Below are 56466 nucleotides of genomic sequence, written 5' to 3'. Positions count from 1 at the left end.
AGCCCACCGCCCCGGTCTTGGGCTCCCACGCACCGAAGACCAGGGAGGCGACGCGTGCGCCGAGGATGGCGCCGGCGCACATCGTGCACGGCTCCAGCGTGACCACCAACTCGCAGCCGTCCAGGCGCCACGTGCCCAGCTCACGGGCGGCGGCGCGGATCGCCTCCACCTCGGCGTGCGCGGTCGGGTCGCCGTCCGCCTCCCTGCGGTTGACTCCCCTGCCCACGACGCGCCCCGCCGCATCAAAGACGAGCGCGCCGACGGGCACGTCGCCGGCCGGGGCAGCTGCCATCAAACACATGGTCTTCTCGTCAAACACCCGACACCACACCCCACCGAAACACCGAGCCAGACGAAGGCCACCCCGAGCCGGCAACCACACCGGCGGCGCCCACCCCACCCACCCCGCCACCGCAGAGTAGAAGTCGGGGCAGCGTCGGGCAGACGACTTTACTTCCTGGTTATTCTTGATGACTGTTTTTGATGCGATTAACCAGTACAGCTGCAACTATGGTGAGCAGCATGAGGATGATGAATCCGAGGATCGACTTGTTTGTGATGGCGACATAACTCGAGATTGCCAGCCCAAATAGTGCAACGACAATCGCATTGGGAGATATTTTGTGCCCGTTCATGAGTCCTCCTGTATTTGATCGTTAAGTACACACGCTGCCGCGAGCCTATCTGCACCACGTGTAATGGAACTTTACGCGATTACTGCGTTTCTTGTGGTGGCTCGGGGCTACTGTTGCCCCGGTGATAGCGGCTCCTATGACGGTGCAGAAAGCCCACCCGACATCAGGAATGGCTGTCCCCTTGGGCACCCCCCCGATCCGCTGATAACTTTGTCCTACTCAAGAGGACTGAACTCCAAACGCCCACCTTCACTCAAGGAAGGCAGGCGTTGTGCGTCCTGGGCGGCGAAGAACTCCCTAGAGTTCCACGAGGGTGTTCTTCGCGGCAGTGACCAGCTCGGAGTCCTTGCGCGCCTTCTCCAGGCGCTGCCACTGGTCCTGCGGGATCGTGGCGCGTGCGCGCGAAACCTCCTTGGTATCGGGGGTGGCCCAGGCGATGGGCATCGGGGTGATGACCTGCCAGGTGTGCTTGTCGCGGGTGGAGCGCTGGCCGCCTACGGCGATGACGGGGACCTTCGTGCCCACCGTGTCGTGGGTGTTGGGGATGCGCTTGACCACGCGGGACGTGAGTGCCCAGCGGGCGGGGCCGCGGTCGGAGGCGTTCATGTTCACCAGCGCGGTCAAGGTGAGGGTCGTCCCGACATTTTCGGTGATGATGGCGGGGGCGAGCGGGTGGGCGTCGTAAAGCGTCTGCGTCTTGCCCACTGACTTGGGCAACATGAGTGCGACGATGAGCATCATGACGCCAAACAGGATCAGGCCGACGGAGGCGAGGAGGCGCCACGGCGACGTTGGGTCGATGAAGATCCACGCGGCGATGCCGCTGGCGATACTGAGGACGAAGAGCGCGATGCCGGAGAGCACCATGCTCTTGGTGTCACGGAGCAGTTCGTTGTGCTGCTTGGCATATTCCTCGTCAACGTCGAAGTGAAACGTGCTCATGGGCGACCAGTCTATAGGTCGGCGGCGTCGACCAATCTGTAGGCATAGCCCTGCTCGGCGAGGAAGCGCTGGCGGTGTACCGCGTACTCGGCGTCGAGTGTGTCGCGCGCGACCACGGTGTAAAAGACGGCCTCGGCACCGTCGTGCTTGGGGCGGAGCAGCCTGCCGAGCCGCTGTGCCTCCTCCTGGCGCGAGCCGAACGTGCCGGAGACCTGGATTGCAACGGCCGCCTCGGGCAGGTCGATGGAGAAGTTCGCCACCTTGGACACCACGAGCGTGGATACTTCGCCGTCGCGGAAGGCCTGAAACGTCTGCTCGCGCTGCTTCGTGCTCGTCTTGCCGTCCACGAGCGGCGCGTCGATGCGCGCAGCGAGCTCCTCAAGCTGGTCCACGTAGGCCCCGATGATGAGCGTTTGCTGGCCCTCGTGCTGAGCAAGCAGCTTATCGACGGCCCCCAGCTTCCCCTTCGAACACGCCGCGAGCCGGTACCGCTCCCGGGTCTCCGCGGTGGCGTAGGTGAGGCGCTCCTCCTGCGTGAGGGCGGTGCGGACCTCGACGCATTCAGCGGTGGCGATGTAGCCGGCCATCTCCAGCTCCTTCCACGGTGCGTCGTAGCGCTTCGGGCCGATGAGGGAGAAGACGTCGTCTTCGCGGCCGTCCTCGCGCACGAGCGTCGCGGTCAGCCCGAGGCGGCGGCGCGACTGCAGGTCGGCGGCCATGCGGAAGACGGGGGCGGGGAGGAGGTGGACTTCGTCGTAGATAATGAGGCCCCAGTCGCGGGAGTCGAAGAGCTCGAGGGCGCGGTATTCGCCCTTGGTCTTGCGGGTGACCACCTGGTACGTGGCGATCGTGACCGGGCGGATTTCCTTCTTCTCGCCGGAGTACTCGCCGATCTCGTTCGGAGTCAGCGTGGTGCGCCGCAGGAGCTCGTCGCGCCACTGGCGGCCGGCCACGGTGTTGGTCACCAGGATCAACGTGGTGGTCTGCGCCTGCGCCATGGAGGCCGCGCCCACGATCGTTTTGCCAGCGCCGCAGGGCAGGACGACCACGCCGGAGCCGCCCTCCCAGAAGGATTCGGTGGCGTACTGCTGGTAGTCGCGAAGTGCCCAGCCGTCCTGGTCGAGCTGGATCGGATGCGATTCGCCGTCGACGTACCCGGCGAGGTCCTCGACGGGCCACCCGAGCTTGGTCAGTTCCTGCTTGATCTGGCCGCGGGCGGACGGGTGGACGGGGACGGACGTGGCGTCGATAAGCGAGCCGATGAGCGGGCGAACCTTTTTACTGCGGGTGACCTCGGTGAGCAGCGCGGCCTCATCCGCCTCGAGGACGAGGCCGTGGGCGGGGTGTTGGAAGAGCTTGAGGCGGCCGTAGCGCGCCATCGTCTCCGCGACGCTGATGAGCAACGGCTGCGGGACGGGGAAGCGCGAGTACCGCTCGAGCGTGTCCACGGCCTGCTCGGCGTCGAAGCCGGCGGCGCGCGCGTTCCACAGCGCGAGCGGGGTGATCCGGTAGGTGTGAATGTGCTCGGGCGCGCGCTCAAGCTCCGCGAACGGGGCGAGCGCGGCGCGGGCCTTCGGCGCGTCCGGGTGTGAAACCTCGAGCAGGACCGTGTTGTCCGATTGGACGATAAGCGGGCCGTCGCCGAGGGGCATGGGGATCCTTTCTGTCCGCGGTATAGGTGCTGCTGAGTAGTGTAACCGGCTGGCTGCGGGGAGCATTCCGTCGTCCGCGTCGGAGTCCCGGAGGCGCGGGGGTGGCGGGGGTTTGTCGTTCCGTTCATCGAAAAACCGCCACCGCCCGCCTTGGACGCACTAGGCTCGAACGGTATGACGGTCATCACTTCCGGCAAAGAACCTGTTTCGAATCACCAAACGAGCGCGGTATCTTCAGCCGCGCTCACCGCCGCCCTCGAGGCGGAAATCGGTACCGCGGAGACGGTGAGCACGCGACTGATCGACCGCGTCAAGTACGCCAACGACGCGTCGCACTACCTCTACACCCCGCAGGCGGTGATCCAGGCGCGCAGCGCAGCGGACGTCGCCGCCGTCTTTCGCGCCAGCCGTCGCACCGGGATGCCCGTCGTACTGCGCTCGGGCGGCTCGTCGCTCTCGGGCCAGGGCGGGGGCGAGGGCATGCTTGTCGACGTCCGCAAGCACTTCCGCGACATCGAAGTCTTAGACAACGGCGCCCGCGTGCGCGTGCAGCCCGGTGCGACGGTGCGTTCGGTAAATAATCGCCTGGCCTTCTACGGCACCAAAATCGGCCCCGACCCTGCCAGCGAGTTCGCCGCGACGATGGGCGGCGTGATTGCGAACAATTCTTCCGGTATGGCCTGCGGCACCACGTTCAACACGTACCGCACGCTGGAGTCGATGACGTTCGTCCTGCCGTCGGGCACCATGATCAACACCGCCGATGCGGACGCGTCCCGGCAGTTCCGCGAGCAGGAACCGGACATCTTTGACACCATCGTGCGCCTGCAGCGGCGCGTGCGCGAGAACCCGGAATCCGTGGCGAAGATTCAGCGTCACTTCGCGCTGAAGAACACGATGGGCTACGGCGTCAACGCCTTCCTCGATTTTGACGACCCGCTCGACGTCTTCGAACGCCTCATCATCGGCTCCGAGGGCACGCTCGCGTTCGTGGCGGAGGCGATCTTCCGCACCATCCCGGACCCGAAGCTGAAAACGACCACCATCGCGGTCTTCGATTCCATCGAGGCCGCCACCCGCACGCTGCCGGACCTGTTCGACTCCGAGGCGGCAACGCTGGAGCTCATGGATTCCTGCTCCATCGAGGCGGGGCGCACCTTTGCCAAGGTTCCGCCGCAGATCCAGGGCTTCGAGGTCCACGACCACGCCGCACTGCTCATTGAGTACCACGCGCAGGAGGACGAGGAGCTGCGCGCTCGCCAGGCGCGCGGCGCGGAGATCTTGGCCAGCCAGCGGCTGCAGACTCCCGCGGAGTTTTCCGCCGACCCGGCGTTCTACTCCACGGCGTGGGCGTTCAGGAAGGGGCTGCTCTCGCAGGTCTCCGGCGCGCGCCCCTCAGGCACGACCGCCCTGTTTGAGGACGTTGTCGTGCCCGTCGCGGATCTTGCGGATACCTGCCTCGAGCTGCAGCAGATGTTCGACACCTACGCGTACGACAACGCCGTCATCTTCGGCCACGCCAAGGACGGCAACATCCACTTCCTCATTACGGACCGCTTCGAGGGAGAGGAGAACCTGGCCCGCTACAACGGCTTCAACGATGACCTGGCCAGCCTGATCATCGGCCGCCACGGCAACCTCAAAGCGGAGCACGGCACCGGCCGCGTGATGGCGCCGTTTGTGCGCCAGCAGTTCGGCGACGAGCTCTACGAGGTGATGGTGGCGCTCAAGCGCGCCGTCGACCCACGCGGCACGATGAACCCGGGCGTGATCATCTCCGAGGACCCGGAAGAGCACCTGCACAATATGAAGCTCAACCCCACCGTGGAGGAGGCCGTCGACCGGTGCGTCGAGTGCGGGTTCTGCGAGCCAGTGTGCCCGTCGCGCGACCTCACCATGACGCCGCGCCAGCGCATCGTGGTGCGGCGCGCCAGGGCCAAGGCGCTTGCCGACGGCAACGTGGACGCCGCCCGCGAACTGGACGAAGCCTACGTGTACGAGGGGGAGCAGACCTGTGCTGCGGACTCCATGTGCGTGAGCGCGTGCCCGGTGGGCATTGACACCGGAAAGTTTGTGAAGTCGCTCCGCGAGCAGCGCAACGGCAGGGCGGCGCAGGCCGGCTGGAAGGCGGCCGCGAAACAGTGGGACGCCGTCACCGCGAACGCATCGAGGGCGCTGACCGGCGCGTACTACCTCCCGGCCGGGCTGGTGCAGAAGGTCACCGATGTGGCCCGCGGGCTGGCGAGCGCCGAGCTTGTGCCCGAGTACCAGAAGCACCTGGGCAAGGGCGGGCGGCGCCGCTCGACGCTGGGGTCCGTGGTGGGCGACGTGTACGCGCGCCCGTCGGCGGTCTTCATGCCTGCGTGTGTGAACGCCATGTTTGGGCCGGAGCGGCAGGCAAGTGACGGCATCGGTGCCACGGAGGCGTTCGTGCGGCTTGCCGAGCGCGCGGGACTGGCGCTGCTCGTTCCCGATGATGTGGATGCGTTGTGTTGTGGGACCCCGTGGGCGTCGAAAGGCATGGCCGAAGGCCACGCGGTGATGGGGGAGCGCGTGCGCGCTTCACTGCTGCGCGCCACCGACGGCGGGCGGCTGCCGGTGGTGGTGGACGCCTCGTCGTGCGCGCACGGCGTGGCCGACCTGGCCGAAACGGCGGGGATCGAGGTCCTAGACGCTGTCACCTACATCGCGCGCGAGGCGCTAGGCGAGCTCGAGGTGAGCGAGAAGCTGCCGTCGGTGACGCTGCATCCAACGTGTTCGTCGGCGCACATGGGCACCGTTGAGGATCTGCGCGCCGTGGCCGAGGCGGCGGCTGACCAGGTGCAGATCCCCGTGAACTGGGCGTGCTGCGGGTACGCGGGTGACCGCGGGATGCTGCACCCGGAGCTGACCGAGTCGGCGACTCGCGCCGAAGCGAAGACGGTGGCGGAGCTGGGCTCGCGGTACCACGCGTCGTCGAACCGCACGTGCGAGCTGGGTATGACGCAGGCCACGGGCGAGCCCTACGAGCACGTGCTGGAACTGCTGGAGCGCGCGACGCGCTAGCGTGCGTGCAGCTTAGCGGCGGCGCGGGCGGAATGGGTTGACTGCGTTTGCCACCGCCGGCCACGTCTCCGCGTTGATGGCGAGACGTTGGGCATCGGCATCCCAGAACCACTTGGTGAAGACCCCCGGCTTATCAAACGCATACGTGATAAAAAGGATGGCCTGCTCAAAGGGGTCGCGATCTTGTGTTGCGAGCACGTCGAGCGCCGGGGCCTCGAGAGCGTCGCGGGCGCTTGTTCCTCTGTGGGGTAGTGATGCACAATACAGTTGCCGGGCTAACGTGACGTTGGGTATGTATTAACTCCAACTATTTGCCCACCACACGGCGTAACATTCCGCGTATGACTGCCACGATTCCCGCAACCGACACGCACCTCACCGACACCCTGCACCGTGAACTCGGCACCGAAGACACCGTCCACACCGGCTTGGTGGACCGCATCAAGTACGCACACGACGCCTCGCACTTCCTGTACACCCCGGACGCCGTCGTGGAGGCGCGCGATGCCTTCGACGTCGCCGCCGTCTTCCGCGCCGGGCGCGCCTCGGGCACTCCGGTGGTGCTGCGCTCTGGCGGTACTTCGCTATCGGGCCAGGGCGGGGGCAAGGGCCTGCTTGTCGACGTCCGCAAGCACTTCCGTGACGTCGAGGTCCTTGACCGCGGCAACCGGGTCCGCGTGCAGCCCGGCGCGACGGTGCGCTCCGTGAACGCTCGGCTGAACCTGTACGGCCGGAAGTTGGGGCCGGACCCGGCGTCGGAAAGCGCGGCCACCCTGGGCGGCGTGATCGCGAACAACTCCGCGGGCATGGCCTGCGGCACCGAGTTCAACACCTACCGCACGCTGGAGTCCATGACGTTCGTGCTGCCCTCCGGCACCGTGATCAATACGGCGGATGCGGACGCGAACAACCAGTTCCGCGCGCAGGAGCCGGAGCTCTTCGACACGATTGTCCGCCTGCAGAAGCGTGTGCGCGAGAACCCCGAATCCGTGGCAAAGATCGAGCGCCACTTCGCGCTGAAGAACACGATGGGCTACAGCGTCAACGCGTTCCTGGACTTCGAGGAACCGGTGAAGGTGTTCGAGCACCTGCTCATCGGCTCTGAGGGCACGCTGGCGTTTATCGCGGAGGCGGTGCTGCGCACGGTGCCGGTGCCGAAGGTGAAGACGACGTCGGTGGCGGTGTTTAAGAGCATTGATGCGGCGACGCGCAGCCTGCCCGACCTCTTCGCCTCCAAGGCTGCCACGCTCGAGCTCATGGACTCGCACTCCATCGAGGTGGGCCGCAGCTTCGCGTCCGTCCCGCAGGAGATCACCGGCTTTGACGTGGACGGCCAGGCCGCGCTGCTCATCGAGTACCACGCCGACGACGAAGAGGAGCTGCGCGCCCGCGAAAAGGAGGGCGCCGAGATCCTGCGCAACCTGGATCTGCAAAACCCGGCAGTGTTCTCGACAGACGCGGCGGCAGCGGCGAAGGCGTGGGCGTTCCGAAAAGGCCTCTACGCCCAGGTGGCCGAGGCCCGTCCGTCCGGCACGACCGCGCTGCTGGAGGACGTCGTCGTCCCGGTCGGAGACCTGGCCGACACGTGCTCCGGCCTGCAGGTGATGTTTGACCAGTACGGCTACGACGACGCCGTCATTTTCGGCCACGCCAAGGACGGCAACATCCACTTCCTCATCACGGACCGTTTCGAGGGCGAGGAGAACCTCACTCGCTACAACGGCTTTAACGACGCACTCGTGGACCTGATCCTCGGCGCGGACGGCAACCTGAAGGCCGAGCACGGCACCGGGCGCGTGATGGCGCCTTTCGTGCGCCGCCAGTACGGCGACGAGGTCTACGACGTCATGGTGCAGCTCAAGCGCGCGGTCGACCCGCAGGGCACGATGAACCCGGGCGTCATCATCACCGATGACCCGGAGGAGCACCTCCACAACATGAAGCTGTCCGCCACGGTCGAAGACGCCATCGACAGCTGCGTCGAGTGTGGCTACTGCGAGCCGGTGTGCCCGTCGCGCGACCTGACCATGACCCCTCGCCAGCGCATCGTCGTGCGCCGGGCCCGCGCGCAGGCGCTCCTCGACGGCGACATGGACACCGTCCGCGAGCTGGACAAGGCCTACCAGTACCAGGGCATTGACACGTGCGCGGTGGATTCGATGTGCGTCACCGCCTGCCCGGTGGGCATTGATACCGGCAAGTTCATCAAGTCCCTGCGCCGCGAGCAGGCCACGACGCTGGAGAACGAGGGCTGGGCCGCGGCCGCGAAGGCGTGGGCGCCGGCGAACAAGGTGGCCTCCGTCGCGCTGACCGGCGCGCACTACATGCCGACCGGCCTGGTGCAGAAGGTGACGGACGTCGCCCGCGCGCTGGTCGGCGAGGACACCGTGCCCGAGTACCGTCCCGAGCTGTCCAAGGGCGGCCGGACCCGCTCGAAGGCGTTCGGCGAGCGCATTGGCAGCAAGTTTGCGGAGCCGGTTGGCGTCTTCGTCCCGGCCTGCGTGAACTCCATGTTCGGCCCGCAGGGCGACGGCGTGGGCGCCTCGGAGGCGTTCGCCCGCCTGGTGGAGCGCGCCGGGCTGGCGCTCATCGTCCCGGAGGAGATCGACGCGCTGTGCTGCGGCACCCCGTGGTCCTCCAAGGGCATGGCCAAGGGACACGACGTGATGGAGCAACGCGCCCAGGAAGCGCTCATGGCAGCGACCGACGGCGGCCGGCTCCCCGTGGTCGTGGACGCGTCGTCGTGCACCCAGGGCTTCCAGGGCATGGCGGAGAAGGTGGGCATCACCGTCCTCGACGCGATCGAGTTCGTGGAGCAGCACGTCGTGGACAAGCTCACCGTGCCGCAGAAGCTGGATTCGGTGACGCTGCACCCCACCTGTTCCTCGACGCACCTGGGCATCAACGAGCAGCTGGTGGCAGTTGCGGAGCACGCGGCGGAGCACGTGCATGTGCCCGCGGACTGGAACTGCTGCGGCTACGCGGGCGACCGCGGCATGCTGCACCCGGAGCTGACCGAGTCGGCGACCAAGCGCGAGGCCCGCGAGGTGGAGCAGCTCGGCGCGCGGCACCACGCGTCGTCGAACCGCACCTGTGAGCTTGGCCTGACCAGCGCGACGGGCGAGGATTACCACCACGTCCTCGAGCTGCTGGAGCGCGTGAGCCGTTAGCTTATCGACGCCACTGTGACCGGAGCCACTCCGCTCCGGTGGCCGCGGTCTGGGAGCTGCCTTAATTTAGAGTGCGTGAACCTCAATGGCTGACTGTCAGTCATCTGAAACCCCGCATTGAAGGAGCTTCACCGTGATGCGTTCCCGTTCGCTCGCACTCGCCACCGCCGCAGCTGTTACCGTCTCCGGCATCCTCGTCCCCGCCGCTTCCGCTGAGCAGCGCGAGGTGACCAACGAGTACATCGCCGACAACTTCCACAGCCCGTTCACGCTGCCGGAGAAGTCTCCGAAGGGCGTAATCCTGCAGGTGGGCGGCAACGAGAACGAGGCCATGCTCAACTGGGTGACCCAGAAGGGGATCACCGGCCAGTCTGTGCAGTTCGCGCCGGAGGGCACCGACGTGGCCAAGGGTGAGGTCGTGGCCGCTACCTCTAAGGACTCCGTCGTCTCCCTCACCGAAGGCAAGCTGAAGAACCCCGAGGTTGAGCCGGTCTTCAACACCATCGCCGAGCACAAGGCGACCATCTCCGGCCTGAAGCCGGGCACCTCCTACTCCTACCGCGTGGGAAGCGAGCAGGACGGTTGGTCCGACACCTACACCTTCAAGACGGACAAGGCCGACGCCGAGAAGTGGAACTTCCTCCTCTTCGGCGACGTGCAGCTGTACTCCACCAAGGACCTCAAGGCGCAGACCAAGGGCTGGGACGACAACGTCACCAAGGCTACGAAGCAGTTCCCGGACACCTCCTTCATCCTCTCCGCGGGCGACCAGGCGAACCACTCCGCGCTGCACGAGCACGAGGCATTCATCTCCCCGGATGAGCTGCGCTCCTACCGCACCGCGGTGAACATGGGCAACCACGACAACTACTACGCGCCGAGCTACGAGGCGATGTACAACCTGCCCAACCAGGAGGACGAGAACTACTGGTTCACCCACAACAACGCGCTGATCATCTCCCTGGACTCCAACGACTGGGAGGATCTGGACGACGACGTTGACTTCCTGCGCCGCACCGTCAAGGAGCAGGGCGAGGGTAAGGACTGGGTCATCGTGACCTACCACCACTCCACCTTCTCCCAGGCGTACCACCAGGAGGACCGCGGCATCATGTACTGGCGCGAGCGCATGACGCCGGTGCTCTCCGAGCTGGACGTCGACCTGGTGCTCGGCGGCCACGACCACATCTACGCCCGCTCCCACCTCATGAACGGCTACACCCCGGTTGACTCTGGCCGCGAGGCGAAGATCGGCGAGACCCTGGCGAAGAAGCCGGGCGAGGTCCAGTACATCACCACCAACTCCGGCTCCGGCTCGAAGTACTACCAGTTCTTCGACTTCAAGAAGGGCGAGCGCGACGAGGACACCAAGGAGTCCTTCGACCAGACGGTCAAGGAAAAGACCATCCGCGATTACACCGCGCTGTGGAACCAGCAGGAGGTGCCCAACTACACCAACGTTGAGGTCACCCCGGAAGGTCTGAAGGTCTCCACCTTCGAGTACACCACCGGCGACCGCGTCGACGAGTTCACCCTGACCCGCGCTGCCGACGTTGCGGGCCAGGGTGATCAGGGCAAGCAGGACCCGCAGGAGGGCGGCTCCTCCGACAACGCCCTGGCCATCGCGCTGGGCGTGCTGGCCGGCCTGCTCGCAATCCTGGGTGGCGGTGCTTGGGCCGCGCAGCAGGGCCTGATCCCGGGCGTGAACCTGGACAACCTGCTCCCGTAAGGGGCTAGACCAGCTCCACCCCGGCCACGCGGGCGATGGGGAGGCGGACGACCTTGTCGGTCGCCTCGTCGAGCAGGTCGGCCCGCCCCTCCCGCACCGAGAGCGGCAGCGCCGCGAGCTGGCGCTGCTCGCCGGCGCCGGAGTAGTAGGTCACGCGCACGTGGCGCCGTCCGCGCGCCGCCGCGCGCAACACCTCTGCGGGGGTCTCCTTGTCGCTTGTCGACGCCACCTTCGCTCCCGCAGTCAGCGCCCCGACGAGCTGCTCCACGCGGCCCTCGTCGATCTGGTAGTCGCGCGCCAACGTTGCAGGTGTCGCGCGCACCAGCGCCGGTTCCGGGGCGAGGTCGATGGTGGCGCCGTCGGCGTCTTCGGCGGCCGGTTGCAGGCCGGCGTCGCGAAGCCGGGCGATCAGCAGCGGATCCACCACTATGGCCTCCCCTCTTTCCCTCCACGCCGCCCTGCCGATCTCTGTCTCTTAGACACAGCGCTGCGCGGCGGCCGCGGGTGCGGCCGGGTCCTCGCTGCGCAGGTAGCTCAGCGCGGAGCCTGCGCGGACGGCACCGTGGGTGCGCGCGACGTCGTCAAGCAAAAAGCCCAACCCCTGCGGGACCTCGCCGAGGGTGTGGGCCTCGAGCCATGCCTTGAGCTCGTCGGCGGTACGGCCGGCGTCGAGGGCGCGGCGCACGGAGGCGTCGCTGACGCGCCAGACGCTGGCCAGGCCGGGTGACTCGAGCTGGGCGAAGGATTCGAGCATGGACGCCATCGCCGGTGGGAGGGGGCCAGGCGCGAGGATGGTGAGGTCCGCCTGGGCGATGACGGCGTCGATTTCCGCGGGGACCAGCTCGCGGGTGGCCGCGGCGACGTCGCCGCGCGCGAGCAGAACCCGCAGCGGCGTGGACGGGGTGGGGGCGAGGGCGCCGAATGTGCGCGCCTCTTCGGCGAGCTGAGCGACGAATTCCGGGCGCAGCCCCGCGGTATCGAGCGGGGCGTGGAAGAGGAGCTGCTCCATGTCGCCGCCGTGGCGAGCGACGACCTCGCGGGTGCGCCGCAGGTCCGGCTGGCGCGACTCGGTGCTGAGCAGGCGGCCCTGGTCAAGGCGCCACGGGGAGGCGAGCCAGCCGGCGAGGAGGATCGCCCACTGGTCCGAGATCGGCGCGTCGAGCCAGCTCAACGCGTCCTTGGTGGCGGCGAGCGCGTTCGTGTCGTCCGCGCCGGTGCGGGAGTCGTCGACCGGGCCGCGCCCGATGAGGCCGGCGGCCTCGCCGACGGTGATGGTGAGGCCGGGGTCGAACCCGAGCTCCTTGGTCAGCGCAGCGAGGGTGCGCACGCCCACGGAGCCGTCCTTGTTCAGCGGCGCGGGTGTGCGCAGCAGGCGGGTGAGCAGCTGGCGCGCCTGTCGCACGGCTTCCAGGCCCGCGGCGGTGGCGTCGCGGTCCACGGTCGTCTGGTCTGCCTCTGGCTCCGGCGGGGCGGTAAGCGGGTGGACGCGCGGGGTGCGCCCGCGGAAGGCGAGGAGAACTGGTTCGGGGAGACGGACGGAGTGCGCGTCCATGCGGACCAGGAGTCCGTCCGCGACGAGGCGGGCGGCGGGAGTAGTGGGGTCGGCGTCCGGCGCGGCGGCCTTGGACAAGCCGATGCCGCCGCCTGCGGCCAGCGACTCGATCACTTTGCGCTGGCGCGCATCGAGGGCCGCGAGCTTTGCGTCCAGGTCGGCCGGAGGGCGGTCGGCGACGCGCCAGGCCTGGGGCAGGGGAGCGACGGCACCGGGGGCTACGCGCACCAGCTCGCCGGAGCCAGCAGCGCCGCCGTCGTAGACGAGCGCTGCGTCGCGCAGCCGGGTCGTGTCGCCGAAGGGGACGGGATCGGTGGGGGAGAGCTCGGCACCGGCGTCGACAAGCGATTCCAACGTGGCGAGGTCTGCGGCGTTGAGCGCGCGCAGCGCACGGGCAGTGGAGGCGGGCTGCGTGAGGCGCGTGGCCAGCGACGCCAGCGAGGGCGGAGGCGGGAAGAACACGTCCGGGCGCAGGGCGATGAGGCGGCGTAGGGCGTCGGGGGTGAGCTGGTTGAGCGCGTCGGCGAAGTCAGTCATGTCGGTGTACAAGCTTAGTGGGTGACTTTGCGTGCGTTTTGTCCACGGACGTGACAGAATAAGGGGCATGGCTAAAGATGTAGAGAAGATCGGTCGCGCAAACCCGGCGTGGCCTGAGCACACCCCAGGTAATGGTCACCCCGTGACGGAGATTTCCTCGAAGATCGCCGGCGCCTCCAGCCCCTTCGGCAACGAGCTCGTGCTGCCGATGCCGGCTGAGGAAACCGGTTACGTGCACCCGACCACGCGCATCAACCGCTAGCGCGCCCGCGGCACGAAAAAGCGCCTCCCCGGTTCCCCAACAGGGATCCGCGGAGGCGCTTTGCTGTGCGCTGCACAGCCGCCGTTTAGCCGTTTAGCGCAGTGCCTGTGCCTGCACCTGGGCGATGATGCCGTTGATGTTGCCGTTGAAGACGGCGTCGATCAGCGGCAGGTTCGCCTTGTAGAACGCGTTGTAGTCGTGGCGGTTCGCGGCGTAGGTGTTGTGGACCTGCGCCGGGACGCCGAGGCCGGCGTTGTTCAGCGTGGTGACAACCTGGGAGTACAGCTCGTCGACGGCCAGGGTGGTGTCCTCCTGGACCGGAGCCTGCTCAGCCGGGGCGGCCGGTGCGGGCGCCGGAGCCGACTCGGGGGCCGGAGCTGGCTGGACTGCCTGGGCTGCCTGCGCGTCGCGGTTGGTCGGCGCGGAGTTCAGGCCGAGGCTGGCGGAGCAAGCGGGCCATGCGCCCCAGCCCTGCTGCGCCAGGGTGCGCTCGGCGACGATGATCTGCTGCTCGCGGGTGGCCTGGTCCGCGGTCGGGGCGAACTCGCCGCCGCCGTACGCCTGCCAGGTGCCGTAGTTGAACTGCAGGCCACCGTAGTAGCCGTTGCCGGTGTTGATGTGCCAGTTGCCGCCGGCCTCGCAGCCTGCGAGACGGTCCCAGTCGGAGTCGGGAGCGGCGGATGCCTGCGGAGCAAGCGCGCCGGCACCTGCAAGGGCTGCTGCCGCTGCGGTGCCTGCGAGGGCCTTCTTGGCCGGGGAAGTGGTCTGCTTGGAGTGGCGACCCATAGGTGAAAAATCCTCTCTTGGTACTGCCTGTCTAGCGTTGCGGGTCAGCCTAGCGGTTTATAACGATTGAGTCACGCAATGGGTACGAAACGGGTGTCGGTGAGGCGTGGCGTCGACAAGCGTGGCCCCGAAAGCGCTGGTCAAGGCGTTGCAGAAATATTCAGTGAGTTACGCCACAGTGGTGCGGTTTGGAAGCGGGAGGAGGTGGATGGGTACGATCACCTCTTTCGTTAAGGTGAAGGGAACGCCCTTACGGGCACGATACGAGTAAAGGAAGATGCATTATGCCTATCGGAAAGGTGAAGTGGTTCGACGCCGACAAGGGCTTCGGCTTCGCATCCAACCCGGGTGAAGAGGACGTCTTTATTGGCAAGTCCGTGCTTCCCGACGGCGTCGAGGAGCTCGTCCCCGGCCAGCGCATCGAGTTCGATTTCGCGGCCGGGCGCAAGGGCCCGCAGGCGCTGCGAGTGAAGGTGTTGGAGACGCCGAAGCGTCGCCCCGTGCACAAGCACACCCCGGAGCAGCTGGGGAGCATGCTCGCTGACGTGATGACCATGATTGAGACCGAGGTCCAGCCGGCGCTGACCAACGGCCGCTACCCGGACCGCAAGGAATCCCGCCAGGTGGCGGAGATCCTGCGCGCCGTGGCCCGCGAGCTCGACGCGTAGCGGGGCATTGCTTATCGACGCCTACGCGTCACCCACACCAACCGACCACGTGGCGAGGACAGGGATTTCTTCCCCGTCCTCGCCACGATCTATTTCCAGCGCCGAGACCTCCGCAACCACGAGGCGCGCGCCCGACTCCGTCACCGCCTGCACGGTCTGCTCGTTGGACTCGTTCGACTGAAACACTTGCTCGTTGTTCGCCGCGGGGTCGTCGTAGATGGTGAGCAGGCGCCACCCGGAGCTGGAGATCTCTTCCGGCACGTTGAATCGCAGCTCGGTCGCGTCGCCCAGCTCAAGCGCGGGCGGCTCGCCGCCGTCGCACTGCTCATCCAGCGGGCAGACCGTGTACGGCGCCAGCTCCTGCGAATTGTCCCCCGCGGCGACCTGCACGCGGACGTCGTGCACCGGTGTCGACGGCGCGGAGCGCTGCCACTCCAAGAACGCGTAGATGCCCCCGACCAGCACAATCACGAGCACGGCGATGACCGCGATCTGCTTCAGCGCGCCGCCACCCGACGCCGCTCCGGACTGTTTTGCCGTAGATGCCATGCGCGCCAGTGTAACCGGGTGCGCTAGCCGGACTGGCCGTCGGCCGGTTCGAAAGTGACCCGGTACAGGTCCGGCCAGCGCTTGCCGGCCAGCAGGAATTCGTCCGTGCCCGGCAGGTGTGCGATGCCGTTGAGTACGTTGTTCGGGTCGGGGGAGGCGTGGTTGGGGAGCGCGGAGGCGTCGATAAGCGCTGTGACCTCGCCCGAGTTGGCGTCGATGCGCACAATATCCGTGGTGGTAAACACGTTGGCGTAGATGTCGTCGCCCACGCACTCGAGCTCATTGAGCCCGGTGACGGGGGCGCCGTCGGAGGTGACGCGGAACCGCTCGCGCTCCTCAAGCGAATCCGGATCCATGCGGCGCAGCTCCGCAGAGCCGTCGGAGAAGATGAGCTCCTCGCCCCGATTGCACAGGCCCCAGCCCTCGCCCTCGTAGGAGACGCGACCCGTCTCTTCCAGCGTGGAGGCGTCGCGGCGGATGGCGGTGTTGTCCTGCCAGGTGAGCTGCCAGAGCGCATCGCCCACGCGGGTGATGCCCTCGCCGAACAGCTCCGGGTCCAGGTCCACCGACTGCGACTCGGCGCCGTCGAGCGAGCGCCGGTAGATGCGGGACTCACCCTCCTGCCCGGTGCCCACCAGCAGCGAGCCGTCCTGGTCCACCTCCAGGCCCTGGGTAAAGCTGGTGGGGTCGAAATCGTAGCGCTCCTGCACGACCGCGCGCAGGCGCTCGGGGGCAGCATTTGGCACTGTGTCGGGCACGGTGTCGGGCAGGGCGTCGGGCACGGTGTCGTCGTCGCACGCGGTCAGCGATGCGCAGACGGCAAGGGAGGCAGCGGCTACTGCGGCTGCGCGGCGAGTGAAGATCATGCCCCTATCTTGCACCACCTGCACACCCGCTGTACTCGTGCGCCCGGTGTCGCGCATAATGGTGAGCGTGTCACATTCCAACAAACGCTCCCGCAAGCGGCCCGACGCGGCCACGCCACTGCTCAGCGCCAACGCGATCGACACCGCGCGCGAAGCGCTCGAAGAGATCGCGCAGCCCGAGGAAATCGGTGAGCACATCGGCGTGGGCGGGTTGAGCCACAACGTCGCGACGCATCGGTTTGCCGCGCAGGTCCCCGGGTACCCCGGCTGGGAATGGAACGTCGTCGTCGCCTGCGCCACGGGCTCCGACTGGGTGACCATCAACGAGCTCGCGCTCATGCCCGCTGCCGGCGCGCTCGAAGCGCCCGACTGGGTGCCGTACTCCGAGCGGCTGCGCCCCGGCGACCTCGGCCCGGGCGACATCATCGAGATCGCGCCTGACGACGATCGCCTCACCGAAGACTCCTTCTCCCGCCACGCCGTCACGTTCCCGGGGCGGGAAACGAAGCACTACCTCACCGAAAAGGGGCTCAGCGACGCGGAGAAGCGCTGGCGCACCGGCGACTACGGCCCCAACAGCGAGTTTGCAGAGAAGGCAGCGCTGCACTGCCGCAGCTGCGCGTTCTACGTCCCGATGGGCGAGCCGGTCGGCGACAGCTTCGGCGTGTGCACCAACGAGTACTCGGCTGACGGTCACGTCGTCGCCGCGTCCTACGGGTGCGGCGCCCACGCCGATACGACGGTGGACTCCGTCGGGCTCTAGCGCGGCTTGCCTAAAGCGGTGTCGCCCGCCCGCGGCGCAGCTCGTTGACCTCACGGTGCGTCGGCACTTCGCGGCGCTCCACCCAGCGGCGTGCCGGGCGCCGCGTCCCGTACTCCAGCCACGACGTGACCAGGCGCGCGCCGCACAGCGGGTCGACCACCCACACCTCGCTGGTGAGCAGGTCCGAGCGGACGAAGCCGCCGTCGAGGTGGCGTACCTCGACGCCCTGTCCAGCGAGAATGTCCACCACGCCGTCGAGCGCGATCGAGGCGGAGGTGTGCTCGTGGCTCGATACGTACGCGGCCCCGTGCCTGAGCAGGAGGAGGGGGTTCATGATGGCGGAGACGACCCGGCCCGTGGCGTCGACAAGCAGGCCCTCATCGGCCCCCGCCTGAGCGAGTTCGAGCCGCTGCCACCCCAGGTCCGGGCCGACAAAGGCGGGGGTGGTGCGCTCGTCGCGCACCGGCTGGGCGGCGACCGCGATCTCCAGCGGCATAGGGGCCAGCGGGCGAAGCTCGAGGGAGGCCGAGCTGCCCTCGACCACGAGGACCGCGCGGCGCGTACCACCCACCAGGCTTAGGCGGAGGCGGAGCCGATGTATCTCGGCGGTGGACACGCCGAGGTGGCGCAGCTCGGAGGTGTACGCGGCGGCGTCGACAACCGCCCCCTCTTGCACGACGAAGGTGAATGAGTGCACCGCGGGCCTTTCCGTGGGTGGGGCAGTGGTTGCAATGGTCGTATTTGTAAAAATGCCAAGAAAAGTGACAGTCTATGTCACGGAAACGGCTGTATGTATCCAGGCCGTGCCATTCATAATTCAATCATCCTGAAAGGGATAGGGGAGAACATCCGACGTGAGTACCGTCACCTCAAACGCCTCGCCGCAGGGCGGGCTTGACCGATTCTTTCACATCAACGAACGCGGCTCCACCGTCGGCACGGAGATCCGCGCCGGCGTAGTTACCTTCTTCGCAATGGCCTACATCGTGCTGCTCAACCCGCTGATCCTGGGCACCAGCGCGGACCGCGACGGCGTGGTGCTGGGAATCCCGCAGGTCGCCGCCGTGACCGCGCTCGCCGCGGGCGTGATGAGCATTCTCTTCGGCGTGATTGCCAAGTACCCCTTCGGCATCGCCACCGGCCTCGGCCTGAACACGCTCGTGGCCGTCACGCTCGTGGGGCAGCAGGGGCTGACCTGGCCGGAGGCCATGGGGCTGGTGGTCATCGACGGCATCATCATCGTCCTGCTCGCCATCTCCGGCTTCCGCACCGCGGTATTTGACGCGATTCCGGACTCCATGAAGGTGGCCATGAGCGTGGGCATTGGCATGTTCATCGCCATGATCGGCCTCGTGGACGCGGGCTTTGTCCGCCGCGTGCCCGATGCAGCAATGACCACCGTGCCGGTCCAGCTGGGCTTTAGCGGCTCCATCGCCTCCTGGCCCACCTTCGTCTTCGTCATCGGCCTGATCATCTGCGGCTTCATGGTCGCACGCAACGTGCCTGGCGGACTGTTCATCGGGATCGTCATCACCACCATCATCTCCCTGATCGTGGAGCACTTCGCCGGCGCCGGTTCCTCCGCGGATGACCCGCACGGCTGGTCGCTCGCCGTGCCGGAGCTGCCCAGCTCGCTCGGCGGCGTCCCCGACCTGTCGCTCGTGGGCAACATCGACCTGGCGGGCGCGTTCGTGCACCTGGGTGTTGTCGCCGCCTCGCTGCTGGTGTTCACCCTGGTCCTCGCCAACTTCTTCGACGCGATGGGCACCATGACGGCGCTCGGCCGCCAGGCCGAGGTGACCGACGGGCACGGCAACCTGCCCGACATGAAGCGCGCCCTGGTTGTCGAGGGCTTCGGCGCGGTGCTCGGCGGCGCCGCCTCCTCGTCCTCCAACACCGTCTTCGTCGACTCCTCCGCAGGCATCGCCGACGGCGCGCGCACCGGCCTGGCCAACGTGGTCACCGGCGTGCTCTTCCTCGCCGCCATGTTCTTCACCCCGCTGTATGAGATGGTGCCCATCGAGGCCGCAGCACCGGTCCTCGTCGTCGTGGGCGCCCTGATGATGATGCAGGTGGGCAGCATTGACTGGACCCGCTTCGACGTCGCCTTCCCGGCGTTTCTCACCATCATCGTCATGCCGCTGACCTACTCCATTGCCAACGGCATCGGCGTCGGCTTCATCGCGTTCACCGTGATGGCCGTGTTCACCGGCAAGCACAAGCAGATCCACTGGATCATGTGGCTCATCTCGGCCCTGTTCGTGGTCTACTTCGCGCAGGGCCCGCTGCTCGCCGCACTGAGCTAGGAGATTCATGCTTATCGACGACCCCCAGGACCCCCGCCTTGACGACATCCGCGACCTCAAACACTCCGATAAGGAGAAAGGGCTGGTCTTCGCCGAGGGCCCGCTCGTCGCGGGCCGTCTCGTGGAGTCCCGCTTCCCGGTCCGCGCCATCTACGGCTTCGGCGGCCGGCTCGAATCCTTCCTTCAGGACTACGGCGAGGAGCTCGAGCGCCGCGAGATCCCGGTCTACGAGATCACCCGGAAGATCATGGGCGAGGTCGCCGGCTACGACATGCACCGCGGCCTGCTCGCCTCCGCGGACAAGGCGCCCGAGCGCAGCGTCGCCGAGGTCCTCGACGGCGCGCGCACGCTTGTCATCCTGGAGGGCGTGGGCGACCACGAAAACATTGGGTCCATCTTCCGCAACGCGGCGGGCATGGGCGTGGACGGCGTCCTGTTCGGCGCGGCGACCGCCGACCCGCTGTATCGCCGCAGCGTGCGCGTCTCCATGGGCCACGTCCTGCGCACCCCGTTTGCGCACCTCGAGGGCACGACCACGACCTGGCAGCGCTCCCTGCAGGAGCTCAAGGACGACGGATGGTGGCTTGTTTCGCTCACCCCGGCCGACGACGCAGTGCTGCTGCGCGAGGCCGTGGAAGATCACGACAAGATCGCATTCTTCGTCGGTGGGGAGGGCCCGGGCCTGACGCGCCACGCCATGGCCGCGACCGACGTGCGCGCAAAGATCCCCATGGCGCCGGGAACCGACTCGCTGAACGTGGCGACGTCAGCCGCGATTGCGTTCTACGAGGCGCAGCGCTCCCGGTCTTAGCGGTCCGAGTGCCGGATGCGGTCCTGGATCTGCGCCGCCAGTCGCTTGAGGCGGCGCGAGAGGCCGCGGCCGATGCGCTTGGTGGCGGCGAGGGAGGCGTCGGCAAGCTGCGCAAACTCGTGCCCGTCCTCCTCCGGGGCTTCGACCTCGTAGTCGTCGTAGTCCTTCTCCGTATCTGCGAAGCGGGCGGCGACCTCATTGACCGACTTGGTCCGCGGCTTCGCCGGGCCGATCTTCGGCTCCGGGCGGCCGTCGATGGCGTAGCCCACCACGTGCACGTCCGGCCCCTCCGGGCTGACGGGGACACCCAGCCAGGCCTCCTGCGCCGCATCGGTGAGGCCCGACGGCTCGAAGGGGAGCGTGATCCCTCCCAGCTGCTCCGCTTTCTCGCCCGCCCAGTAGGGGGCCTCGAACGGGTCGGGCAGGCCGACGTCCTCGAGCACTACCTCGCGGGTCGCGGCCAGCGCGCGGCGTACCTGCGTGCTCGTGTAGTGGGCAAATCCGGCGTAGTCCGAGTCCGTGCCCTGCGCGAACACGTAGGTGTCTGTCGCCGGCAGCGCCTCGCGGAGGTGGGCGGTGACCTCGGAGGCGTCGGTCACGGTGTCCATCGACTCCACGAAGGTCTGCACGACGGCGACGCCCGGGTAGCCCGCGATGTAGAACTCGTCCGGCCCCGGGGTGGAGGAGCGGTTGAGGGGGAACTCGCCGATCGGGGTGATCGGCCAGGCGGGGTTGATCTGGCTGAGCAGTTTGCGGCCGAAGCCGCGATCGGCCTTCGGCTCGGAGCGCAGCACGGCAGCGGGGTCGTCAGTGCTGACAAACCACACGGTCACAATGGCAGGGTATGACATGTCACTTAGTTTAAGGAATGTGGCGTCCGCTGCGCGGCCTTTGCTCGGCGTGTTCGCCCGCTACTTCTTTGGGCGCTTGGTATTTGTACGGACCCCGAGTAGGACGTCTTCCCAGTGCGGGGTCACTGCTTTGCGGCGCCGCTTCTGCGGGGCCTGGCTCTCCGGGTGCTGCAGGAAATCGCCCTCGGTCACTGCGGACTCTGTTGGCGTGGTGGGCGTGGTGGGTGCAGTGGGATCGGCCGGCGCGCCGGTTTCGCCGTCGGCCTCGTTGGCTTCCGGCGCGTTGAGCTCTTCCGGTGCTTCGCCGTCGTCCGCGCTCACCGCGGTGAGCGAGCGCACCGGCTGCACAAAGTTGGGGTCCGTGAGATCTGCCGCGACGCCGTTGCGCGCCTCTGTCGACGCGGTCGCGCCCATCGAGCGTTGCAGCGTCCACTGCGCCTCGTTCTCTGTCAGGCCGGCGCGCCAGCGCAGGTGCACGACCCACGCGTCGCCCGGCTGGCGGGTGGCGTCCCACTCCGCCTCGCTCAGCGAGTGGCCGCGGGCGGCGAACGCGGTGGCAAGGATCTCAAACAGGGAGAGCTTCGCGGGGCCGTCGTCGCGAACCGGGTGCGATTGCTTGGCGGCCTCCGCGATCTGCGCGCGCTCCAGCATGACGGGGTGGGCGTAGGGGTCGACGCGGCTTTCCGCCACGCCCATCTCCTGCGCCAGCTCGGCGGCCGTCGCGCCGGCGCGGATGCGCGCCTGGATTTCCTTCGGCGGGAGGGAAAGGGGAGTGGACAGGAGCGGGTCCGGCTCCGGCAGGGGGCGCTGCTTGGCCATCTGGCTCAAGGCGCTGTACTCCGGGGTGTCGTCGGGTACTGAGGGCTCTGAGGGTTCAGAGGGCTCTGGCGCCTCCTGCGGCTCCGGTGCTTCTGCGGGCGCGTCCTCGGCCTCGGTCGGCGCCGGGTGGAGCGGGTGGATGGTGCTGCCGGACGCGGGCGTGTCGGCGACATCGGGGGCACTGTCGGCACTGTAGACGCTGTCAAACTCGGAGCGGGCGATCTGGAAGCTCACGCCGTCTGCGTCACGAAGCACAAAAAACTTCGCCGTCGATTCATCTGCCATCAGGTGCAGCTCGCGCATGGATCTCCCTTCGCCCGGTCAGTTCACCCCAGCCTAGCGCACCCCGCCGGGGCGCTGCGGTAGACACGGGGCGTTTGTGCTGGCCCTCGGGTTGTCGTTACTTTTGGCCGACGCCCTGGCCGAGCAACCAATCGATCGCCTGCGTGAGCGTGCGCACGTCCTGCGACTCAATCGCCGGGAACATACCGATGCGCAGCTGGTTCCGGCCCAGCTTGCGGTAGGGCTCGGTGTCCAGGATGCCGTTGGCGCGGAGCGCCTTGGCCAGCTCGGCGGCGTCGACGCGCGCATCAAAGTCGATCGTGCCCACGACGAGGGAGCGCTGCGCGGGGTCCTGGACAAAGGGGGCGGCTAGCTCGTGTGCGTCGGCCCAGCCGTAGAGCGCTTGCGCATTTGCGGAGGTGCGCTCGACCATGCCGTCCAGGCCGCCGTTCGCGTTCATCCACGACAACTGCTCCGCCAGCATGAGCAGCGTGGCGACGGCGGGGGTGTTGTAGGTCTGGTTCTTGCGTGAGTTGTCCACCGCGGTTTGCAGGTCCAGGAACGCGGGAATGAAGCGGTCGGACGCTTTGACCTCGGCGATGCGGTCGAGGGCGGCGGGGCTCATCGCCGCCAGCCACAGGCCGCCGTCGGAGGCGAAGCACTTCTGCGGGGAGAAGTAATAGATGTCCGCGTCCTGCATGGAAACGGGGAGTCCCCCGGCGCCCGAGGTGGCGTCGATAAGCACGAGCGCTTCGGTGTCGGGGCGGGTGACGGGCACCATGGCGCCTGTCGACGTCTCGTTGTGGGCCCAGGCGACGACGTCGGCGTCCTCGCTGTCGAGGCCGTTGAACTCGGCGGGGCTCGGGGCGGATCCGGGGTCGGCCTGAACGAGCCGCGGCTCGTCGAGCCAGGGCGCCTTCGCAGCGGCCTTGGCAAACTTGGAGGAGAACTCGCCGAAGGTTAGGTGTGCGGACCGCTGCTTGATCACGCCGAAGGTTGCGGCATCCCAGAAGGCGGTGGCGCCGCCGAGCGAGAGGACGACCTCGTAGCCGTCCGGCAGGTCGAAGAGCGCGGCGAGCCCCTCGCGGACCTCGCCCACCAGGTTCTTCACCGCCGGCTGGCGGTGGGAGGTACCGATCACGTCCGCGCCGCGGGCGATCGCTTCGAGCTGCGCCGGGCGGACCTTGGACGGACCGCACCCGAAGCGGCCGTCGGTGGGGATCAGGTTGGAGGGGAGGGTGGGGTAGGTGCTCATGTGGCGTCTTTCCTCGTTTGGAGCCGGGAAACTTGCAGTGCAATGCATAATATAATGCATGACAAAACGGGGGTGGAACAGTTTAGTTTCACAGATTCTGGCGATTGCTGTTGTGGGCTGTGTGGCGGACGGGCTGCTCACGGCTACTTGTCATACGGATCACAAACTTTGCTAGGATGGCGGAGGTAATTCTTCGGCTTGCGCCGAACAACGCGATCAATCGTGGAAAGGCACACTGTGGCTACTGAGAACAACGAGAAGGCGGTACTCCACTACCCGGGTGGCGAGTACGAGATGGACATCATGAAGGCTTCCGAGGGCAACGACGGCGTTGTCCTTGGCAAGATGCTGGGCGAGACCGGCCTGGTGACCTTCGACCCGGGCTACGTTTCCACAGGTTCCACCGAGTCCAAGATCACCTACATTGACGGTGACGCTGGCATTCTGCGCTACCGCGGTTACGACATTGCGGACCTGGCCAACAACGCCAGCTTCAACGAGGTCTCCTACCTGCTGATCCGCGGCGAGCTGCCGACCACGGATGAGCTGGAGAAGTTCAACACCGAGATTCGCCACCACACGCTGCTGGATGAGGACTTTAAGGCGGCGTTCAACGTCTTCCCGCGCAACGCGCACCCGATGGCCGTGCTGGCTTCCTCGGTGAACATCCTCTCCGCGTACTACCAGGACCAGCTCGACCCGTTGGACGAGGAGCAGCTGGACAAGGCCACCGTGCGCCTGATGGCAAAGGTGCCGATGCTGGCTGCGTACGCTTACCGCGCATCGCAGGGCAAGCCGTACATGTACCCGGATAACTCGCTCAACGCGCGCGAGAACTTCCTGCGCATGATGTTTGGTTACCCGACCGAGCCGTACGAGGTCGACCCGGTCCTGGTCAAGGCGCTGGACAAGTTGCTGATCCTGCACGCTGACCACGAGCAGAACTGCTCCACCTCCACCGTCCGCATGATCGGCTCCGCGCAGGCGAACATGTTCGTCTCCATCGCCGGCGGCATCAACGCGCTGGCTGGCCCGCTGCACGGCGGCGCAAACCAGGCGGTGCTGGAGATGCTCGAGGACATCAAGACGAACCACGACGGCGACGCCACCGACTTCATGAACCGCGTGAAGAACAAGGAAAAGGGCGTCCGCCTGATGGGCTTCGGCCACCGCGTGTACAAGAACTACGACCCGCGCGCCGCGATCGTCAAGGAGACCGCGCACGAGGTGCTCGAGCACCTGGGCGGCGACGAGCTGCTTGACCTGGCGATGAAGCTCGAGGAGATCGCCCTGAAGGACGATTACTTCGTCTCCCGCAAGCTCTACCCGAACGTGGACTTCTACACCGGCCTGATCTACCGTGCGATGGGCTTCCCCACCGACTTCTTTACGGTCCTCTTCGCCATCGGCCGCCTCCCGGGCTGGATCGCGCAGTACCGCGAGCAGCTGGAGATGAACACCAAGATCAACCGCCCGCGCCAGATCTACACCGGCTACCAGCAGCGCGACTTCATCCCGCGCGACCAGCGATAGGAAAACCGCAGGTAGCAGGCGCGGATAACCGTCGAGAATGAGATTTCCCTTATACTTCGGGGAAAACCGTTCTCGGCGGTTTCGCATTTTCACGATTGTTTCTTCAAGGAGAATTCACATACATGGAAAAGCCGACCATCACTGTTCCGAACGAGCCGGCGCCGAAAGACCTGGTCATCAATGACCTCGTTGTCGGTGACGGCGCTGAAGCGGTGCCAGGCGGCTACGTCAAGGTGCACTACCTCGGCGTGTTCTACGAGTCTGGCGAGGAGTTCGACTCCTCGTGGGACCGCGGTAGCGTGGCAGAGTTCTGGCTCAGCGGCCTGATTGAAGGCTGGCAGGAGGGCATCCCCGGCATGAAGGTCGGCGGCCGCCGCGAGCTGATCGTCCCGCCGGAGAAAGGCTACGGTCCTGCGGGTGCCCCCAGCCCGCTCGCTGGGCGTACCCTCGTCTTTGTCATCGACTTGATCGACGTCCGCTAAGAGAGGACCACGCATGCGCATCCCAGTCACCACGCTCAACGACGGCTACGATTTCCCGCTCCTCGGCCTGGGCACCTACAAGCTTTCCGACGAGGACGTGAACAAGGTCATCCGCCGCGCCATCGAGCTCGGCTACCGTCACATCGACACCGCCTCTTTCTACGGCAACGAGGAGGCCGTGGGCAAGGCGCTCAACGACGCCATCTCGGCCGGTGATGTCACCCGCGAGGACCTGTTCGTGACCACCAAGCTGTGGAACGACGACCAGGACCGCGTCGCGGCCGCATACCAGGAGTCGCTCAAGCGTCTGGACCTCGAGTTCATCGACCTCTACCTGGTCCACTGGCCGTGGCCGCAGAAGGGGCTCTACGTGTCGGCCTTTGAGGAGCTGGTGCACCTCCAGGGGATGGGCCAGCTGCAGTCCGTTGGTGTGGCCAACTTCTACCCGGAGGTCCTGGACGAGATCACCAAGGCCACCGGTGTTACGCCGGTGCTCAACCAGGTCGAGCTGCACGCCGGGTTCACCCAGCCGGAGCTGCGCGAGTACCACGCCGAGCACGGCATCGTCACCGAGGCGTGGGCTCCGCTGGCGCGCGGGAAGAACTTCGACGATCCCGCCATCGCCGGTGTTGCGGACAAGCATGGCGTGACGCCCGCCCAGGTCGTGCTGGCGTACCTGCTGCAGATGGGCGTGTCCGTCGTGCCGAAGACGGCGAACCCCGCACGCTTGGAGGAAAACCTGGGCGCGCTGAGCGTCAAGCTTGACGACGCCGACGTGGCCGCCCTCGACGGCGTGCAGGGTGAGCGCATGTCCGGCGATCCGCTGACGTTCCCCGGAGACGTGGAGTAGCGGTCCACTCAGCGCACACGGAGGGTCTACCCGATGGCGGGTAGGCCCTTTTTGCTGCGCGTTTTGGCGGGGGAGGGGCGCTGTACGGGGGTAGTCGTATGATCATTGGTTTTTCCTGCTAAAAGCATGTTTTGAGCGTCGGGGTCACGTTAGCACGAAAACGTTATCTGGTAATCACACATGGCCCGCGTGTGGGGTAGGTAACATCCAGTGTGTCGAGTTGAAGGTGGCACATCATGATGCTGCAAGCCGTGCTGGTCCGCCTCTGCAGACATTGCAAACAGAGCACTCGTGAACTTGTACAAGACAAGAAAGGATAGAAGCCGTGACTGGATCGACTTCCATCCCACAACGTCGGGAACCCACCCCCGACGAATTTGTGGCTATGCAGCGCAGTCCCGAATTCCAAGACCTCCGCAAGACGTTCCGTGGATTTACGTTCCCCGTATCGGTGGCGTTCTTCCTCTGGTTCCTCGTCTTCGTGGTCGTGGCGACGCTGATGCCGGAGGCAATGGCCACGCCCTTCCTCGGGCTCAACGTCGGGCTGTGGCTCGGCCTGGCGCAGTTCTTCACCACGTTCCTCATCACCTGGGTGTACGTGAAGTGGGCGAACAAAAACCTGGAGCCGCGCGCGGCTCACATCCGAGAAGTCATGGAGGGCTAACACATGCAGGAATACATCCTCGCGGCGCCAGAGGCGGACGGCGCCGGCAACCCGCTGCTGAACATTGCGGTCTTTGCCATCTTCATCATCGTCACCCTCTACGTGGTGACCCGCGCTGGTAAGACGACCAGCGAGTCCGCCGACTTCTACACCGGTGGTTCCTCCTTCAGCGGTACCCAGAACGGCCTGGCTATTGCGGGCGACTACCTATCCGCCGCATCCTTCCTGGGCATTGTGGGATCCATCGCGCTGAGCGGCTACGACGGCTTCTTGTACTCCATCGGCTTCTTCGTCGCGTGGCTCGTCGCCCTGCTGTTGGTGGCAGAGCCGCTGCGCAACGTCGGCCGCTTCACCATGGCGGACGTCCTGTCCTTCCGCCTGCGCCAGAAGCCGGTGCGCGTCGCCGCGGCGTTTGGCACCCTGTTCGTGTCGCTGTTCTACCTCATCGCCCAGATGGCGGGCGCGGGCTCGCTGGTTTCGGTCCTCCTGAACCTGCACAGCTACTCCGCCCAGGCGATTTGCGTGGGCATCGTCGGCGTGATCATGATCGTCTACGTCCTTGTTGGCGGTATGAAGGGCACCACCTACGTGCAGATGATTAAGGCCGTGCTGCTCGTTGCCGGTGTTGCCGTGATGACGGTGTTGGTGTTTGTCAAGATCCGCGGCGGCATGAACACGCTCTTCGACGATGCGATCAGCGCCCACGCCGCCTCCGACTACCTGGCGTCGAAGGGCTACGAAGCCGAAGAGATTATGAAGCCGGGCCTGAAGTACGGCGCGACCCTGACCAAGCAGATTGACTTCATCTCGCTCGGCCTCACCCTGGTGCTCGGCACCGCGGGCCTACCGCACGTGCTGATGCGCTTCTACACCGTGCCCACCGCGAAGGAAGCGCGCAAGTCCGTGACCTGGGCCATCGTGCTCATCGGTGTGTTCTATCTGTTCACCCTGGTGCTGGGCTACGCAGCCGCAGCCCTGGTCGGCCCGGACCGCATCCTCGCCGCTCCCGGCGGTGCGAACTCCGCGGCCCCGCTGCTGGCGTTCGAGCTGGGTGGCTCCTTCTTCATGGCGCTGATCTCCGCGGTCGCCTTCGCAACGGTGCTCGCCGTGGTCTCCGGCCTGGCCATCACCGCCTCCGCGTCCATCGCGCACGATGTGTACGCCTCGGTGATCCGTGACGGCGAGGCCACCGAGGACGAGCAGGTCCGCGTCTCCCGCATCACCGTGGTGATCCTGGGCATCGTCTCGATCATCCTGGGCATCCTGGCGATGTCCCAGAACGTGGCGTTCCTGGTCTCCCTGGCGTTCGCCATCGCGGCGTCCGCAAACCTGCCGACCATCCTGTTCTCCCTGTACTGGAAGCGGTTCAACACCACCGGCGCGGTCGTGTCCATCTACACCGGCCTCATCTCCGCCCTGGTGCTGATCTTCCTGTCCCCGGCAGTCTCCGGCGCGGAGACCGCGATGTTCCCCAACGCCGACTGGGCCATCTTCCCGCTGTCCAGCCCGGGCATCGTGTCCATCCCGCTCGGCTTCCTTGCCGGCATCATTGGCACCTTCATGGGCAAGCCGGACAACTTTGAGGAGAAGCAGGCCGAGATGGAGGTCCGCTCCCTGACCGGTGTGGGCGTGGAGGCTCCGGTCGACCACTAGCCACACAAAACACTCCATCCGCGTGCGACGCCGGCCTGACGTTGAAGTTGGGTCGGCGTTGGCGTCGTTAAGCGGGGGTGCCCTCGCCGAGCTGGACGAAGCGGACCTGGCCGTGGAGCTCCTCGATGGCCTGGCGCACGCCGGCGGCGGTGCCCGACTGCGGGTGGTTCATGTGCATGAGGACGATCGCGCCGTCGGGAGCGTGGCGGATCTGCTGCGTGACCTGGGCGGGGGAGGCGGTGGCGCCGAAATCACCGTTGGTGGCAAACCCGGCGATACGCGCGCCACTGTCGGCGAGGATGCGCACCGCGATGTCGTCGTAGTGGGCGGTGGCGGCCCGGAACCAGGTGGAGTTGACCCCGAAGGCGCGCAGCGTCTCCGCGTTCTCGGCGACCTCCTGAATCGCCTCGGCGGGGCTTGCGGTGCCCGGGATGCCGTAGACGTGCTGGCCGTTTACGCTCAGCGGGAGGTGGCGGGCCCCGTGGTTTTCCAGCTGGAAGAGGGGGTCGTTGGCCAACTCGCGGGTGAGGTCCGGGTGCGCCTGGATCCACGGGCCGGCGAGGAACAGGGTGGCGGGGACGCGGAGCTCGCGCAGAGTATCCACCAGCGCGTGGTCCACCTCGCCACCGCACGCGTCGAAGGTGAGCGCGAGGGTGCGCAGCGGGGGCTGGGTGGGGAGAAAATCCGTGATCCCCGGCAAGTGCATGCCAAACTGCGTCGGCTGCGCGTCCGCGTAGGCGGCGGGGGAGGGGAAGCGCAGCGCGGCGGGCGTGCTCGGCCGTGGCTGACTCGTCTGCGTCTGGCTCGGCTGTGAAGAGCGCGAGGTCCGCTGGACGGGGCGCGTGCTTCGCTCCGCCTCGCAGGCGGCGAGCGCCAGGCCGGAGGCGATAGTCAGCAGCGCGGTACGTCGATTCACACGAGAGAGCTTAAGCGGTCAGCGGGGGTTCCGCTGGCTTCGTCTCGACGGCCTTGCGCGACAGCGGCCCCTTGAGCAGTGCCCACAGGAGGGCGAGCGTACTGACGGTCAGAGCGGAGTACATCGCCGCCGGTCCGAGTTGCATCATGCCGACCGCGATCGAGTTGAACGCGATGTGGATGGCTACGGCGGCGAGCCACAGGACCCAGCGGTGCTCGCGAACCGCACGCAGCACGAGGACCGACATGGCGACGTGGAGGGTGATGGCCAGGATGCGCTCGTAGAGACTCATGCTTGCCAGCGCGGCGGTGATGCTGTGAACCGCGTCGATCTGTTGGTTGACCGCTTCGGTGGCCTCAGGGTTCTGCTGCGATTCGACGGCCTCCAGGATCTGGTCCGCGGCGAGGAGCAGGACAATATTGTTGATGCTCGCAGACCCGATGGTGAGGAGTGCCTCGATCCCGCCGTGGCCGAGGCCGAAGCCGACGCCGTCGCGCCAGGCGCGAGTGCGCTTGGCCCAGAAGCGCATGACCACCCAGCGGGTCGTCTCCTCGAACAGGCCGGAGGTGGCGATGAGGGTCAGCGTTGTGGCGATGAGGGCTGTGTGGGCGTCGAAAATAGCTCCCCACAGCATGTTGACCGGGTATATGAGCAGGAAGCGGAATACCTGCGAGAGGGGGAACGCGAGGACGCCCCATCCGAGCGCGGACCACGGGTAGCCGAGGAGCTTCTTGCCGAGGAACCACGCGGCCAGGACGATGACGACGATGCCGATGAGCTGCAGGCTCACGAGAACGATTGGGGTCATGGGGGAGAGGCTACCAACCCTTGGCCTGCAAATGCGCTCAGCCGGCTTGCACCACGACCATCCAGATCGCTACCAGGTGGCAGACGGCAGCGGCGATCGTCGCCGTGTGGAAGTGCTCGTGGTAGCCGTAGTAGCGGGCGGTGCGGCCGGGCCATTTGAAGCCGTAGATGAGCGCGCCGAGGGTGTAGACGATCCCGCCGGCGAACAGTAGCCACACGACGGCCGGGCCCGCGGAGTGCCACAGCGTGGGGATCAGCGGGACGATGATCCAGCCGAGCCCAACGTAGACCACCACGTCCAGCCAACGCGGGTGGTTGATCCAGACCAGGTTGAGGATTGCCCCACCCACGCCGCCAAGCCACGCCACGGTGAGCATGATTGCTGCGGTCTTCGGCGCGAAGACGATGAGGCACAGCGGCGTGTACGTCGCGGCGATGAAGATGGAGATCGTCGCGTGATCCGCCCGCCGCCACCACTGCACGGCCTCCGTGGTCCGCCAGGGCACCAGGTGGTACGCGGAGGAGACGCCGAAGAGGAGCACGACGCCCGCGCCGTAGAGGGTGACGCCGAGCGCTTCGTACCAGTGCAGCGTCATCCACGCAAACGTGATGAGCACCGCCGACGACAGCGCGGACAGCGCCGCCGCAATGAGGTGGAACCACCCGCGGATGATGGGCCGCTCCCCGCGGTCAGCCACGATGTAAGAACGCTGAATCTGTCCTTCGCGCAACGCTGTCATGATTCTCCCGAGTGCTGGTGTACCTGGGACTCACCCTAGCGCGGTTTCGCCTATCGACGCCCCCGCCTACGGCAGGAAACGCCGCCAATCCACCTGCGACGAGAGCTGGCTCGACCCCTGGACCAGGGCGTTGATGTCCGGGATGGGCAGCGGGTTTGCGCGCCCCGGGGTCCACTGGCCCCAGTCGGAGGCGTACACGTTGTTGATGTCCACTTGCACGCCGCCCACCGTGCCGACGAACCCAGCCTTCTGGTGGATGCTGGCGCTGGGGTGCAGTCGACCGTTGGAGCCCCAGTCGTGCTGCCAGAAGAACGAGCCGATGCGGTCTTCGACGCACCACTGGATCACGTTGTAGTTGCCGTACACACCGGTGAGCAGCCCGGCCGCCTTCAGTGCGAGCTGGAATGCCTGCAGGTAGGGGCGGATCTGGTTGACGTACTGGTCGCGAGTGGGGTTGTCATCAATCGCGATGTAGACCGGCCGGCCGTTCGGTCCGCCCGCAGCCTGGTGGAGGCGGATCGCCTGCGGGGCATGCTTAGCGACGCCAGCCGCCCCCTCCTTCCAATCCGCAGTCTCCGCCCGCCCGAACTGGTAGACCGACGCGGTAGCCAGCCCGTTGGCGGCGAAGTCCTGGGTCTCGCCGATGGTGACCGGCTTACCCTTCATCCATTCCGCGCCGGGGCGGGGCTGGGAGACGTACCGGACCGCGCCCATGTGCCCGGCGGCCTTGACGGCTGCGCCGGACGGGACGCCCGCTGAGTAGTCGATCACGGTGCCGAGGATGCGGGACTGTGCGTGGGCTTGCACGGTGGAGCCAAGGGTTGCGCCCGCGACTGCGAGTGCGGTGGTTTGAAGGAGGCGGCGTCGATTGAAAGTAGTCACAACCGTGACTCTAGCAACATTACGGTGTGGGTTGGGGAGCGCGGATCGTCCATGCGGCAATCGCCGTGGTGATCGGCACCGCCAGGACTAATGCGATCGCGCCGATACTCGAGCGCATGATCTCGGTGGCCACCACGTCGGAGGTGAGCACCTGTGTGAGGGGACGATCGGCGACCTGGAGCAGCATCGACAGCGGGAGGGCAGCGCCCATGTATGCCAGCACCAGGGTATAGACCATCGAGGCGATGTGATCGTGGCCGACCTTCATTGCGGAGGCGAACACGGCGCGGGGCCGCGCATCGGGTGAAGTTTCGTACAGCTCCTGCACCGTCGAGGCCTGTGCAATGGTGACGTCGTTGAGCACGCCGAGCGCGCCGATGATGAATCCGGCGAGCATGATCCCTGGCACTTGCACCTGGGGGAGGTACATGTGAATGAGGAGGTTGTTTTCGTCGGCAAGCCCGCGAAGCTGCGTCGTGTCGATGGCGAGGTGTGCCGCGAGCGCCGCAAGCCCCAGCGCCGTCAGGGTGCCGGCCAGGGCCGACGCGGACTTCCAATTCCTGCCGTGCACAACAAAAATGACAGGGAACAGCACCGCGGCACCCGTCACCAGGGAAAGCCCCACGGGGCTGTAGCCGAGCAGAAGCCCGGGGACTAGGAAGCCGAAGATGACAAGTAAGGTGCACAGCAGACCGAAGATTGCGCGCAAGCCGCGCCACGCCCCAACGGCAACCACCACCAGCAGCGTGAGCGCGAGCCACAGGCCGAGCGGCACCGAGCGGTCCATGTCGAGGAAAGAATACGAAGTCTTAGGGTTGTGCTGCACTGAGAGCACTACGCGGTCGCCGACCGAAAGCTCTGGGGTGCCCGGCTGCTGGGCAGCCTCGATGGTTGTGGTTCCCCCGGATTCGAGCTCGACGCGTAAGAAGTCGCACTCAGGGTGGTTTGGCGTTGCGACGCCACCACAGGGAGCCACCGAATGTTCAATGACGGTGGCCTTCACAGTTTCAGCCGTCGACGTCTGTGTCTGCTCAAACCCGGGCAGGACCTCCGGGTGCTTGCCGCCCGGCCACAGTAGTGCGAGCCCGGCTACGGTGACGACGCCCGCAATCGCGAGGAACGCTGCGAGCACGCCGCGCGCCGTGCGCAGCGGAGACGGTGAGGACTGGGTTGCGTGGCGTGCCAACGGAGCTCCCTTGTGAGATCAGTGCTGGGACAATCAGACTGATTGTAAAGCTACTTCACGACAAGCGCGCGATACGCCGCTTCGAAGCGGTCGCGGAGCTCCCTGAAGTACTCGCGGTGTGCATTGACGCTGCGGTGGCCTTGCCCGAACGGCGGGGTTGCCCGCCGCACCTCGGGGGCGACGACGTCCAGCGCGATGAGCACGGTGCCACGTAGAGTGGCGCGCTTCATCTCCAGGGGAACGACCTCGCAGCCGAGCGTATCTGCGAGCACCGACAGCCATGTCGGGTGGTCGGCCGTGACACGACCGGAGGCCACGACGCGCTCGGGGAGCGCGCCTGCCTCCTTGAGCTGCTCGTAGGCGCGCAGATACGACATTGCGATGCCTTCAAACACACCCCGCCACAGGTCGGCTGGTGTGGTTGCCGCAGTGACGCCCAAGAGCTGCGCCTGCGCGGTGGCGGCCCAGCCCGTGGAACGCTCGCCGGTGAAGAACGGAAGCACTAACGGTTAGGTGATTGTGCGCGGTCGAAGTGTGATCTTGATTCTGCTGTTGTTGCTCGCTTTTGTCCGCTTGTACGGACGACCCAGCAAAAACGCTCCATGTCCCTATCCGCACTCGAACACACCAAACACCGCATGCACCGCACAGGAGACAACCATGGTGACCAACACCAGCTAGCCGCCTAACCCAACCCTGAACTTCAAACCGAGCCGAAAGTTAGACGGCTACACCACTCCACGGGACTTGACCGCGGGCAACCCCACGTCTTTGTAACTGGTGCGGTGGTTGTTGCCAGTTGGGCCTTGCGTAGGTCCGTTTTATGGAACATGTCACTCTGCGGCCGCAGAGCGCAACGCCGATCGCAACCGTTTTGCGTAGCGCACGTCACAGAAGTCGGCCATAATGGAGAGGCCTGAAAGCAGATCAAGATGGGGGATTGATGGGGAAGTATAAGACGATCGTGCTTGGCGCGGTTCTGGTGGCGACGCTTCTCGCGGGGTGCGGCGACCAGAACGCGGTGCTCGAGCAGCACGCCGAGGCTGAAGCAGCTTCAAGTCCGGGGACTACCGAGGTTCCGGCATTCCATTTCGAAAGCGGGACTCTCGAACTCGGGGACTTTGATCCGCAAACGCTTGGCGACGACCTCTTCGATCCTTGCACCGAGATCTCCGAAGAGGAATTTGCTGCGGCGGGGATTACGGGGGTTGAAAACGAACCAGCAATTGAACGAGCTTCGGGTGGCGTTGCAAAGGGGTGCGCCTCGCACTCTCCGGACCATGGAGTGACAAGGTCCATTATTTCTACGACCAATAATGCCGACACGGCAGCAAACGCAGGAGGCTATGAGGTCCAATACGTCGAGTCTGCCGTTGATGGAAGCTACCTCTTAACGAATCCTGACTTAGACCCGAATTCTTGTTTTGCACAGGTAGATACGGACAGGGGAGCGTTGTCCATCGGAATATCTCTAAGTGGCATTGGAAAGGACAGATTCGATGCATGCTCAATTGCACTTGAAGGGCTCGAATCACTATTCGGTTCTTCCCAATCTGACTGAGGACTTGGCCTGCAGGCCTAGCAATATTTACAGAAAAGAACTAAATTCGACTTCTGTGATCACAATCTAATAGTGATCAGGGGGACTATAACTTAGGGGGATTAAATGGGGAACTGTATTAATCTAGATGTCGACAACGTGCTGAGCGCATCTAGAAATCTAGAAGCGTTGAAGGAAAGCATTGTGAATGGCGCAGCGGGTTCGTTCTACGGCGGAATGGCCGCCTTCTCGCCGGTCTCCGGCTTGGACGGCGCGGGACGGACACACTCGCGGGTGTCGTCGACATCGGCGCCCGAGGCGAACCGCGTGCTGGGGGAGTGGCTGCAGACGATTGCCGACGTGCTCCGCGTGAGCACCGAGAACACGGCGCGGGCGGACAACTCCGTCGCGGGAATTCTCGGCTCGATCGGCGTGGTGGAGCGCTCCGGCGGCGCGGGGGCCGTGTCTGGGCTGATGACGCAGGCGATGTCGCACTATGACAACGCCAAGAACTTTTCTAATCCGCGGCCGACGGCTGGGGCGCAGGCGTCGTTACCCGTGCTCCATGGACAGTTGATGACCACGCAGGTCGCGCAAGCCACCGCGGCGGCCGCGTTTTGGGGCCAGAACGCGGCGCTGATCCAGTCGGTGATTGCGCAGCTGCCTGGGGTCGCCGCGATGCTCGCTGGTTCGGCGGATACTGAGTTTGTGGCGCGTGCCGTCGATAAGCTTGGCGACGTCGCTCGCGTCGGCCAAGAATACGTCGCCAGGTCCGTCGCGATGCAGGGACATGCGGCGGGACTCGCGCAGGTCGCGGGCGCGGAGCAGCTCATGGCACACGGCGCGATGACCGTGTACGCGGGGTTGCCGGGCCCGTCGCGGCTCGCGTTTGAGCGCTCCTACCTGGGCGTATTCCCGCCGCGGCTCACCGCGTCGCTGCAGCCGGTGGTCCCGGTTTTTGACCGTCTGCTGCCTGACCTCGGATCTATCCCGGGCAACGGGTTTGCGGTGCCGGACATGCCGGAAGCGGTGGTTGCCGCATTCGAGGATTCGCCGTTGCCGCGCACGCTTCGCGACGCTTTCTCCGCCGCCGGCCTCTCCGCGCTCGGGAACGCTGCAACGCCAGCCCACGTCGTGGCCGAGTACGGGATGCCAAACCCAGAGGTCCTTGAGCAGGTGGCCGCGAAGGCGCCGGGCGGATCCGCAGCAACGCAGGCCGCCTCCGCGGGGCTCGGGCAGATCGTCACCGAGCAGGTGGGCACCGCCGCGCGGTTCGCGGCCCGCGTCCGCGGGTTCGCCGCCCTCGCCCTGCTCCGGCCGCGCCGCAACCCCTGTCTCTTATACACATCTAGGTGTGTATAAGAGACAGCCTGGAAGCGCTGCTCGGTGAGTCGCCGCTGGTCCTGCCGACGGTGATTGGCAGCAACGTCCGCGGATAAAAAGCATCCCCCGTTGACCTATTTTCGCAGGTCAGCGGGGGATTTTGCGCCCCAGAGAGGAATCGAACCTCCGGCACCGGCTTTCGATCGTCCGAAAGGTCACGCCGGTGCCAAAGAACGACTGAAGCCCTCGGGGACGGCTAATTGAGGGAGATCCCCGCGTCGTTGAGCGCTGCCCGCCCGGCGGGAGTGAGACGCACGGCCCGGGTACGACCCCTGCGGGAAAGCCATTCCTTATCCAGCAGAGTCTTGCAGATTCCCGTGCCGAGAGGGCCGGCGAGGTGGAAGCGGCGTTCGGTGGAGTCCATGCACGACCTGCCCGTGTCGAGCATCTTCGGGGGCACACCCCACTGTATGAACAAGCGATGACCTTGATTAGTGACCTGACAGTGCGAGTCGATGAACTCGCGCTCTTCCAGTTGTTCAGCCAGGCGCACCCCGAGCTTACCGGCGAGGTGCTGATAACAGGTGCGGCCTTCACGTAGGTTCGCATTCGCCCGTGACGCGCTGAGGCTGTGAGGAGTGGGCAGGGGCGAGCGGGCGACCACGCCAAGGCTCTCGACCACTCGTGCGATGTCTTCCCCGGCCAGGCGAATGTAGCGGTGCCGGCCCTGCCGAATGTCGTGGACGAGACCGTGGGTGACGAGCACGTCAACATGCTCGCTCGCCGTCGACCGGGCTAGGCCCGCGTACCTGCCCAGTTCACCAACCGTCCAGGCCCGCCCGTCCATGAGCGCAGCACACATGGCCGCCCGCGACGAGTCAGCCAGAGCCGACGCGACTGTCGAGATATCCGGGACCGCTTCAGGAAACACGCGCGCAACCATGCCTCCAGTGTGCACCCGGAACTGTTCGGTGACGACCGAACAATCGCAGACGTAGTCTGAACTCACCAGATTCATTGCATCAGGAGACGAAGGGAGCGATCGCGATGAACGGGGACCGCCAACGGCTACGCGGGCACTACGATGAGGACTTCTACTGGGAACGCGTTGACCGCAACCTGGGTTGGCTCGGCGACACCACCGAGGAACAGCGTGAACGCCAAGCACGGTTGCGCGATGCCGTGATCGGCATCGTCGGCACCGGGGGCATCGGCGGTGCCGCAGCCGCCCGCCTGGTGCGCATGGGCGCACTCAACCTGAAACTGGCCGATCCCGACCACTTCGACCTGACTAACGTGCAACGCCAGTACGGCGCCGGGCGAGACACGATCGGCCGCAACAAGGCCGAGATCCGGGACATGCACTTCGCCGCGTCCTGGCGCCTGTTCGATCTGGTGCTGCCGACACTGCTGGACCGGTCCTACCGGACCTGGGATCAAGACCTGAGCAAGCGCACCTACTTCGGCCACCCGCCCGCCGAGGCTTCGCTGGAGTCTCGCGTATGACCGCGCATCGGCGCACGGCGCTGGTCGCGACCCTCCTTGGTTTCTTCATCGTCATGCTCGATACGACCATCGTCAATGTCGCCCTCGCCGAGATCGGCACTGACCTCGACATGACGGTGGGCTCACTGCAGTGGGTCGTCGACGCTTACACCCTCGTGTTCGCCGCGTTCCTTCTCACAGCTGGGGCCGCATGCGACCGTCTCGGGGCCCGCAGGGTCTACCTCGCTGGCCTGGTGGTCTTTGCTGTGCTCTCGGCCGTGTGCGCCCTCGCTCCCACAGGCGGGTTCCTCGTCGCTGGTCGCGCCGTCCAGGGCGTGGGCGCGGCAGCGATCGTGCCGGGCTCTCTGGCATTGCTGTCGGCTGTGTACGACGATCCGAAGGAACGAGCACGCGCCATCGGGCTGTGGGGCGGCGCAGGAGGTGTTGCCGCCGCGATCGGACCGGTCCTGGGCGGAGCGCTGGTGTCGACGATCGGGTGGCGGGCGGTGTTCTGGGTCAACCTCCCCATCGTCGCGATCGGCTGTCTGCTCACCTTGTGGGCAATTCCCGTGCTCACGGGCAGTCGCGCGAGACGGGTGGACCTACCCGGACAGGTGCTCTCCGTGCTCACGCTGGTGGCAGTAACCTATGCAGTCATCACCGCAGGCGAACACGGATGGTCACCCTGGCAGGTAGCCGTGCTGATCGCCGGGGGCGTCTTCCTCGCCCTGTTCATCATCGCAGAGCGACGACACCCGGACCCGATGCTGCCGATGGCCTTGTTCACTCGTGCCCGGTTCTCCGTGGCCGCAATGGTAGGGCTCGCGCTCAACTTCAGCTTCTTCGGACAACTCTTCGTGCTCTCCCTCTTCTTCCAGCAGTACCTGGGATACGAGCCGTGGCTGGCAGGCCTCGCGCTGGCACCACAGGCGTGCAGCGCCGTGGTCGCGTCACCGCTGGGCGGCCGTGCCGTCGCCCGGTGGGGCGCGTTCCCCACCATGCTCACCGGCCTGGTAGTCGGCACGATCGGCTTCAGCAGCCTCGTGCTGCTCACCGCAGAAACCCCTTACGTGGTGGTCGCGGTGTTGACCTTCACGGCTGGATTCGGGATGGCCTTCGCGATGCCGGCCGCGACCTCGGCCGCAGTGGCCTCGGCCCCGCCGGAACATGTCGGCATCGCAGGAGGAGTCATCAATGCCGCCCGCCAGACCGGCAGTGTCGTCGGCGTCGCAGTCCTCGGCGAAATGGTCGCCAGTGGAGCGTTCCTCACAGGCTTCCACAGAGCCGTCGCGGTCGCCGGTGGAGTCTTCGGTGCCGCAGCGCTCGTAGTTGCTGCCACCATCATCAGTCACCTACAGGAGCCAGTTACACCTGAAGTTTAGAATCATTGTGTGATGAAGCACCATCGGAGGAGGTCGAAGAAGCCGCCAGTCGAACGCGTACTGTGCTCCGAAACTGGTAAACGCGAATACGAGCACTATGATGACGCCGTGCATGTAGCACTGAAATGGTCGCGACGGGCAGGGCCGCTGCGGATCTACGAATGCCCCTCGTGCGGGTCGTGGCACCTAACCAAGCGCCCTGACTGGGGCAAACCACCGGCGAACTAATGACACTGTACGGGTCTGTCTCGGCGAGGAACGCTCCGGAGCGCGTCTTTCCTGGACGCTCCAGGAGTTTCGTTCTCATGCATAGGCAGCCGAGGCGCGCTGCAAGGCTTGTAGCCCTGAGGTCAGTACACCTAGGGCTTTGTACAACGTGAGGGGGGTTAAAAGAGACCGGCGAAATCATCGCCGAGCACTACATCGACACTTCCCGCAACTACCAAAAACCATACTGGCGAAAAGGCCAACCCCCACTGACCTAAAACACAAAACCGGTGCCTCGGAAAAATAAAAACCGAGGCACCGGTTTGTCCACCATGTCGCGACTGAGTTGTCAACTATGTCGCGACTGAGGACACAAGCGCCCCAGAGAGGAATCGAACCTCCGACACCGGCTTTAGGAGAGCCGTGCTCTATCCACTGAGCTACTAGGGCATTGGTGCGAGCGTACCGCACCCGCGCGCGGCACAGAAAATCAGCTACGCACCGGCGAGCTCGGCCTGCTTCTCGCGCACGGCGGATGCGGGCGGGTTCGTCGCGTGGGTGCCGTCGGAGTAGAGCACGGTCGGCACGACGCGGTTGCCGTCGTTGACGGACTCCACCCATGCGGCCGCGTCCTCGTTGCCGGCGGCCTCGACGTCTACCACGTCGTAGGGCGTCTCGGTGCGGTCCAGGTTCTGGCGCAGCTTCGCGCAGAACGGGCACCAGCTGGTGGCGAAGACGGTCACGTGAGCGTTGGTTTCGGGGGTCGCAGTCATGCTACGAGTCGGTCCTTTCAAATCGTTGGTGCTTAAAGCGGGTGCCAGTTCGGGAAATATTCCACTCGCCGTCGCGCACGAGCGCAAATTCGGCGCCGAGGCGGGGTGCATAGACCGGGTGGGGGAGGGAATCGGCCACGCGGGCGTCGATAAGCGTGAGCTCGACGACGTCGACCTCGTCGAGCGTGGCTTCGTAGATCTGGCCACCACCGATGATCCACGCGTCCGTCTTCAGGTCGGGAAGATCGGGAGACACGAACGCCCCGTCCGACCACGCGCCCGCTTCGCGCGAGCTAAGCACATGGTTTGGGCGGCCTGGCAGCGGTTTCTTCGGCAACGACTCCCATGTCTTGCGCCCCATGATGACCGGGTGGCCCATGGTGACCTCTTTGAAGAACTTGAGATCCTCCGGCACATCCCACGGCATGCCAGCCCCGTCGCCGATGACGCCGTCGAGGGACTGGGCCCAGATTGCGCCCAGCACTAGACGGACACCTGCGCCTTGATCGTCGGGTGCGGGTCGTAGCCCTCCACCTCGATGTCGTCGAAGCCGTAGTCAAAGAGCGACTCCGCCTTGCGCAGCTTGAGCTGCGGGTACGGGCGCGGCTCGCGGGAGAGCTGCTCGCGCACCTGCTCGACGTGGTCGTTGTAGATGTGGCAGTCGCCGCCGGTCCAGATGAGCTCGCCAACCTTGAGATCTGCCTGCTGGGCGAACATGTGCGTGAGCAGCGCGTAGGAGGCGATGTTGAAGGGCACGCCGAGGAACATGTCGGCCGAGCGCTGGTAGACTTGCATGCTCAGCGTCCCGTCCACCACGTAAAGCTGGAAGAGCAGGTGGCAGGGCAGTAGCGCCATCTTGTCCAGCTCGGCGACGTTCCAGGCGGAGACGATGTTGCGGCGCGAATCCGGGTTCTCTTTCAGCGTCCGCAGCGCCTCCGCGATCTGGTCCACGTGTGTCCCGTCGGGTGTGGGCCAGGAGCGCCACTGCACGCCGTAGACCGGGCCGAGCTCGCCGTCCTCGTCGGCCCACTCGTTCCAGATGCGGATGCCGTTGTCTTTGAGCCAGGCGATGTTGGACTCGCCGCGCAGGAACCAGAGCAGCTCGCCGACGACCCCCTTGAAGAAGACCTTCTTCGTGGTCAGCAGCGGAAAGGAGTCGGCCAAGTCGTAGCGCAGCTGGCGGCCGAACAAGCTCACCGTGCCGGTGCCGGTGCGGTCACCCTTCGCCTTGCCGTGTTCGGAGATCTCGCGCAGCAGGTCCTCGTACGGGGTGGGGACCGTCACTTCGTTGCGACCCCCTCGTAGCTGCCGTGCTCGTCGTGGTACTTCGCGCAGGCGGCGAGGATGTCGTCCGCGATCTCCGGGCGGCAGATGAGCACGTCGGGCACGTAGGTGTCCTTGTTGTTAAAGCGCAGCGGGGAGCCGTCGAGGCGGGAGCAGTGCAGGCCCGCGGCCAGGGACACGCCCACCGGCGCGGCCTGGTCCCACTCGTACTGCCCGCCGGCGTGGACGTAGGCGTCATAATCACCAAGCAGGACGTGCATCGCTTTCGCGCCTGCGGAGCCCACCTTCGCAGTTTCAAACCCGAGCGCGTCCGCCACTGCCTCCGCCACGGCCGGCGGGCGGTTGCGGGAGATCGCAATCTTCTTGGCAAAGGGGCCGGCGACGTGGCGCACGTCCGAGGACTTGAACACCACGCCCAGGTCCGGCAGGCCGACCGCGGCGTGGGTGGGCACGCCGTCTTCCACGAGCGCGATGTGCACAGCCCAGTCCTGGCGGCCGGTGGCGAACTCCTTGGTGCCGTCGAGCGGGTCCACGATCCACACGCGCTTATTGCTCAGGCGGGTCTGGTCATCCGCCGCCTCCTCGGAGAGGAATCCGTCGCCGGGGCGGTGCTGCTCCAGCACGCGGGCGATCCAGTTCTGGGCCAGGTCATCGCCCGCCTCACCGAGTTCGCGCCCTCGCAGCAAGCCGACGCCGCGGATCCCCTTGAGGATCTCGCCGGTGCCTTGGGCAATCAGGTTGGTCAGCCGGGAGTCTGAATACTGCGCAGTCATAGTTCAAACACTACCGCAGTTGGCGGCCCATTATCCTTGCAGCCATGAGCACGGAGATCCTCAACCGCTTCCACCCCCAGGTGGCCACCTGGTTTAGCGAGGTGTTCGCGGAGCCGACCCCGGTGCAGGCGGGTGCGTGGGGAGCGATTGCCGACGGCGAGAACGCCCTGGTGGTCGCCCCCACCGGCTCGGGCAAGACGCTCGCGGCCTTCCTCTGGTCGCTCAACTCGCTGGTTGAGCGCGCGGGCCAGCAGGCCCTGCCTATCGACGGCGCGCAGTCCTCCACCCACGGTGGTGTCCGCGTCCTCTACATCTCCCCCTTGAAAGCGTTGGGCGTGGACGTGGAAAACAACCTGCGCGCGCCACTCGGCGGGATCGCGCGCGTCGCGCAGCGGATGGGGCGCGATATGCCGGACATCTCCGTGGGCGTGCGCTCGGGCGATACGCCGCAGGCGGAGCGCAACCGCCAGCTCCGGAAGCCGCCGGACATCTTGATCACCACGCCGGAGTCGCTGTACCTCATGCTCACGTCCAAGGCGGCGGGCATCCTGAAAACGGTCGACACCGTAATTATGGACGAGATCCACGCGCTGGCCGGCACGAAGCGCGGCGTGCACCTCACGCTCTCGCTCGAGCGCCTGCGCCGCCTCGCGGGGAACTTCCAGCGCATCGGCCTGTCCGCCACGGTGCGCCCGCTGGAGGCGGTGGCGAACTTCCTGGGCGACAAGACCACCATCATCAATCCGCCCGCGGAGAAGCGCTGGCAGCTGGACGTTCACGTCCCCGTTGAGGACATGTCGGACCTGCCGGTGCCGGAGGATGCTTCCACGATTGGGGAGGCCGTGATTGAGGGTGACGTCGAAAAGCTTTTGCTTGACGACGCCACCGAGCCCCCACCACCGGGCGCCGCGAAATCCATCTGGCCACACATCGAGCGCGCCGTGTACGACGAGGTGATGGCGCACCGCTCGACCATCGTCTTCGTCAACTCCCGGCGCACCGCAGAAAGGCTGACCAGCCAGCTCAACGAGCTGTGGGCGAAGGAGCACGACCCGGACGCGCTCTCGCCGCAGACCCGGCGTCCGCCTGCGCAGCTGATGAAGTCGGTGGACACGGCGGGCCACGCGGAGCAGGTCATCGCGCGCGCCCACCACGGCAGCGTGTCCAAGGACGAGCGGCTGCAGACCGAGACGATGCTCAAGGAGGGTGCGCTGCGCGCGGTGATTTCCACCTCGTCGCTTGAGCTGGGCATCGACATGGGCGCGGTGGACCTGGTGATCCAGGTCGAATCGGCGCCGTCAGTGGCCTCTGGGTTGCAGCGTGTCGGCCGCGCCGGGCACACCGTGGGCGCGGTCTCGCAGGGCAGCTTCTACCCCAAGCACCGCTCCGACCTGGTGCAAACTGCGGTGACGGTGCCGCGGATGCGCGCGGGCGCGATCGAGGAGCTGCACACCCCGCGCAGCCCGCTGGACGTGCTCGCGCAGCAGACGGTCGCCGCGGTCGCGTTCGAGGACCTTGACGTAGACGAGTGGTTCGACACTGTGCGCCGCGCCTGGCCCTACCGGGACCTGGCGCGCGAAGTTTTCGACTCCGTGATCGACCTGGTCACTGGGGTCTACCCGTCGACCGACTTCGCGGAGCTTCGGCCCCGCGCCATTCTGGAGGGCACGATGCTGAAAGCCCGGCCGGGCGCGCAGCGCGTGGCGGTGACGAACGCGGGCACGATCCCGGACCGCGGCATGTTCGGCGTGTTCTTGCTCGGTGCCGACGACAAAGCACCCCGCCGCGTCGGCGAGCTGGACGAGGAGATGGTCTACGAGTCTCGCGTGGGCGACGTGTTTACCCTCGGCGCGTCGAGCTGGCGCATCGAGAACATCACCCGCGACCAGGTGCAGGTCACGCCCGCGCCCGGCCACACGGGCCGGCTCCCGTTCTGGAACGGCGACGGCCTGGGCCGCCCATACGAGCTGGGCAAGGCGCTCGGCGAGTTCCGCCGCCAGGCGCGCTCGGGCGAGGGGATCGACCCGGCGCTCGACGAGTTCGCCCGCACCAACCTCGTCGCCTACCTGCAGGAACAGGAGGAGGCCACGGGCGTGCTGCCGGACGAGCAGACGCTGGTGCTCGAGCGCTTCACCGACGAGCTGGGCGATTGGCGCGTGGTCCTGCACACCCCCTTTGGCAAGGGCGTCAACGCAGCATGGGCGCTGGCCACCGGCTGGCGCGTCGCCCAGGAGACCGGCATGGACGCCCAAGCCGTCGCGGGCGACGACGGCATCGTCCTGCGCCTGCCGCAGGGGGAGAAGGAGCCGGACGGGTCGCTCTTCCAATTCGACGCCGACGAGATCGCCGACATCGTCACCGAGCAGGTGGGCAACTCCGCCCTGTTCGCGGCCCGCTTCCGCGAGTGCGCCGCCCGCGCCCTGCTCCTGCCGCGCCGCAACCCGGGCAAGCGCGCGCCACTGTGGCAGCAGCGCCAGCGCGCGGAGCAGCTGCTCGACGTCGCGCGCAACTACCCGTCGTTCCCCATCATCTTGGAGACGGTCCGCGAGTGCCTCCAGGACGTCTACGACCTGCCCGCGCTCCAGGAAGTCGTGCGCGAGCTGTCCACCCGCCGCATCCGCATCGCGGAGGTGACCACGGACCAGCCGAGCCCGTTCGCCTCGTCGCTGCTGTTTAACTACACCGGCGCCTTCATGTACGAGGGCGACACCCCGCTCGCCGAAAAGCGCGCCGCCGCCCTCTCGCTCGACCCGTCGTTGCTGGCCAAGCTCTTGGGCACCGTGGAGCTGCGGGAGCTTCTCGACGCCGACGTGATCGCCGAAACCGACGCGAAACTCCGCCGCCTGGGCCGCGCGAAAACCAGCGAGCAGTTCGCCGACACCCTGCGGATGGTGGGGCCAGTCGCCGTGGACGCGCTCGCTGACTACACCGACGTCCCCCTGACCACGCTGGAGGAGAGCCTGCACGGCCGGGTGATGCGGGTGCGCATCGGCGGGCGCGAGCACATCGCGCAAACGCTTGACGCCCCGCTGCTTCGCGACGGCCTGGGCATCCCCGTCCCGCCCGGGGTTGCCGCACAGGTAGCCACCATCCCGGACGCGCTGCAGCAGCTGGTCGGGCGCTGGGTGCGCACCCGTGGCCCGTTCACCCTGCGCGACCTGGCCGACGCCTTCGGGCTGGCCGTGGGCGCGGCGCACGAGCCGCTGACCCGTCTGGTGGACCAGGACAAGGTGATCCCGGGGCGCTACCGCCAGGGCGTGGACGAGGAAGAGTACGTCGCCGCCGAAGTCTTGCGCATCATCCGTTCGCGCTCGCTGGCGGTGGCCCGGGCGCAGACGCAGCCGGTCACGCAGTCCGCGTACGGGCGCTTCCTTCCCGCCTGGCACAACGTGGCCCCAGCAGGCGTGCGTCCGGCACTCCGCGGCGCGGACGGCGTGTTCACCGTGCTCGAGCAACTAGCCGGAGTACGCCTGCCTGCCAGCGCGTGGGAGTCGCACATTCTGCCCTCGCGCGTGGGCGACTACTCGCCGGTAATGCTCGACGAGCTCACCGCGGGCGGCGAAATCCTCATCGTCGGCGCGGGCAAGGCCGGCGCGCGCGACCCGTGGATCATGCTGCTGCCCGCCGACTACGCCGAGCAGCTCATGCCGCAGGTGGATGAACCACAACTCAGCCTCACGCAGACGCAGGTGATGGAGCGCATTCGCGGAGGCGGCGGCTACCTGTTCGCGGACCTGCTAGGCCCCGTCACCGAGCGCACCACGACTGCCGAGGAGCTGCGCGAGGCCATGTGGGACCTCGTCGAGGCCGGCTGCGTCTCCCCGGATTCCTTCGCGCCCATCCGCGCCCGACTCGCCGGCGGCAAGGGCAAGTCGGCGCACCGCACGCGGCGTCGCCCGCAGCGCAGCCGCATCCGCTCCGGGCGAACCACCTTCGCCAACACCACGCCGCCGGACATGGTGGGTCGCTGGGCCGCCACGCCGCGCGCGGACACCGACGCCACGCGACGCTCTGTCGCGCTGGGGGAGAGCCTGCTCGACCGCTACGGCGTGGTCACCCGTGGCTCCGTCGTGGCCGAGGACATCCTCGGCGGCTTCGCGCTGGCCTACAAGACGCTGTCCGGCTTCGAATCCTCCGGCAAGGCGATGCGCGGCTACCTCATCGAGGGCCTCGGCGCGGCGCAGTTTTCCACCCCGGCCACCATCGACCGGCTACGCGGGCACGCGGACTCCGACGACATCATCGGCTGGCCGTCCGGCACCCGCGAGCCTCACGTCCACGTGCTCGCCGCCACCGACCCCGCCAACCCCTACGGCGCCGCCCTGCCGTGGCCCGTGCAGGGCCCGACCAGGGCGGCAGGGGCCATCGTCGTGCTTATCGACGGCCTCCTCGCCGCCCACATCACCCGCGGCGGCAAAACCATGACCACATTCTTCGACGGCTTCCCGGAGGGAGTGGGCGACCCGCTCCCGCTGGTCATCGGTGCGTTGGATGAGGCGGTGCGCGCCGGGCGGATGCAGCCCGTGGGCGTCGAGAAGCTCAATGGTGGCCCAGCGTTTGGCCTGCGCGACTACGGGGCGCGGGTGACGCACAAGGGCGTGAAGATTGGCGCGAAAGCTGCGGCGCCGCCGAAGCGGCGGGGCAGGAGCGTGGCCGAGGCGCTGGGGGAGATGGACGAGGCGCGCGGGCCCGCCGAGGGGCTCAGCTTCGACGATTAGCGCGCCAAAAATCTGCAAAACATCAAGTACGATGTCTGCAAAACATAAAGTATAAATCCTGCAATATGTAAAACAGGGGGAGTTTTGGATACACAACAGCTGGCTGGCCGTCGATACCGCCCGAGAATCGTCGATAAGCGGCTTGAGTTTCTGCTCGAGGCGAGCGGTGCAGTGATTATTGAAGGACCTCGCGGGTGCGGGAAGACGATGACAGGGCTCCACCACTGTGCGTCGTATGCGCTTATCGATGACCCGGCGACAAACCACATTGCGAAACTCGCGCCGGCCGCGGTGATAGACGGTCCTCGACCGCGGCTCCTCGATGAGTGGCAAGCTGCCCCCGACCTGTTTAATCTCGCCCGACGAGAAGTGGACCTAGCAGCAGCGCCTGGACAATTTATTTTAGCCGGTTCAGCGGTTCCTGCGGATAGCATTACTCGACATACCGGTGCGGCTCGATTTCTTCGGCTTCGGCAACGCACACTCACGCTGTGTGAGAAGGCAGATTACGCCCCCGTTGTATCGCTGGCTGGACTCCTACAGGGGGAGCCGGTCACCCCCGACGCTGGTCAGATTTCCTACACCCACGTCATCCAAAATCTGCTCACTCCGGGGTTTCCGGGATTCCAGACCGGAAATGAGCAGATCGTGTTGGCCCAGTTACACGGATACCTGTCGGAGGCGGCGCGTTCGGACATGCACCGCGTGGCGGACTTGCGCGTCACTCCACTTGCTACAGAGCGGCTGATTGCGGCAATCGCAAGGTCCGTTTCTGGGGAAGTTTCCGTCTCCACACTGCGAAAGGATTTGGATACGGTAAGTCCAGGAATCTCGCTACCGACGGTGACGAAACTCCTCGACAGTCTGCAGCGGATCTTTGTTGTGGAGGCGGTCTCCGCATGGGCCCCGCGGCTCCGCTCGAAAGCGAGGTTGCGTGTCTCGCCCAAGTATCATCTGGCCGATCCCGGGCTAGCCATTGCGGCACTCGGAGCAACATCCGCCTCATTGACCGCGGATCCTGAGACAGTGGGCCTTCTCTTCGAATCGGCCGTGATCCACGACCTCGCAGTCATGATCGAAGCAATGGGAGGTTCCATCTACCACTACCGGGACTCAAACGGCAACGAGATCGATGCGGTGCTCACACTGCCTGATGGGCGCTGGGGTGCTGTCGAAGTGAAAACTGGGTTCAGTGGGGTTGAGCGAGGCGTGGCCTCGCTGAAAAAGGCGATCGCCTCGATAGATCACGAATCCGGACCTCCAACGTTTAGCGCGGTGATCACGGGTACAGGCATCACAGCCCCGCTCGACGACGGGATTGTCACCTTCCCGCTGCACCAACTCCGTCCCTAACCCGCGACTAGCGCCCCCGGGGCCTAGAATCGCACCATGCCTGAAGGGGATTCCGTCTACCAGCTGTCCAAACGTTTGCAGTGGATGACCGGCCGGGAGGTCACCCGCACGAGCCTGCGCGTGCCCCGCTACGCCACGGTCGACTTCACCGGCATGACCTGCGAGCGCGTGTGGCCCTACGGCAAGCACCTGTTTATGCAATTCGGCGCGCCCGACCACGCGGCGCAGATCCTGCACACCCACCTGAAGATGGAGGGCACCTGGGCCTTCCACCGGGCGGGCCAGCGGTGGCGCAAGCCCGGCCACGCCGCCCGCGTCGTGCTCTCGCTTGCCGACGCCCCCGCCCCCGACATCGAGCTCGTCGGGTTTTGGCTCGGACTCGTCCGGGTCTTCCCGGCCCGCGAGTACCCCCAGGAGATGGGGTATTTGGGCCCGGACCTGCTTGCCGATGACTTCGACGCCGCCGAGGCGATCCGCCGCATCGAGGCGGACCCGGACATGGAGATCGGGTGGGCGCTGTTGGATCAGCGCAACCTCGCCGGGATCGGCAACGAGTACCGCGCCGAGATCAACTTTCTGGCGGGGACCCACCCGGCGTTGAAGGTGGGGGACGTGGACGTCGCAAAGCATGTGGCCCTTGCGCGCCGGCTGATGTGGGCAAACAAAGACTCGCCCGTGCGCGTGACCACCGGGATCAGGCGTGCGGGCGAGACGAGCTACGTGTTTGGGCGGAACCGGAAACCGTGCAGGCGCTGCGGCACGCTCATTACCAAGGGGTTTCTCGGGGGCGAGGGTGACCTGGAGCGCGTGATCTGGTGGTGCCCGCGGTGCCAGCCCGCGCCGTGAGCCGCTACTGGGCGGGGGCGCCTTCCTTGCGCTCCTTCATGGCGCGGCGGATGAAGAAGGCGAGGAAGCCGACGATGATCAGGATGAGAATGACGTAGATGACCTTGGAATACGCATCGACGTACCCGGTGACCTCCTCCCACCGGTCGCCGAGCGCGTAGCCGAGGGAGACCAGGATGGTGTTCCAGATCGCGGAGCCGAGCGTGGTCCAGATACCAAACGTGAGCAGGCTCATGCGGTCCAGGCCGGCGGGGATGGAGATCAGGGAACGGATGCCCGGGATGAGGCGGCCGATGAATACGGAGGTCCTGCCGTACTTGTCAAAGAATTTCAGCGACGCATCCACGTCGGAGGCTTTGACCAGCCACATCCAGTCCGCGATCTTGCGCAGGCGGGCGGCACCCAGCCAGGCGCCGATGCCGTAGAGGAGGTACGCGCCGACGACGGAGCCGACGATGGACCAGATGAGCACGGAGGCGAAGGACAGGGAGCCCTGCGCCACGGTGAAGCCGCCGAGCGGGAGGACCACCTCAGATGGGATTGGCGGGAAGAGGTTTTCTAGCAGGATGGCGATGCCAACGCCCGGGCCGCCGAGGATCTCCATGAGGTGGATGATCCAGTCGATGATTCCTTGCACGGCTACTCCTTGTATTCCATTTGGGCCGAAGCTAAACGCTTATTGTGCCCTACGAGACCTCCAGGGACCAAGTGTGCACAGGCGCGCCGGACTGCTGGTTTGCTACGTATTGCCTGAGCACGCGGGCGAGCGCGTCGCCGCGCTCCTTGGTGGCCGGCCGCGACTGCGGGGCGATGGAGTTGAGCGCGTTGAGCTGCCACATCGCCCCGTTTTGGCGCGTGCGGGCTCGGCCCTCGATGATGCCGAGGTATTCGTCGGCGAGGTGGGGCGCGACGTCGAGAAGCTCCAAGCCCTCCTGGGCGAGGGGCAGCAGGTGCTTTGCGACGAGCTCCGTGACGTCAATACTGCCCAGCGTCGGCCAGGTCAACTGCGCGGTGAGCCCGTGGCGCGCGCCCTCGTGGAAGTTGCGCTCGGCGTCCTCGAAGCTGAGGCGCGACCAGACGGGGCGGGTCTGCTCGCTGAGCGCCTTGACCATGCCGTAGTAGAAGGCGGCGTCCGCGATGATGTCCTTGACAGTGGGGCCTGCGGGCAGGAGGCGGTTTTCCACGCGGATGTGGGAGAGCTCCGTGTTCGGGTCGTAGATGGCGCGGTTCCAGCGCCAGATCGTGCCGTTGTGCAGGTTGAGGTAGTGCAGTCCGGGGCTGTCGCCCTTCATAAACGGGGCGCCGGCCTGCATGCGGCCCTCCGGGAGCAGCGGGGAGAAGTACCGGACGTTCTCCTCGAAGAGGTCGAAGACGCTGGTGATCCAGCGCTCGCCGAACCAGACACGCGGGCGCACGCCCTGGTTAATCAGCTCCTGGGTGCGCGTATCGATGGACTGCTGGAACACGGGGATGCGCGATTCGTGCCAGACCCGGTGCCCCATAAAGAGCGGGGAGTTCGCGGACAGCGCGGCCTGCACGCCCGCGATCGCCTGCGACGCGTTCCACGCGTTGGCAAAGCGTGCGGGGGAAACCTGCAGGTGGAGCTGGATGGAGGTGCAGGTGGACTCGGTGGCGATGTCCTCGAAGTTGTGGCGGTAGCGCTCCTCGCGCCACAGGTTGAGGTGGACGAGCTCACCGCGGGTATCCATGATGGAGTTGTTCAGCCCCGCGTAGCGGTTTTCCGGCGTCATCCACGCCGGGTTTTTGAGGAACTTCGAGGTCATGGTGGGCAGGGTGCCGATCATCGCGACGGTGGAGCCGGCGGCCTCCGCGGCCTCGGACACCTCTTTGAGGCGCCGGCTGAGCCCCTCCTCGAGCTTGGTCAGGCCGTCGCCCGCAATGGACAGCGGCGGGTGGTTGAGCTCGACGTTGTAGGCGCCGATTTCAGACTGGAACTCGTCGCCGAGGCGCTCGAGCACGGCCTGGTTGTTGGCGTGCGGGCGCATCTCCGCGTCCACCAGGTTGAGCTCCAGCTCCAGCCCGATCGTGCCGTGGCTGACAAACTCCGCCTCCTGCAGGTGGCGGTCGAAGAGCTCGAGCTCGTCCTCCAGGCGCCTCCGGTACACAGAGCGCTGGCGCGGGGTGTAGGAATCTGCGGAGATTTGCTCGCCCATGGGTGCCTACTTCTTGCTGCGGTACCAGGAAATCAGTGCATCGGTGGAGGCATCGCCGGTGTTCGGTGCCTCCTTGCCCGCGACGGCGGCTGCGAGGTCGTTGGCCTGCTGCTTGCCCAGCTCAACGCCCCACTGGTCGAAGGAGTTGATGTCCCAGATGACGCCCTCGGTGAACACGATGTGCTCGTAGAGCGCGATGAGCGCGCCCAGGGCAAACGGGCTGAGCTCCTCGGCCAGGATCGTGGTGGTGGGGCGGTTGCCCGGCATGACCTTGTGCGGGGCCAGCTCGTTGCTCACGCCCTCCGCCTCGATGGTCTGCTGGTCCTTGCCAAACGCGAGCACCTTGGTCTGGGCGAAGAAGTTGCCCATCAGCAGGTCGTGCATGGAGCCGGTGCCGTCGGCGGTGGGGAAGTCCTCCTTCGGCGTGGCAAAACCGATAAAGTCCGCGGGCACCATTGTGGTGCCCTGGTGCAGGAGCTGGAAGAAGGCGTGCTGGCCGTTGGTGCCCGGCTCGCCCCAGAAGATCTCGCCGGTGTTGTAAGTAACCGGGGAGCCGTCGTGGCGGACCGACTTGCCGTTGGACTCCATGGTCAGCTGCTGCAGGTACGCCGGGAAACGGGAGAGGTCCTCGGAGTAGGGGAGCACGGCGTGGGTCTGGACGTCGTAGAAGTTGCGGTACCAGACGTTGAGCAGGCCCATCAGCGCCGGGACGTTCTTGGACAGCTCGGTGGTGCGGAAGTGCTCGTCCATGGCGTGGAAGCCCTCGAGCAGGCGCATGAAGTCCATCGGGCCGATCACGGCCATGAGGCTCAGGCCGATTGCGGAGTCGACCGAGTAGCGGCCGCCAACCCAGTCCCAGAAGCCGAACATGTTGGTCGTGTCGATGCCAAATTCAGCGACCTTCTCCTTGTTCGTGGATACGGCGACGAAGTGCTTGGCAATCGCGGACTCGTCTCCATCGAACTGCTCGAGCAGCCAGCGCTTCGCCGCGTGCGCGTTGGTCAGCGTCTCCTGCGTGGTGAACGTCTTGGAGGCGATGATGAACAGGGTCTCCTCCGCGTTGCAGCGGTCCAGCACCGCGGCCATGTCTGCCGGGTCGACGTTGGACACGAACTCCGCGGTGATGCCTGCAGTGGCGTAGGCGCGCAGCGCCTTGGTCGCCATCGCGGGACCCAGGTCCGAGCCGCCGATGCCAATGTTCACGACCTTCTTGATGGTGTGGCCGGTGTGGCCGAGCCACTCGCCGGAGCGCAGGGCGGAGGCGAAGTCGCGCATGCGGCCGAGGACCTCGTGGACGTCGGCGGCGACGTCCTGGCCGTCGACCTCCAGGTCCGCCTCGGCCGGCAGGCGCAGCGCGGTGTGGAGCACGGCGCGGTCCTCGGTGTTGTTGATGCGGGCGCCGTCAAACATCTGCCCGATCTTGTCCTGCAGGCCCGCTTCCTCCGCGAGGGCGGTCAGGGCGTCGAGCACGGAGGCGTCGATAAGCTGCTTCGACATGTCCACGTGCAGGCCTGCCGCCTCGAAGGTGAGGTTGGTCGCGCGGTTGCTGTCCGCGGCGAAGAGGTCGCGCAGCGTGGTCTGCGACTTCTCGGCGTGCAGCTTTTCCAGGTTTTTCCAGGCAGACGTGGACGTGATGTCGGTCATTATTCCTCCCAAGGAAGTGCGAATCGTTCTCACCCCACGGTAGCCAAAAAGCGCGGGGCGAGTGCCTAGCCCAGCTTCCCGCGGCCCAGGCGCAGCAGAATGTTGGCCAGGGTTGGGCCTTCCTCGCCCAGCTCGTCGCGGAACTGGTTAATGATTGCCACCTCGCGGGTGTGCACGAGCTTCGTGCCGCCGGATCCCATCCGCGTCTTGCCGATGGCGCGGGAGACCTCGGAGCGGCGCTTCACCGCGTCCAGGATCACCCGGTCCAGCCGGTCAATCTCCTTGCGGTACTGCTGAATCTCCGCGTCCGACAGCGGGTCATCGGTGCCAGAGGGCATGCGGATGTCAAAATCGCTCATGGCAGGACATTATGCCACGGCACCTGCGGATATGGACCGTTTTATCCAGGGTGTTCGAACGGGCTCGGAGCGATGTTGGGGCGGTGGGTACTCTGAACCGCATGACTGATCTGACCCTGGGACTCAATCCGCAACAGCAGGCGGCTGTGCAGCACGAGGGCTCGCCGCTGCTCATCGTCGCCGGCGCAGGCTCCGGCAAGACCGCCGTGCTGACCCGCCGCATTGCTTACCTGTTGCAGCAGCGCGGGGTCGCGCCGTGGCAGGTGCTCGCCATCACCTTTACTAATAAGGCGGCCGCGGAAATGAAGGAGCGCGTCGCCCAGTTGGTCGGCCCGGAGTCGGAGCGCATGTGGGTGGCCACGTTCCACTCGGTCTGCGTGCGCATCCTGCGCCAGCAGGCGCAGCTCGTGCCGGGGCTGAACACCAACTTCACCATCTACGACTCGGACGATTCCCGCCGCTTGCTGTCCATGATTGCCAAGGACTTCAACCTGGACCTGAAGAAGTTCTCCGCGCGCACCCTGGCCAACGGCATCTCCAATCTCAAGAACGAGCTCGTGGACCCGGACACCGCGTTAGCGGACGCGGAGCGCACCCACAACCCGTTCGAGACCACCGTGGCCAAGGTCTTTGCGGAGTACCAGCGCCGCCTGCGCCAGTCCAACGCCCTGGACTTTGACGACCTGGTGGGGGAGGTCGTGCGCATGCTCAAGGAGCACCCGCAGGTCACGGAGTACTACCGCCGCCGCTTCCGCCACGTGCTGGTGGACGAGTACCAGGACACGAACCACGCGCAGTACGAGCTCATCCACACGCTCGTCGGCACGGGTGCGGACGCCCCGGAGCTCGCGGTGGTGGGCGACTCGGACCAGTCGATCTACGCGTTCCGCGGTGCCACGATCCGCAACATCGAGGAGTTCGAGCGCGACTACCCCAACGCGCGCACCATCCTGTTGGAGCAGAACTACCGCTCCACCCAGAACATTTTGAACGCGGCCAACTCGGTGATCGCGCAGAACGAGGGGCGCCGGCCGAAGAAGCTGTGGACCGACCACGGCGCGGGCGAGAAGATCGTCGGCTACGTCGCGGACAACGAGCACGACGAGGCCCGCTTTATCGCCTCGGAGATCGACCAGCTGTCAGACTCCGGCGTCCCGTACTCCGACATGGCGGTCATGTACCGCACCAACAATGCCTCGCGCGCGCTCGAGGACATCTTCATCCGCTCCGGCATCCCGTACAAGGTGGTCGGCGGCACGCGCTTCTACGAGCGCCGCGAGATCCGCGACATCGTCGCCTACATGAAAGTTCTGGACAACCCCGATGACACGGTCAGCCTGCGCCGCATCGTCAACGTGCCCAAGCGCGCGATCGGCGACAAGGCCCAGGCCATGGTGGCACTCCACGCGGAGAACCAGGGGGTGAGCTTTGGGCAGGCGCTTATCGACGCCGCGTCGGGGAACGTCGACATGATCAAAGCTCGCGCCAAGAACGCGATCAGCGGGTTCGTAGAGCTTATGGACGGACTGCGCAAGGAGATGCCGGAGCTGCGCAACGAGGTCACGGGCATGCCGGACCTAGGCCAGCTCGTCTCCCGCATCCTGGACGCGACCGGGTACAAGGCGGAACTGGAGGCGTCGAACGACCCCCAGGACGCGGCTCGCCTGGACAACCTCAACGAGCTCGTCTCCGTCGCGCGCGAATTCTCCTCCGAGGCGGCCAACCAGGTCGCCTACATGTCGGACGAGGAGCTCGACGCCGTGATGGTGGAGGGCGAGCCCGCGCCGGGATCGCTGCAGGCGTTCCTGGAAAAGGTTTCTCTAGTGGCGGACGCGGACCAGCTGCCGGACAACGAGCAGGGCGTGGTCACCATGATGACACTGCACACCGCGAAGGGCCTGGAGTTTCCCACCGTCTTTGTCACCGGCTGGGAGGACGGGCAGTTCCCGCACCTGCGCGCGCTGGGGGACCCGGACGAACTGGCCGAGGAGCGCCGCCTGGCGTACGTGGGCATCACCCGCGCCAAGCAGCGGCTGTACCTCACGCGCGCGATGCTGCGCTCCTCGTGGGGGAACCCGGTGACCAATCCCGCCAGCCGCTTCCTCGCGGAAGTCCCGGAGGACCTCATCGACTGGCGCAGGACTGAGCCGAGCGGAACCGGCGCGTCCGGCACCTGGGGCTCGCCCGCGCCCCTCGGCGGTGGCCGGCGCTCGGGTTCGGGCCGGCGCTCGGGTCGCGGGGCCGGTTCCGGCGGGGTGAAGGTGCACAAGAACCTCAACCTCGCGCCGGGCGACCGGGTCAACCACGCCAAGTACGGGCTCGGCACCGTCCAGTCCGTGGACGGCGCGGGAGTGCGTGAGACCGTGACGGTGGACTTCGGCTCCTCCGGCACCGTCCGGCTCATGCTCATCGGCGGGTTGCCGATGGAGAAGATTTAGGAGATCCGGATGCCCTGCTGGGCGAACCAGGGGACGGGGTCGACCTGGTTCACGCCGTCGGGCTTGATCTCAAAGTGGAGGTGGGGGCCGGTGGACTGGCCCTCAGAGCCGATCTGAGCGATCTGCTCGCCAGCCTTGACGCGCTGGCCAACGGACACGTTGTACTGCGACATGTGGCCGTACACGGACACCTCGCCGCCGTCGTGCTGGATGACGACCCAGTTGCCAAAGCCCTGCGCAGGTCCGGCGTTGATCACGGTGCCGTCCATCACGGCGTAGATCGGGCTGCCCAGGCTGTTGGCAATGTCGATGCCGCGGTGCATGGTGCCCCAGCGCATGCCGAAGCCAGAGGTGAACGTACCGGTGGCCGGCGTGACCACGGTGCGGCCGTCCGCGGTGCGGCCGCGCTGCATGGTGACTCCGCCTGCGCCGTTGTCGGGGGTGAACTGGCTGCTGATCTCTTGGCCGAGCGCGCGTGGGTCGTAGACAATGCTGTAGTCACCGACGGTGAGGGTGGCGCCGGACTCCAAAATGGTGTCCGCGGCCTTGGCCAGGTGCTTGACCGCATCCTGTTGGTTTTCTACCGGGGCGCCGTTGATCTGGATGGCCGGGCCGGCGAATGCCGGGGCGGGCAGCAGGGTGAGCGAAAGCGCCGTGGCAGCGACTGCGGCAAGCAGGCGACGTTGCATGTGCGACAAACCTTTACATTGAGGGGAGCGTATACCGCGTTAAAACTTAGCGTGCCGGCACCCCGTGAGCAACGCTCTGACGTGCAATTTTGTCGAAAAGTTGTGTCATTTTCCGCCGTCCACGCAGGTCAACGCGGGTGTTGCTGGAGTGAAAATTGTTGCAAAAGTGACGCGAGTTGAGGGGGAGTCCGGGGATGGGGGTCGGTTTGGTTGGAAGCTGGGCGGATGCTCCACGCCCGACCTGGCCTGGGGTGGAAAAGGCGCGCCCCAAACGGCCCGTCCTGC

The 56466-nt window shown here is 66.4% G+C and carries 51 protein-coding genes and 1 tRNA gene (1 of these 52 only partly in view); 21 read left to right on the top strand and 31 right to left on the bottom strand.

The genetic code is table 11. The features are described from left to right. From CKJ84_RS04095 to CKJ84_RS04085, 4 genes are all read right to left on the bottom strand, one after another. Positions 1-319, bottom strand: partial view of a nucleoside deaminase gene (locus tag CKJ84_RS04095; RefSeq protein ID WP_369801153.1) — the 5' portion only. It extends 116 nt beyond the left edge of the window; 319 of the gene's 435 nt are visible here — the first part of the coding sequence; its start codon is at positions 317-319; the stop codon falls past the left edge of the window. Positions 320-461: 142 nt separating this feature from the next. Further along, entirely contained in the window at positions 462-635 is a 174-nt protein-coding gene (locus tag CKJ84_RS12320; protein ID WP_167457443.1) for a hypothetical protein, read from the bottom strand. A 297-nt stretch (positions 636-932) separates the two neighbouring features. Next, a complete protein-coding gene (locus CKJ84_RS04090) occupies positions 933-1577 on the bottom strand; it encodes a DUF3239 domain-containing protein (RefSeq protein ID WP_095546023.1) in 645 nt (214 codons plus the stop codon). Between the two features lie 11 nt (positions 1578-1588). Continuing rightward, positions 1589-3229, bottom strand: coding sequence for a DNA repair helicase XPB (locus CKJ84_RS04085; RefSeq protein WP_095546022.1), 1641 nt, complete (start codon positions 3227-3229; stop codon positions 1589-1591). A gap of 174 nt (positions 3230-3403) precedes the next feature. Between CKJ84_RS04085 and CKJ84_RS04080 the strand changes: the two genes are divergently transcribed. Beyond that, complete coding sequence (locus CKJ84_RS04080) at positions 3404-6274, top strand: FAD-binding and (Fe-S)-binding domain-containing protein (protein ID WP_095546021.1); 2871 nt, start codon at positions 3404-3406, stop codon at positions 6272-6274. Between the two features lie 12 nt (positions 6275-6286). On the opposite strand, the gene CKJ84_RS04075 is transcribed toward CKJ84_RS04080, so the two are convergent. Beyond that, positions 6287-6472, bottom strand: coding sequence for a hypothetical protein (locus tag CKJ84_RS04075; protein ID WP_095546020.1), 186 nt, complete (start codon positions 6470-6472; stop codon positions 6287-6289). 143 nt (positions 6473-6615) lie between these two features. On the opposite strand from CKJ84_RS04075, the gene CKJ84_RS04070 reads away from it, so the two are divergent. Both CKJ84_RS04070 and CKJ84_RS04065 read left to right on the top strand, forming a co-directional pair. Beyond that, entirely contained in the window at positions 6616-9444 is a 2829-nt protein-coding gene (locus CKJ84_RS04070; protein ID WP_095546019.1) for an FAD-binding and (Fe-S)-binding domain-containing protein, read from the top strand. A gap of 136 nt (positions 9445-9580) precedes the next feature. Further along, on the top strand, positions 9581-11173 hold the full coding sequence (locus CKJ84_RS04065) for an FN3 domain-containing metallophosphoesterase family protein (RefSeq protein WP_095546018.1): 1593 nt from the start codon (positions 9581-9583) through the stop codon (positions 11171-11173). Between the two features lie 4 nt (positions 11174-11177). Here the strand turns inward: CKJ84_RS04065 and CKJ84_RS12440 are convergent, their stop codons facing one another. Together CKJ84_RS12440 and CKJ84_RS04060 are read right to left on the bottom strand one after the other, a co-directional pair. Beyond that, positions 11178-11597: a hypothetical protein gene (locus CKJ84_RS12440; protein WP_233125478.1), complete on the bottom strand. Its 420-nt coding sequence runs from the start codon at positions 11595-11597 to the stop codon at positions 11178-11180. 51 nt (positions 11598-11648) lie between these two features. Further along, the gene (locus CKJ84_RS04060) at positions 11649-13262 is read right to left on the bottom strand and encodes a helicase-associated domain-containing protein (protein WP_233125477.1); all 1614 of its coding nucleotides are present in this window, start codon (positions 13260-13262) and stop codon (positions 11649-11651) included. 67 nt (positions 13263-13329) lie between these two features. Between CKJ84_RS04060 and CKJ84_RS04055 the strand changes: the two genes are divergently transcribed. Beyond that, the gene (locus CKJ84_RS04055) at positions 13330-13524 is read left to right on the top strand and encodes a hypothetical protein (protein WP_095277162.1); all 195 of its coding nucleotides are present in this window, start codon (positions 13330-13332) and stop codon (positions 13522-13524) included. A 93-nt stretch (positions 13525-13617) separates the two neighbouring features. Here CKJ84_RS04055 and CKJ84_RS04050 read toward each other — a convergent pair whose 3' ends face one another. Further along, entirely contained in the window at positions 13618-14310 is a 693-nt protein-coding gene (locus tag CKJ84_RS04050; RefSeq protein WP_095546017.1) for a resuscitation-promoting factor Rpf1 domain-containing protein, read from the bottom strand. A gap of 284 nt (positions 14311-14594) precedes the next feature. On the opposite strand from CKJ84_RS04050, the gene CKJ84_RS04045 reads away from it, so the two are divergent. Continuing rightward, positions 14595-14978: a cold-shock protein gene (locus CKJ84_RS04045; RefSeq protein ID WP_095535797.1), complete on the top strand. Its 384-nt coding sequence runs from the start codon at positions 14595-14597 to the stop codon at positions 14976-14978. Between the two features lie 21 nt (positions 14979-14999). Here the strand turns inward: CKJ84_RS04045 and CKJ84_RS04040 are convergent, their stop codons facing one another. Continuing rightward, complete coding sequence (locus CKJ84_RS04040; protein ID WP_095546016.1) at positions 15000-15527, bottom strand: DUF2771 domain-containing protein; 528 nt, start codon at positions 15525-15527, stop codon at positions 15000-15002. Between the two features lie 23 nt (positions 15528-15550). Further along, positions 15551-16393 (bottom strand): glutaminyl-peptide cyclotransferase, encoded by an 843-nt coding sequence (locus tag CKJ84_RS04035; RefSeq protein WP_095546401.1) that lies wholly within the window; start codon positions 16391-16393, stop codon positions 15551-15553. 58 nt (positions 16394-16451) lie between these two features. On the opposite strand from CKJ84_RS04035, the gene CKJ84_RS04030 reads away from it, so the two are divergent. Next, positions 16452-17156: a DUF3027 domain-containing protein gene (locus tag CKJ84_RS04030; protein WP_095546015.1), complete on the top strand. Its 705-nt coding sequence runs from the start codon at positions 16452-16454 to the stop codon at positions 17154-17156. Between the two features lie 10 nt (positions 17157-17166). On the opposite strand, the gene CKJ84_RS04025 is transcribed toward CKJ84_RS04030, so the two are convergent. Further along, positions 17167-17853, bottom strand: coding sequence for a hypothetical protein (locus CKJ84_RS04025; protein ID WP_095538227.1), 687 nt, complete (start codon positions 17851-17853; stop codon positions 17167-17169). 157 nt (positions 17854-18010) lie between these two features. Between CKJ84_RS04025 and CKJ84_RS04020 the strand changes: the two genes are divergently transcribed. Both CKJ84_RS04020 and CKJ84_RS04015 read left to right on the top strand, forming a co-directional pair. Continuing rightward, positions 18011-19462: an NCS2 family permease gene (locus CKJ84_RS04020; RefSeq protein WP_095546014.1), complete on the top strand. Its 1452-nt coding sequence runs from the start codon at positions 18011-18013 to the stop codon at positions 19460-19462. 7 nt (positions 19463-19469) lie between these two features. Continuing rightward, the gene (locus CKJ84_RS04015; protein WP_095546013.1) at positions 19470-20273 is read left to right on the top strand and encodes an RNA methyltransferase; all 804 of its coding nucleotides are present in this window, start codon (positions 19470-19472) and stop codon (positions 20271-20273) included. On the opposite strand, the gene CKJ84_RS04010 is transcribed toward CKJ84_RS04015, so the two are convergent. From CKJ84_RS04010 to serC, 3 genes are all read right to left on the bottom strand, one after another. Further along, positions 20270-21124, bottom strand: coding sequence for a hypothetical protein (locus tag CKJ84_RS04010; RefSeq protein ID WP_095546012.1), 855 nt, complete (start codon positions 21122-21124; stop codon positions 20270-20272). The genes CKJ84_RS04015 and CKJ84_RS04010 overlap by 4 nt on opposite strands. Before the next feature lie 60 nt (positions 21125-21184). After that, on the bottom strand, positions 21185-22246 hold the full coding sequence (gene sepH, locus CKJ84_RS04005; RefSeq protein ID WP_095546011.1) for a septation protein SepH: 1062 nt from the start codon (positions 22244-22246) through the stop codon (positions 21185-21187). 97 nt (positions 22247-22343) lie between these two features. Further along, positions 22344-23480 carry a phosphoserine transaminase gene (serC, locus tag CKJ84_RS04000; protein WP_095546010.1) on the bottom strand — a complete coding sequence of 379 codons (1137 nt, stop codon included), beginning with the start codon at positions 23478-23480 and terminating at the stop codon, positions 22344-22346. A 219-nt stretch (positions 23481-23699) separates the two neighbouring features. Here serC and CKJ84_RS03995 point away from each other — a divergent pair, with 219 nt between their 5' ends. The 5 genes from CKJ84_RS03995 to CKJ84_RS03975 all read left to right on the top strand — a co-directional run bounded on the left by CKJ84_RS03995 (position 23700) and on the right by CKJ84_RS03975 (position 28662). Continuing rightward, on the top strand, positions 23700-25013 hold the full coding sequence (locus CKJ84_RS03995) for a citrate synthase (protein ID WP_095277215.1): 1314 nt from the start codon (positions 23700-23702) through the stop codon (positions 25011-25013). 122 nt (positions 25014-25135) lie between these two features. Continuing rightward, complete coding sequence (locus CKJ84_RS03990; protein ID WP_095277137.1) at positions 25136-25495, top strand: FKBP-type peptidyl-prolyl cis-trans isomerase; 360 nt, start codon at positions 25136-25138, stop codon at positions 25493-25495. Between the two features lie 13 nt (positions 25496-25508). Next, a complete protein-coding gene (locus CKJ84_RS03985; protein WP_095546009.1) occupies positions 25509-26345 on the top strand; it encodes an aldo/keto reductase in 837 nt (278 codons plus the stop codon). Between the two features lie 385 nt (positions 26346-26730). Next, positions 26731-27009, top strand: coding sequence for a DUF485 domain-containing protein (locus tag CKJ84_RS03980; protein WP_095535787.1), 279 nt, complete (start codon positions 26731-26733; stop codon positions 27007-27009). 3 nt (positions 27010-27012) lie between these two features. Continuing rightward, a complete protein-coding gene (locus CKJ84_RS03975; RefSeq protein WP_095546008.1) occupies positions 27013-28662 on the top strand; it encodes a cation acetate symporter in 1650 nt (549 codons plus the stop codon). 67 nt (positions 28663-28729) lie between these two features. Here CKJ84_RS03975 and CKJ84_RS03970 read toward each other — a convergent pair whose 3' ends face one another. The 6 genes from CKJ84_RS03970 to CKJ84_RS03945 all read right to left on the bottom strand — a co-directional run bounded on the left by CKJ84_RS03970 (position 28730) and on the right by CKJ84_RS03945 (position 33696). After that, positions 28730-29578, bottom strand: a complete 849-nt coding sequence (locus CKJ84_RS03970; RefSeq protein WP_233125476.1) for a polysaccharide deacetylase family protein — start codon at positions 29576-29578, stop codon at positions 28730-28732. Between the two features lie 10 nt (positions 29579-29588). Continuing rightward, complete coding sequence (locus CKJ84_RS03965) at positions 29589-30386, bottom strand: YhfC family glutamic-type intramembrane protease (RefSeq protein WP_095546007.1); 798 nt, start codon at positions 30384-30386, stop codon at positions 29589-29591. A gap of 37 nt (positions 30387-30423) precedes the next feature. After that, entirely contained in the window at positions 30424-31125 is a 702-nt protein-coding gene (locus CKJ84_RS03960; protein ID WP_095546006.1) for a hemolysin III family protein, read from the bottom strand. A 66-nt stretch (positions 31126-31191) separates the two neighbouring features. Then, positions 31192-32007, bottom strand: a complete 816-nt coding sequence (locus CKJ84_RS03955) for a DUF1906 domain-containing protein (RefSeq protein WP_095546005.1) — start codon at positions 32005-32007, stop codon at positions 31192-31194. 19 nt (positions 32008-32026) lie between these two features. Beyond that, positions 32027-33193 carry a YibE/F family protein gene (locus tag CKJ84_RS03950; RefSeq protein ID WP_095546004.1) on the bottom strand — a complete coding sequence of 389 codons (1167 nt, stop codon included), beginning with the start codon at positions 33191-33193 and terminating at the stop codon, positions 32027-32029. A gap of 50 nt (positions 33194-33243) precedes the next feature. After that, positions 33244-33696, bottom strand: coding sequence for an FGGY-family carbohydrate kinase (locus CKJ84_RS03945; RefSeq protein ID WP_095546003.1), 453 nt, complete (start codon positions 33694-33696; stop codon positions 33244-33246). Between the two features lie 440 nt (positions 33697-34136). Between CKJ84_RS03945 and CKJ84_RS03940 the strand changes: the two genes are divergently transcribed. Both CKJ84_RS03940 and CKJ84_RS03935 read left to right on the top strand, forming a co-directional pair. Beyond that, positions 34137-34754: a DUF3558 family protein gene (locus CKJ84_RS03940; protein ID WP_095546002.1), complete on the top strand. Its 618-nt coding sequence runs from the start codon at positions 34137-34139 to the stop codon at positions 34752-34754. A gap of 183 nt (positions 34755-34937) precedes the next feature. Then, positions 34938-36095, top strand: a complete 1158-nt coding sequence (locus CKJ84_RS03935) for a hypothetical protein (RefSeq protein ID WP_095546001.1) — start codon at positions 34938-34940, stop codon at positions 36093-36095. 217 nt (positions 36096-36312) lie between these two features. Here CKJ84_RS03935 and CKJ84_RS03930 read toward each other — a convergent pair whose 3' ends face one another. Beyond that, positions 36313-37074 (bottom strand): helix-turn-helix transcriptional regulator, encoded by a 762-nt coding sequence (locus tag CKJ84_RS03930; protein ID WP_198949232.1) that lies wholly within the window; start codon positions 37072-37074, stop codon positions 36313-36315. A gap of 29 nt (positions 37075-37103) precedes the next feature. On the opposite strand from CKJ84_RS03930, the gene CKJ84_RS03925 reads away from it, so the two are divergent. Further along, the gene (locus CKJ84_RS03925; RefSeq protein ID WP_095537752.1) at positions 37104-37562 is read left to right on the top strand and encodes a ThiF family adenylyltransferase; all 459 of its coding nucleotides are present in this window, start codon (positions 37104-37106) and stop codon (positions 37560-37562) included. Continuing rightward, positions 37559-38923, top strand: coding sequence for an MFS transporter (locus tag CKJ84_RS03920; protein ID WP_095546000.1), 1365 nt, complete (start codon positions 37559-37561; stop codon positions 38921-38923). Before CKJ84_RS03925 ends, CKJ84_RS03920 begins: the two co-directional genes overlap by 4 nt. Positions 38924-39507: 584 nt before the next feature. On the opposite strand, the gene CKJ84_RS03910 is transcribed toward CKJ84_RS03920, so the two are convergent. The 5 genes from CKJ84_RS03910 to CKJ84_RS03890 all read right to left on the bottom strand — a co-directional run bounded on the left by CKJ84_RS03910 (position 39508) and on the right by CKJ84_RS03890 (position 41960). Beyond that, positions 39508-39580, bottom strand: a tRNA-Arg gene (locus CKJ84_RS03910). Positions 39581-39624: 44 nt separating this feature from the next. Then, positions 39625-39903: a mycoredoxin gene (locus tag CKJ84_RS03905; protein ID WP_095277107.1), complete on the bottom strand. Its 279-nt coding sequence runs from the start codon at positions 39901-39903 to the stop codon at positions 39625-39627. A gap of 1 nt (position 39904) precedes the next feature. Next, positions 39905-40387: a dihydrofolate reductase gene (locus tag CKJ84_RS03900; protein ID WP_095537749.1), complete on the bottom strand. Its 483-nt coding sequence runs from the start codon at positions 40385-40387 to the stop codon at positions 39905-39907. Beyond that, the gene (locus CKJ84_RS03895; protein WP_095545998.1) at positions 40387-41187 is read right to left on the bottom strand and encodes a thymidylate synthase; all 801 of its coding nucleotides are present in this window, start codon (positions 41185-41187) and stop codon (positions 40387-40389) included. Before CKJ84_RS03895 ends, CKJ84_RS03900 begins: the two co-directional genes overlap by 1 nt. Continuing rightward, complete coding sequence (locus CKJ84_RS03890) at positions 41184-41960, bottom strand: 3'(2'),5'-bisphosphate nucleotidase CysQ (protein WP_095535766.1); 777 nt, start codon at positions 41958-41960, stop codon at positions 41184-41186. The genes CKJ84_RS03895 and CKJ84_RS03890 overlap by 4 nt, the downstream gene beginning before the upstream one ends. 44 nt (positions 41961-42004) lie before the next feature. Here CKJ84_RS03890 and CKJ84_RS03885 point away from each other — a divergent pair, with 44 nt between their 5' ends. The 3 genes from CKJ84_RS03885 to CKJ84_RS03875 all read left to right on the top strand — a co-directional run bounded on the left by CKJ84_RS03885 (position 42005) and on the right by CKJ84_RS03875 (position 48877). Continuing rightward, positions 42005-46678, top strand: coding sequence for an ATP-dependent helicase (locus CKJ84_RS03885; RefSeq protein WP_095545997.1), 4674 nt, complete (start codon positions 42005-42007; stop codon positions 46676-46678). Positions 46679-46762: 84 nt separating this feature from the next. Next, a complete protein-coding gene (locus CKJ84_RS03880; RefSeq protein ID WP_233125475.1) occupies positions 46763-48031 on the top strand; it encodes an ATP-binding protein in 1269 nt (422 codons plus the stop codon). A gap of 36 nt (positions 48032-48067) precedes the next feature. Further along, the gene (locus tag CKJ84_RS03875) at positions 48068-48877 is read left to right on the top strand and encodes a DNA-formamidopyrimidine glycosylase family protein (protein WP_095545996.1); all 810 of its coding nucleotides are present in this window, start codon (positions 48068-48070) and stop codon (positions 48875-48877) included. Between the two features lie 4 nt (positions 48878-48881). On the opposite strand, the gene CKJ84_RS03870 is transcribed toward CKJ84_RS03875, so the two are convergent. The 4 genes from CKJ84_RS03870 to CKJ84_RS03855 all read right to left on the bottom strand — a co-directional run bounded on the left by CKJ84_RS03870 (position 48882) and on the right by CKJ84_RS03855 (position 53054). Continuing rightward, complete coding sequence (locus tag CKJ84_RS03870) at positions 48882-49514, bottom strand: DedA family protein (RefSeq protein ID WP_095277091.1); 633 nt, start codon at positions 49512-49514, stop codon at positions 48882-48884. 49 nt (positions 49515-49563) lie between these two features. Then, positions 49564-51051 carry a glutamate-cysteine ligase family protein gene (locus CKJ84_RS03865; protein ID WP_095545995.1) on the bottom strand — a complete coding sequence of 496 codons (1488 nt, stop codon included), beginning with the start codon at positions 51049-51051 and terminating at the stop codon, positions 49564-49566. A 6-nt stretch (positions 51052-51057) separates the two neighbouring features. Then, positions 51058-52695, bottom strand: coding sequence for a glucose-6-phosphate isomerase (pgi, locus tag CKJ84_RS03860; protein ID WP_095545994.1), 1638 nt, complete (start codon positions 52693-52695; stop codon positions 51058-51060). A 65-nt stretch (positions 52696-52760) separates the two neighbouring features. Then, a complete protein-coding gene (locus CKJ84_RS03855; RefSeq protein WP_095277083.1) occupies positions 52761-53054 on the bottom strand; it encodes a chorismate mutase in 294 nt (97 codons plus the stop codon). Between the two features lie 101 nt (positions 53055-53155). Between CKJ84_RS03855 and pcrA the strand changes: the two genes are divergently transcribed. After that, positions 53156-55492, top strand: a complete 2337-nt coding sequence (gene pcrA / locus CKJ84_RS03850; protein ID WP_095545993.1) for a DNA helicase PcrA — start codon at positions 53156-53158, stop codon at positions 55490-55492. On the opposite strand, the gene CKJ84_RS03845 is transcribed toward pcrA, so the two are convergent. Then, entirely contained in the window at positions 55489-56181 is a 693-nt protein-coding gene (locus tag CKJ84_RS03845; protein ID WP_095277078.1) for a M23 family metallopeptidase, read from the bottom strand. The genes pcrA and CKJ84_RS03845 overlap by 4 nt on opposite strands. Positions 56182-56466: the final 285 nt, after the last annotated feature.

It is taken from the genome of Corynebacterium sp. NML 120412 (assembly GCF_002285155.1).
GTDB classification, from domain to species: domain Bacteria; phylum Actinomycetota; class Actinomycetes; order Mycobacteriales; family Mycobacteriaceae; genus Corynebacterium; species Corynebacterium gottingense.
This window is presented reverse-complemented; position numbering and strand designations above follow the sequence as displayed.

Coding starts and splice junctions, on each gene's coding strand:
- CKJ84_RS12320 (WP_167457443.1), bottom strand. CDS start 635: ATGAACGGGCACAAAATATCTCCCAATGCGATTGTCGTTGCACTATTT.
- CKJ84_RS04090 (WP_095546023.1), bottom strand. CDS start 1,577: ATGAGCACGTTTCACTTCGACGTTGACGAGGAATATGCCAAGCAGCAC.
- CKJ84_RS04085 (WP_095546022.1), bottom strand. CDS start 3,229: ATGCCCCTCGGCGACGGCCCGCTTATCGTCCAATCGGACAACACGGTC.
- CKJ84_RS04080 (WP_095546021.1), top strand. CDS start 3,404: ATGACGGTCATCACTTCCGGCAAAGAACCTGTTTCGAATCACCAAACG.
- CKJ84_RS04070 (WP_095546019.1), top strand. CDS start 6,616: ATGACTGCCACGATTCCCGCAACCGACACGCACCTCACCGACACCCTG.
- CKJ84_RS04065 (WP_095546018.1), top strand. CDS start 9,581: ATGCGTTCCCGTTCGCTCGCACTCGCCACCGCCGCAGCTGTTACCGTC.
- CKJ84_RS04060 (WP_233125477.1), bottom strand. CDS start 13,262: ATGACTGACTTCGCCGACGCGCTCAACCAGCTCACCCCCGACGCCCTA.
- CKJ84_RS04055 (WP_095277162.1), top strand. CDS start 13,330: ATGGCTAAAGATGTAGAGAAGATCGGTCGCGCAAACCCGGCGTGGCCT.
- CKJ84_RS04050 (WP_095546017.1), bottom strand. CDS start 14,310: ATGGGTCGCCACTCCAAGCAGACCACTTCCCCGGCCAAGAAGGCCCTC.
- CKJ84_RS04045 (WP_095535797.1), top strand. CDS start 14,595: ATGCCTATCGGAAAGGTGAAGTGGTTCGACGCCGACAAGGGCTTCGGC.
- CKJ84_RS04040 (WP_095546016.1), bottom strand. CDS start 15,527: ATGGCATCTACGGCAAAACAGTCCGGAGCGGCGTCGGGTGGCGGCGCG.
- CKJ84_RS04035 (WP_095546401.1), bottom strand. CDS start 16,393: ATGATCTTCACTCGCCGCGCAGCCGCAGTAGCCGCTGCCTCCCTTGCC.
- CKJ84_RS04030 (WP_095546015.1), top strand. CDS start 16,452: ATGGTGAGCGTGTCACATTCCAACAAACGCTCCCGCAAGCGGCCCGAC.
- CKJ84_RS04015 (WP_095546013.1), top strand. CDS start 19,470: ATGCTTATCGACGACCCCCAGGACCCCCGCCTTGACGACATCCGCGAC.
- CKJ84_RS04010 (WP_095546012.1), bottom strand. CDS start 21,124: ATGTCATACCCTGCCATTGTGACCGTGTGGTTTGTCAGCACTGACGAC.
- sepH (WP_095546011.1), bottom strand. CDS start 22,246: ATGCGCGAGCTGCACCTGATGGCAGATGAATCGACGGCGAAGTTTTTT.
- serC (WP_095546010.1), bottom strand. CDS start 23,480: ATGAGCACCTACCCCACCCTCCCCTCCAACCTGATCCCCACCGACGGC.
- CKJ84_RS03990 (WP_095277137.1), top strand. CDS start 25,136: ATGGAAAAGCCGACCATCACTGTTCCGAACGAGCCGGCGCCGAAAGAC.
- CKJ84_RS03985 (WP_095546009.1), top strand. CDS start 25,509: ATGCGCATCCCAGTCACCACGCTCAACGACGGCTACGATTTCCCGCTC.
- CKJ84_RS03980 (WP_095535787.1), top strand. CDS start 26,731: ATGCAGCGCAGTCCCGAATTCCAAGACCTCCGCAAGACGTTCCGTGGA.
- CKJ84_RS03975 (WP_095546008.1), top strand. CDS start 27,013: ATGCAGGAATACATCCTCGCGGCGCCAGAGGCGGACGGCGCCGGCAAC.
- CKJ84_RS03965 (WP_095546007.1), bottom strand. CDS start 30,386: ATGACCCCAATCGTTCTCGTGAGCCTGCAGCTCATCGGCATCGTCGTC.
- CKJ84_RS03960 (WP_095546006.1), bottom strand. CDS start 31,125: ATGACAGCGTTGCGCGAAGGACAGATTCAGCGTTCTTACATCGTGGCT.
- CKJ84_RS03940 (WP_095546002.1), top strand. CDS start 34,137: ATGGGGAAGTATAAGACGATCGTGCTTGGCGCGGTTCTGGTGGCGACG.
- CKJ84_RS03930 (WP_198949232.1), bottom strand. CDS start 37,074: ATGAATCTGGTGAGTTCAGACTACGTCTGCGATTGTTCGGTCGTCACC.
- CKJ84_RS03925 (WP_095537752.1), top strand. CDS start 37,104: ATGAACGGGGACCGCCAACGGCTACGCGGGCACTACGATGAGGACTTC.
- CKJ84_RS03920 (WP_095546000.1), top strand. CDS start 37,559: ATGACCGCGCATCGGCGCACGGCGCTGGTCGCGACCCTCCTTGGTTTC.
- CKJ84_RS03905 (WP_095277107.1), bottom strand. CDS start 39,903: ATGACTGCGACCCCCGAAACCAACGCTCACGTGACCGTCTTCGCCACC.
- CKJ84_RS03890 (WP_095535766.1), bottom strand. CDS start 41,960: ATGACTGCGCAGTATTCAGACTCCCGGCTGACCAACCTGATTGCCCAA.
- CKJ84_RS03885 (WP_095545997.1), top strand. CDS start 42,005: ATGAGCACGGAGATCCTCAACCGCTTCCACCCCCAGGTGGCCACCTGG.
- CKJ84_RS03875 (WP_095545996.1), top strand. CDS start 48,068: ATGCCTGAAGGGGATTCCGTCTACCAGCTGTCCAAACGTTTGCAGTGG.
- CKJ84_RS03865 (WP_095545995.1), bottom strand. CDS start 51,051: ATGGGCGAGCAAATCTCCGCAGATTCCTACACCCCGCGCCAGCGCTCT.
- pgi (WP_095545994.1), bottom strand. CDS start 52,695: ATGACCGACATCACGTCCACGTCTGCCTGGAAAAACCTGGAAAAGCTG.
- CKJ84_RS03855 (WP_095277083.1), bottom strand. CDS start 53,054: ATGAGCGATTTTGACATCCGCATGCCCTCTGGCACCGATGACCCGCTG.
- pcrA (WP_095545993.1), top strand. CDS start 53,156: ATGACTGATCTGACCCTGGGACTCAATCCGCAACAGCAGGCGGCTGTG.
- CKJ84_RS03845 (WP_095277078.1), bottom strand. CDS start 56,181: ATGCAACGTCGCCTGCTTGCCGCAGTCGCTGCCACGGCGCTTTCGCTC.